The 49,288-nt window shown below is 66.9% G+C and carries 41 protein-coding genes and 4 tRNA genes; 24 read left to right on the top strand and 21 right to left on the bottom strand.

Translation table 11 applies throughout. From position 1 onward, the window contains the following. Nucleotides 1-110: 110 nt before the first annotated feature. From AB4Y98_RS17540 to AB4Y98_RS17525, 4 genes are read right to left on the bottom strand one after another with little or no spacing between them, the layout of a single operon-like run. Complete coding sequence (locus AB4Y98_RS17540) at nt 111-908, bottom strand: N-formylglutamate amidohydrolase (RefSeq protein WP_312786934.1); 798 nt, start codon at nt 906-908, stop codon at nt 111-113. Then, complete coding sequence (locus AB4Y98_RS17535; protein WP_223494284.1) at nt 901-1,455, bottom strand: NUDIX hydrolase; 555 nt, start codon at nt 1,453-1,455, stop codon at nt 901-903. The genes AB4Y98_RS17540 and AB4Y98_RS17535 overlap by 8 nt, the downstream gene beginning before the upstream one ends. Further along, nucleotides 1,452-2,396 (bottom strand): 5'-3' exonuclease, encoded by a 945-nt coding sequence (locus AB4Y98_RS17530; RefSeq protein ID WP_336024903.1) that lies wholly within the window; start codon nt 2,394-2,396, stop codon nt 1,452-1,454. The genes AB4Y98_RS17535 and AB4Y98_RS17530 overlap by 4 nt, the downstream gene beginning before the upstream one ends. After that, nucleotides 2,393-2,971 carry a nitroreductase family protein gene (locus tag AB4Y98_RS17525; protein ID WP_223494286.1) on the bottom strand — a complete coding sequence of 193 codons (579 nt, stop codon included), beginning with the start codon at nt 2,969-2,971 and terminating at the stop codon, nt 2,393-2,395. The genes AB4Y98_RS17530 and AB4Y98_RS17525 overlap by 4 nt, the downstream gene beginning before the upstream one ends. Nucleotides 2,972-3,303: 332 nt before the next feature. On the opposite strand from AB4Y98_RS17525, the gene AB4Y98_RS17520 reads away from it, so the two are divergent. Next, nucleotides 3,304-5,625, top strand: a complete 2,322-nt coding sequence (locus AB4Y98_RS17520) for a DUF1631 domain-containing protein (RefSeq protein WP_312111737.1) — start codon at nt 3,304-3,306, stop codon at nt 5,623-5,625. A gap of 52 nt (nt 5,626-5,677) precedes the next feature. After that, complete coding sequence (locus AB4Y98_RS17515; RefSeq protein ID WP_312786938.1) at nt 5,678-6,757, top strand: NAD(P) transhydrogenase subunit alpha; 1,080 nt, start codon at nt 5,678-5,680, stop codon at nt 6,755-6,757. Nucleotides 6,758-6,828: 71 nt separating this feature from the next. On the opposite strand, the gene AB4Y98_RS17510 is transcribed toward AB4Y98_RS17515, so the two are convergent. From AB4Y98_RS17510 to AB4Y98_RS17500, 3 genes are read right to left on the bottom strand one after another with little or no spacing between them, the layout of a single operon-like run. Beyond that, nucleotides 6,829-7,293, bottom strand: coding sequence for a DUF3106 domain-containing protein (locus tag AB4Y98_RS17510; RefSeq protein WP_363729957.1), 465 nt, complete (start codon nt 7,291-7,293; stop codon nt 6,829-6,831). 3 nt (nt 7,294-7,296) lie between these two features. Continuing rightward, the gene (locus tag AB4Y98_RS17505) at nt 7,297-7,623 is read right to left on the bottom strand and encodes a hypothetical protein (RefSeq protein WP_059066081.1); all 327 of its coding nucleotides are present in this window, start codon (nt 7,621-7,623) and stop codon (nt 7,297-7,299) included. Next, nucleotides 7,620-8,204 carry an RNA polymerase sigma factor gene (locus tag AB4Y98_RS17500; RefSeq protein WP_313251978.1) on the bottom strand — a complete coding sequence of 195 codons (585 nt, stop codon included), beginning with the start codon at nt 8,202-8,204 and terminating at the stop codon, nt 7,620-7,622. The genes AB4Y98_RS17505 and AB4Y98_RS17500 overlap by 4 nt, the downstream gene beginning before the upstream one ends. A 97-nt stretch (nt 8,205-8,301) precedes the next feature. Here AB4Y98_RS17500 and AB4Y98_RS17495 point away from each other — a divergent pair, with 97 nt between their 5' ends. Both AB4Y98_RS17495 and AB4Y98_RS17490 read left to right on the top strand, forming a co-directional pair. Beyond that, nucleotides 8,302-8,622 (top strand): NAD(P) transhydrogenase subunit alpha, encoded by a 321-nt coding sequence (locus tag AB4Y98_RS17495; RefSeq protein ID WP_223494292.1) that lies wholly within the window; start codon nt 8,302-8,304, stop codon nt 8,620-8,622. Further along, on the top strand, nt 8,619-10,079 hold the full coding sequence (locus tag AB4Y98_RS17490; protein WP_025877971.1) for an NAD(P)(+) transhydrogenase (Re/Si-specific) subunit beta: 1,461 nt from the start codon (nt 8,619-8,621) through the stop codon (nt 10,077-10,079). The genes AB4Y98_RS17495 and AB4Y98_RS17490 overlap by 4 nt, the downstream gene beginning before the upstream one ends. Nucleotides 10,080-10,180: 101 nt before the next feature. Here AB4Y98_RS17490 and AB4Y98_RS17485 read toward each other — a convergent pair whose 3' ends face one another. Continuing rightward, a complete protein-coding gene (locus tag AB4Y98_RS17485) occupies nt 10,181-10,600 on the bottom strand; it encodes a hypothetical protein (RefSeq protein WP_025877973.1) in 420 nt (139 codons plus the stop codon). Nucleotides 10,601-10,721: 121 nt separating this feature from the next. Between AB4Y98_RS17485 and sufT the strand changes: the two genes are divergently transcribed. The 3 genes from sufT to AB4Y98_RS17470 all read left to right on the top strand — a co-directional run bounded on the left by sufT (nt 10,722) and on the right by AB4Y98_RS17470 (nt 14,590). After that, nucleotides 10,722-11,273, top strand: coding sequence for a putative Fe-S cluster assembly protein SufT (gene sufT / locus AB4Y98_RS17480; RefSeq protein ID WP_025877975.1), 552 nt, complete (start codon nt 10,722-10,724; stop codon nt 11,271-11,273). A gap of 59 nt (nt 11,274-11,332) precedes the next feature. Then, on the top strand, nt 11,333-12,427 hold the full coding sequence (locus AB4Y98_RS17475) for a branched-chain amino acid aminotransferase (RefSeq protein ID WP_117309605.1): 1,095 nt from the start codon (nt 11,333-11,335) through the stop codon (nt 12,425-12,427). 423 nt (nt 12,428-12,850) lie between these two features. Next, nucleotides 12,851-14,590: a S8 family peptidase gene (locus tag AB4Y98_RS17470; protein WP_223494294.1), complete on the top strand. Its 1,740-nt coding sequence runs from the start codon at nt 12,851-12,853 to the stop codon at nt 14,588-14,590. Nucleotides 14,591-14,741: 151 nt separating this feature from the next. On the opposite strand, the gene AB4Y98_RS17465 is transcribed toward AB4Y98_RS17470, so the two are convergent. The 3 genes from AB4Y98_RS17465 to wrbA all read right to left on the bottom strand — a co-directional run bounded on the left by AB4Y98_RS17465 (nt 14,742) and on the right by wrbA (nt 16,232). Continuing rightward, complete coding sequence (locus AB4Y98_RS17465; RefSeq protein WP_033830416.1) at nt 14,742-15,227, bottom strand: asparaginase domain-containing protein; 486 nt, start codon at nt 15,225-15,227, stop codon at nt 14,742-14,744. Nucleotides 15,228-15,306: 79 nt separating this feature from the next. Beyond that, a complete protein-coding gene (locus AB4Y98_RS17460) occupies nt 15,307-15,642 on the bottom strand; it encodes a DUF2069 domain-containing protein (protein ID WP_099782928.1) in 336 nt (111 codons plus the stop codon). After that, entirely contained in the window at nt 15,639-16,232 is a 594-nt protein-coding gene (wrbA, locus tag AB4Y98_RS17455; RefSeq protein ID WP_025879137.1) for an NAD(P)H:quinone oxidoreductase, read from the bottom strand. Before wrbA ends, AB4Y98_RS17460 begins: the two co-directional genes overlap by 4 nt. 77 nt (nt 16,233-16,309) lie before the next feature. Here wrbA and AB4Y98_RS17450 point away from each other — a divergent pair, with 77 nt between their 5' ends. Both AB4Y98_RS17450 and AB4Y98_RS17445 read left to right on the top strand, forming a co-directional pair. Next, the gene (locus tag AB4Y98_RS17450; RefSeq protein ID WP_032977469.1) at nt 16,310-17,584 is read left to right on the top strand and encodes a YihY family inner membrane protein; all 1,275 of its coding nucleotides are present in this window, start codon (nt 16,310-16,312) and stop codon (nt 17,582-17,584) included. Further along, a complete protein-coding gene (locus tag AB4Y98_RS17445) occupies nt 17,581-18,144 on the top strand; it encodes a TlpA family protein disulfide reductase (RefSeq protein ID WP_312112855.1) in 564 nt (187 codons plus the stop codon). The genes AB4Y98_RS17450 and AB4Y98_RS17445 overlap by 4 nt, the downstream gene beginning before the upstream one ends. Nucleotides 18,145-18,811: 667 nt before the next feature. Here AB4Y98_RS17445 and ppk2 read toward each other — a convergent pair. Genes ppk2 through hemA form a run of 4 tightly spaced genes read right to left on the bottom strand, consistent with a single transcriptional unit; the run spans nt 18,812 to nt 23,696 of the window. Beyond that, complete coding sequence (ppk2, locus tag AB4Y98_RS17440; RefSeq protein ID WP_442244799.1) at nt 18,812-19,594, bottom strand: polyphosphate kinase 2; 783 nt, start codon at nt 19,592-19,594, stop codon at nt 18,812-18,814. 46 nt (nt 19,595-19,640) lie between these two features. Then, nucleotides 19,641-21,347 carry an O-linked N-acetylglucosamine transferase, SPINDLY family protein gene (locus AB4Y98_RS17435; RefSeq protein ID WP_442244798.1) on the bottom strand — a complete coding sequence of 569 codons (1,707 nt, stop codon included), beginning with the start codon at nt 21,345-21,347 and terminating at the stop codon, nt 19,641-19,643. Nucleotides 21,348-21,352: 5 nt separating this feature from the next. Beyond that, nucleotides 21,353-22,435, bottom strand: coding sequence for a peptide chain release factor 1 (gene prfA, locus AB4Y98_RS17430; protein WP_223494298.1), 1,083 nt, complete (start codon nt 22,433-22,435; stop codon nt 21,353-21,355). Then, a complete protein-coding gene (gene hemA, locus AB4Y98_RS17425) occupies nt 22,413-23,696 on the bottom strand; it encodes a glutamyl-tRNA reductase (RefSeq protein WP_442244797.1) in 1,284 nt (427 codons plus the stop codon). Before hemA ends, prfA begins: the two co-directional genes overlap by 23 nt. A gap of 63 nt (nt 23,697-23,759) precedes the next feature. On the opposite strand from hemA, the gene AB4Y98_RS17420 reads away from it, so the two are divergent. From AB4Y98_RS17420 to ychF, 9 genes are all read left to right on the top strand, one after another. Continuing rightward, a complete protein-coding gene (locus AB4Y98_RS17420; RefSeq protein WP_313249284.1) occupies nt 23,760-25,445 on the top strand; it encodes a tetratricopeptide repeat protein in 1,686 nt (561 codons plus the stop codon). Continuing rightward, nucleotides 25,442-26,101: a lipoprotein insertase outer membrane protein LolB gene (gene lolB, locus AB4Y98_RS17415; RefSeq protein ID WP_312111817.1), complete on the top strand. Its 660-nt coding sequence runs from the start codon at nt 25,442-25,444 to the stop codon at nt 26,099-26,101. Before AB4Y98_RS17420 ends, lolB begins: the two co-directional genes overlap by 4 nt. Next, complete coding sequence (gene ispE, locus AB4Y98_RS17410) at nt 26,098-26,967, top strand: 4-(cytidine 5'-diphospho)-2-C-methyl-D-erythritol kinase (protein WP_312111814.1); 870 nt, start codon at nt 26,098-26,100, stop codon at nt 26,965-26,967. The genes lolB and ispE overlap by 4 nt, the downstream gene beginning before the upstream one ends. Nucleotides 26,968-26,978: 11 nt before the next feature. After that, nucleotides 26,979-27,055, top strand: a tRNA-Gln gene (locus tag AB4Y98_RS17405). 138 nt (nt 27,056-27,193) lie between these two features. Then, nucleotides 27,194-28,153, top strand: a complete 960-nt coding sequence (locus AB4Y98_RS17400; RefSeq protein WP_025879147.1) for a ribose-phosphate diphosphokinase — start codon at nt 27,194-27,196, stop codon at nt 28,151-28,153. 107 nt (nt 28,154-28,260) lie between these two features. Beyond that, nucleotides 28,261-28,878 carry a 50S ribosomal protein L25/general stress protein Ctc gene (locus AB4Y98_RS17395; RefSeq protein WP_100463166.1) on the top strand — a complete coding sequence of 206 codons (618 nt, stop codon included), beginning with the start codon at nt 28,261-28,263 and terminating at the stop codon, nt 28,876-28,878. A gap of 50 nt (nt 28,879-28,928) precedes the next feature. Continuing rightward, on the top strand, nt 28,929-29,507 hold the full coding sequence (gene pth, locus AB4Y98_RS17390; RefSeq protein ID WP_176021684.1) for an aminoacyl-tRNA hydrolase: 579 nt from the start codon (nt 28,929-28,931) through the stop codon (nt 29,505-29,507). A 41-nt stretch (nt 29,508-29,548) separates the two neighbouring features. Further along, complete coding sequence (locus AB4Y98_RS17385) at nt 29,549-30,130, top strand: DMP19 family protein (RefSeq protein WP_442244796.1); 582 nt, start codon at nt 29,549-29,551, stop codon at nt 30,128-30,130. Nucleotides 30,131-30,228: 98 nt separating this feature from the next. Further along, nucleotides 30,229-31,320, top strand: coding sequence for a redox-regulated ATPase YchF (gene ychF, locus AB4Y98_RS17380; RefSeq protein WP_089238969.1), 1,092 nt, complete (start codon nt 30,229-30,231; stop codon nt 31,318-31,320). A gap of 540 nt (nt 31,321-31,860) precedes the next feature. Here ychF and AB4Y98_RS17375 read toward each other — a convergent pair. The 6 genes from AB4Y98_RS17375 to AB4Y98_RS17350 all read right to left on the bottom strand — a co-directional run bounded on the left by AB4Y98_RS17375 (nt 31,861) and on the right by AB4Y98_RS17350 (nt 46,271). Then, entirely contained in the window at nt 31,861-35,145 is a 3,285-nt protein-coding gene (locus AB4Y98_RS17375) for an autotransporter outer membrane beta-barrel domain-containing protein (RefSeq protein WP_442244795.1), read from the bottom strand. A 262-nt stretch (nt 35,146-35,407) separates the two neighbouring features. Beyond that, nucleotides 35,408-36,049 (bottom strand): response regulator transcription factor, encoded by a 642-nt coding sequence (locus AB4Y98_RS17370; protein WP_336024943.1) that lies wholly within the window; start codon nt 36,047-36,049, stop codon nt 35,408-35,410. Continuing rightward, nucleotides 36,046-39,249 carry an ATP-binding protein gene (locus AB4Y98_RS17365; RefSeq protein ID WP_442244794.1) on the bottom strand — a complete coding sequence of 1,068 codons (3,204 nt, stop codon included), beginning with the start codon at nt 39,247-39,249 and terminating at the stop codon, nt 36,046-36,048. Before AB4Y98_RS17365 ends, AB4Y98_RS17370 begins: the two co-directional genes overlap by 4 nt. Before the next feature lie 126 nt (nt 39,250-39,375). After that, complete coding sequence (locus AB4Y98_RS17360; protein ID WP_394195893.1) at nt 39,376-40,593, bottom strand: EAL domain-containing response regulator; 1,218 nt, start codon at nt 40,591-40,593, stop codon at nt 39,376-39,378. Then, nucleotides 40,590-43,355: a response regulator gene (locus tag AB4Y98_RS17355; RefSeq protein WP_279208910.1), complete on the bottom strand. Its 2,766-nt coding sequence runs from the start codon at nt 43,353-43,355 to the stop codon at nt 40,590-40,592. The genes AB4Y98_RS17360 and AB4Y98_RS17355 overlap by 4 nt, the downstream gene beginning before the upstream one ends. Nucleotides 43,356-43,532: 177 nt before the next feature. Beyond that, nucleotides 43,533-46,271, bottom strand: coding sequence for a TonB-dependent receptor plug domain-containing protein (locus tag AB4Y98_RS17350; protein ID WP_442244793.1), 2,739 nt, complete (start codon nt 46,269-46,271; stop codon nt 43,533-43,535). 170 nt (nt 46,272-46,441) lie between these two features. Between AB4Y98_RS17350 and AB4Y98_RS17345 the strand changes: the two genes are divergently transcribed. The 6 genes from AB4Y98_RS17345 to AB4Y98_RS17320 all read left to right on the top strand — a co-directional run. Further along, the gene (locus AB4Y98_RS17345) at nt 46,442-47,461 is read left to right on the top strand and encodes a cyanophycinase (protein WP_442244792.1); all 1,020 of its coding nucleotides are present in this window, start codon (nt 46,442-46,444) and stop codon (nt 47,459-47,461) included. Between the two features lie 110 nt (nt 47,462-47,571). Further along, nucleotides 47,572-48,582: an isoaspartyl peptidase/L-asparaginase family protein gene (locus AB4Y98_RS17340; protein WP_312106324.1), complete on the top strand. Its 1,011-nt coding sequence runs from the start codon at nt 47,572-47,574 to the stop codon at nt 48,580-48,582. A 142-nt stretch (nt 48,583-48,724) separates the two neighbouring features. Continuing rightward, a tRNA-Tyr gene (locus AB4Y98_RS17335) sits at nt 48,725-48,810 on the top strand. A gap of 26 nt (nt 48,811-48,836) precedes the next feature. Then, a tRNA-Gly gene (locus AB4Y98_RS17330) sits at nt 48,837-48,910 on the top strand. A gap of 48 nt (nt 48,911-48,958) precedes the next feature. After that, nucleotides 48,959-49,034: transfer RNA gene (locus tag AB4Y98_RS17325), tRNA-Thr, on the top strand. Nucleotides 49,035-49,073: 39 nt separating this feature from the next. Continuing rightward, nucleotides 49,074-49,288 (top strand): GTP-binding protein (locus AB4Y98_RS17320; RefSeq protein ID WP_253247733.1); only part of this gene is annotated, 215 nt, incomplete at its 3' end.

The following is a 49,288-nucleotide window of genomic DNA, read 5'->3' as shown; positions in this document are numbered from 1 at the left end:
CAGCTACCCTGAGGTTGCCGGCCAGCGGCCGGCACTACCGATCCGGGGCAGATTTACGCCATGCGTGGATGTACCGATCCCGGGCAGATCCACGCCATGCGTGGATGCGGTCATCCGAACGCCAACAACTGCGGCTGCAACGCGCTGAAAATACGCGCCAGCCGCTCCGCCCACGCCTGTTGCCCGGCGGCATCGGCGATCAGGTCCTGGCGGATCTCCAGTTCCACATGCACCAGGCCGCGACCTTCGCCATGCACCGGCACCGCGTAGTCGCTGCTGCTGTTGACCGAATACGGTTCGTTGTCGCCCACCACCAGGTCGCCTTCATCGCGCAGCGCCTGCAGAAAGGCGTGGGCAAAGCGGGTGTCCTGGTGGTACAGCACGCCGGCATGCCACGGACGCTGCATGCCGTTCATCACCGGGGTGAAGCTGTGCATCATCACCAGCACTGTTGGCCGTGCCGCATCGCGGCGTGCATCCAGTTCGGCATCGATGCGTGCATGGTAGGGCGCGTGGATCGCATCGATGCGCTGCTGCCGCTGCGCGGGCGACAGTCCGGCGTTGCCCGGCACTACGGTGTGGTCGCTGACCTCGGGGATCAGCGTCGGCGAAACCAGCGGGCGGTTGCAGTCGATCAGCAGCCGCGAATAGGTCTGCTCGATCGCCCACGCATCCAGCCGCTCGGCCAATGCACGGGTGGTGCCGCCGATGCCGATGTCCCAGCCGATATGCCGGTCCAGTTCGGCCTGCGGCAATCCAAGATCGGCCAGTGCACGCGGTACCTGTTGGCCGGCATGATCAGCCAGCAGCAGGAACGGCGAGGCGCCCTGCGCACGGTGCACACTGAAGATCGCCGGATCGTCGGCGCCCAGCAGTGCCGGCAGCGCGTGCAGGCCGGCGTCAGCCACGGGGCCGTCCGTCCAGGTGGTGCTCGATCATCCACAGGCCGGCCCACAGCTTGGCATCGGCTTCATAGCCTTCGGCCATTTTCTGCACCAGCCAGGCGGCCGCCTGCGTGCGCGGCACTTCATGCACGGTGATGTCCTCGCTCTCGTCGCCGCCGCCTTCGCCGATGCGACGCAGGCCGGTGGCACGCACGAAGGCGATCTTCTCGCTGCTGGCACCGGAGGAGGTGGGGCCGATCATCAGCACTTCGGCGTGCTCGGCGGTCCAGCCGGTTTCCTCTTCCAGCTCGCGTACAGCGGAAACTTCGATGGACTCGCCCGCATCGATGTCGCCGACCAGCCCGGCCGGCATCTCGATGGTCGACGCCTGCAGTGGTACGCGGAACTGTTCGACGAACAGCACGTTGTCCTCGGGGGTGACGGCAATGATGATCGCGGCCAGGCCGCCGGCGTGGGTGCGTTCGCTGTATTCCCAGCTGCCGCGCACGACCATGCGCTGGTACTTGCCTTCGTAGACGACACGCGGTGCTTCGGTGTTGCGCTGGCTCATGCGGGCTCGCTGGAAGTAGGGACGGGGTCGGAAATGCCGGCGGCACTGAACAGCCGGCGGCGGGTCATGGGGCCGAAGCGCAGGGTCTGGCACAGGCCGCCGAGCAGCTCTGGATCGGCCGCCTGGCGCGGCATGCCGGGCTGGCAACCTTCCAAGGGTGCGTCCAGGGCGATGGTGGTCAGCTGGCGCCAGAGCTGGGCGTGCTCGCGCTGCTCGCGCAGGCGCACGGCCATCTGGGCCGCGCCGCGCAGGCGCAGGAACGGCACTTCGTCCAGGCGTTCGTACAGCACGTCCATGCTGCCGAAATGGGCCAGCAGCACGGCCGCCGACTTGGCGCCGACACCGCTGATGCCCGGAATGTTGTCGACCGCATCGCCGCACAGCGCCAGGTAATCGGCAATCTGGTGTGCGTGCACGCCGTGCCGGGCCTTGACGCCGGCCACGTCCCAGCGCTGGTTGCGTGCGTAATCCCATTGCTCGTCATGTTCGAGCAGCAGCTGCGACAGGTCCTTGTCGGCGGAAATGATCACGCCGCGATGGCTGCTGCGGTGGCCATGCAGGGCGCTGCCGATCAGGTCGTCGGCTTCGTAATCATGATGCGCCAGTACCACCAGGCCGAGCGCTGCGCACAGCGCCTTGCAGTGCACGAACTGGCGCTTGAGCGCTTCCGGCGCCGGGTCCCGGTTGGCCTTGTAGGCCGGGTACAGGCGGTGACGGAAGCCACTGTCCAATGCCTCGTCGAAGGCGATGGCGATGTGCCGGGGGCGTTCGCGCTCCAGCAGGTCCAGCAGGAAACGGGCGAATCCATGCACGGCGTTGGTCGGCCAGCCCTGGCTGTCCTGGAATTCGTCCGGCAGCGAATGCCAGGCGCGGAACACGTAGATGCTGGCGTCGACCAGGTACAGCGGCGGCGGTATCGCCACGGGAATCACGGCGCTCACTGGCCGGTCCAGTCCTGCAGCAGGGCCGCGGCATCGGGGCGCTCGCGTTCGGGCACTTCGGCCTTGGGCGTGCCGATGTGGATGAAACCGGCAATGCCTTCGCCCTCGGCCAGCCCCAGATGGGCGTGCACGGCGGGATCGAAGGCCATCCATGCGGTCAGCCACTGCGCGCCGAAGCCCAGCGCCTGGGCGGCCTGCAACAGGGCAAAGCACACGCAGCCGGCGGTCATCAGCTGTTCCTGTGCGGGAACTTTCGGGTCCGGCCGGGGGCTGGCCACCACCACGATCACCAGCGGTGCATGGCTGAAGCGCTGGCGGTCCTTCTCGAACACGGCGTCGCCGGCATGCGGATCGCGCTCACGGCTGCGCGCGGCCAGGAAGTCGCCCAGAGTGTGACGCGCATCGCCGGCGATCTTCAGGAAGCGGAACGGTACGCGCTTGCCGTGGTCGGGCACGCGGACCGCCGAGGTCAGCATCCGCTGCAGGGTGGCCGGATCCGGTCCGGGCTCGCCCAGTTGCCGCGAGGGCACCGAGCGGCGGGCATCCAGGGCAATCAGGGCAGCAGGGTCGGGCATGGAGTCTGAACCGGTCATCACGGGTCGCTGATTATAGTCGGGGAGGTAGATGACGCCGTTTGTGTCGCGTCAGACCCCTGAATAGCAAACTGTGATGAACATCATGCCACTGGCGGATCACGGAGCCCCGCTTCCCCTCGCCTCGCAGGCCCTGCACGGCTTACGATACGTAATATTGCCGGGCCGCCGTTCATGAGGTTTGAAGTGAGGACTGTTTCACTGTCCGCGATGGGCTGGGCGGCCTACCATCGAGGGACCGGTGCATGGGGTGTACCGGCCGTCGCGATGTCCATGATGTCTGTCGCACCAGAGAAGGTGGGGAGCCTTCCCGAATGATGAGCGCGCCCACTCCGATGGGATCGCCGGGCCGTGACCCGGCCCAGCTCCAGCTTGCCCGGGACATCGTCCTGCCGGCGTTGTGCCAGGCCTTTGGCGCGGCACTGGCCCGCTTCGATGATGCCCTGTTCGACCGTGCCGGCAATGCCGGCTCGTCGCAGTTGCTGTTCCTGGACGCGATGCGCGAGCTGCGCCGCCGCCGTGAGGAGATTGCCGGTGCTTTTGCCGCCCATCTTGGCCATGCCTGGGCCGGTCTGGCTGCGGGCGAGCCCGTCTCCGCCGAGCTGACCCTGTCCGGGCAGGCCCAGGACGGCCTCAGCCTGGTGCCGGAACATGTACTGGAATCGCGGTTGGCGGTGCGCAACTTCGCCACCGTGCTGCTGCGCGACTTCAAGCCGGTGCTGGCGCGGCTCGACCGCCGCCTGGGCTGGCTGGGCGGCGGTATCGAACTGGATGCCGACCGCAACCCGATCAGCCCCGAACACCTGGGCGTGGCCATCCACGAAGCCTTTGCCGGCTGCGAGCTGGCACCGGAAGTCCACCTGGTGCTGATCAAGCTGTGCGAGCGCGATATGCGCGCGCCGGTGGGCCGCATCTACGAGAAGCTGGACGAGCACCTGGCCGCAGCCGGGGTGATGTCGCAGATGGGTGCCCCGCGCCGACCACTGGCGTCGGCCCCGGCGCAGCACGTTCCGCATGGCCTGGATGATCTGGTCGAGCAGCGCGCGGCACCGGGCGTTGACAGCGAATTCAAGGACGACGAACAGGCCGCCCCGGCTTGGGCACAGCGTTTCGCCGCGCGCTGGTCCGAGCGTCGTGGCCATATGCAGCAGCATGCGGGTGGTGAAGAGAGCCCTTCCGGTGAAGCCTATTCCGGCCAGCAGGGCATGTTGCTGGAAGCCCTGCACGAACTGCTGCAGCAGACCCGCCACGTGCGCGAGGACGCAACCTCTGCGGCTCAGGTCGCGGTCGGCCAGCATCGTCCGTTGAGCCAGCGCGAAATGATGTCGGTGCTGTCGCTGCTGCAGGCCACGCCCAGCGCAACCCTGCGTGCGGCGATCGGCGAGGACGGCGAATCATTGGCGCAGCGGCTGAAGAGCGAAGTGTTGTCCAGCGCCACGCGGCTGGGTGTCGATCCGGGCCAGACCCGGCTGGACGCGCAGGACGAGGATGCCATCGACCTGGTCGGCATGCTGTTCGACGTGATGCTCGATGAGCGTGAACTGGAAGGCCGCTCGCGTGAGCTCATTGGCCGCCTGGTGGTTCCGTTCGTGAAGGTGGCGATGCTGGACCGCCGCATGTTCGTGCAGAAGACCCATCCGGCGCGCAAGCTGCTCAACTCGCTGGCCGAAGCTTGCGAGGGCAACACCGGGGAAAGCCAGGCCGAGCGCATGCTGATGGCCAAGGTGGAAGAGATCGTCGAGCGGTTGGTGGCCGAGTTCAACGAAAACCTGGCGATCTTCCTGACCCTGGAAGAAGAATTCCGCGATTTCCTGGTGCAGCACCGCCGTCGCGTGGAAATCGCCGAGCGCCGGGCCGCCGAGACCCAGCGCGGCCAGGAAAAGCTGGAGATGGCCCGTACCCGTGCCGGTGCCGAACTGGATCGCCGCATCGGCGATGCCACCCTGCCGTCGGCGATCGCCGAATTCCTGCGCCAGCCTTGGCAGCACCATCTGACCCTGGCGCTGCTGCGCGAGGGCGAGGAGGGGGCCTCGGTGGCCGAGGCGCTGACCCTGGCTGATGGCCTGCTTGAGGAAGTGGCCGAGGCCCGCCGGCAGATCGTCGGCAAGCCGTGGCTGCAGGCCTGGCAGCCGATGCTGGCCAAGGTGTTTGCCAGCGTCGGCGTGCATGGCGACGCAGCCACCGCAGCCATCGATGCGCTGCACGACACATTGCAGGGCATCGCCGAATCGCGACCGGAGCTGCAGCGCGCGTTGCCGGAGCTGCCGCAGGTGGTGCTGCCCGCGCCGCCGGCACCGGAAACGCCGGCAGTGGAACTGGGCGGTACCTTCAATACCGACGATTTCGACAACGCCGATGCCGATCGCTTCCGGCGGATGGAGATCGGCAACTGGCTGGACTTCGTCGACAAGGACGGCAAGGTGCAGGCGGGCAAGTTGTCCTGGATCAGCCCTATTTCCGCGCGCCTGCTGTTCGTCAACCGTCGTGGCGTGCGCTTCTGCGTGGCCTCGCCCGAGGAGCTGGCGGTGATGGTGCGGTTGGGTCGCTTGCGTCCCCACATCGACGATGGCGCCTTCGACAGCGCCATGCAGGGCGTGCTCGACCGCCTCGACCCGGGTGGTGCGACGCTGCACTGAGCCGCGTACGCCTGCTAGGATCGGACCCACTCACCGATCATCGGAATTCTGCATGGCCGTGGCGTTGCTGGGGATCAAGGAGACCGCGCCGGGCGAACGGCGCGTTGCGCTCACACCGGAGACGGCGCGCAAGCTCGCTGCGCTGGGCATCACTGTGTGGTACCAGCCCGGCGCGGGCCAGGCCGCTGGCTTCACCGATGCCGCTTACGACGACGCAGGTGCCCGCGCCTTCGACGCCGCCCGTTGGGCCGAGATCGACATCCTGCTGTGCGTGCAGGCGCCACCGGCCGAGGTGCTGGCCCAGCTCAAGCCGGGCGCCAGTGTGGTCGGCCTGCTGACCCCCGCGGCCGACCCGGCGTTGGCCGCATTGGCTTCGGATGACCGCCTGCACCTGTTCCCGCTGCAGCAGTTGCCGCGCACCACGCGCGCGCAGGCGATGGACGTACTCAGTTCGCAGGCCGGCATGGCCGGCTACAAGGCGGCATTGATCGCTGCCGAACGTGCGCCGCGCTTCTTCCCGATGCTGACCACTGCGGCCGGTACCGTGCGTCCAGCCAAGGTGCTGGTGATCGGCGCCGGTGTCGCCGGCCTGCAGGCCATTGCCACCTCGCGCCGCCTGGGTGCGCAGGTGGAGGGCTTTGACGTGCGCCCGGAAACCCGCGAACAGATCCAGTCGCTCGGTGCACGCTTCCTCGACCTGGGGGTGAGCGCGGCCGGCGAGGGCGGTTATGCGCGGGCGCTGACCGATGAGGAGCGTGCCGAACAGCAGCGCCGTCTTGGCGACCATCTGCGCAGCGTGGACGTGGTGATCTGCACTGCCGCGGTGCCGGGACGTCAGGCGCCGACGATCGTCACCGCCGCGATGGTCGAAGGCATGGCCGCCGGCAGCGTGATCGTCGATCTGGCCGCCGAGAGCGGTGGCAACTGCGCGCTGACCGAACCCGGCCAATGCATCGAGCACCAGGGCGTGACCATCGATGGCCCGCTGGGTCTGGCCAGCCGAGGTGCAACCCAGGCCAGCGAGATGTATGCGCGCAACCTGATGAACTTCGTCGCTCTGTTCGTACGTGATGGCCAGCTGGGCTTCGACTGGGAAGACGAGCTGCTGGCGAAAACGCGCTGGCAGGCGTGATCGGCATGGGGTCAGATCCCTTTGCCGCAGGCAAAGGGATCTGACCCCATGTCTTGCCTTCGGATGGCGGGTTACCGCGGCTTGGCCGGCGGCGGGTTGTCCCGCACCCATTCCCTGCGTTCGTCTGAGGTCATCTGCGACCAGCGCTCGCGCATGGCATCGCGCTGGGCCGGACTGAGGTCACGCATCTGGCCGAACAACGCCCTGGCCTGCTCGCGCTGCTCCGGGCTCATGTGTTCGAAGCGGCGCAGGCCGCGGCGGGCCTTGTCGCGCTCTTCCGGGCTCATCGACTGCCAGCGCTGGCCGTGCGACAGCATGCGCTGGCGCTGCGCGGGATCGGCGCCGTTCCAGCGGTCACGCAGCGGGGCCAACAGCGCTTCGCGTTGGGCCGTGCTCAGCTGTTCCCAGTTCGGCAGCGGCGCGGCAGCAGGTGCCGGCCGCGCGGCAGGCGCCGGCGCGGTGGCCTGCGCCAGTGCCGATGCAGCGGGCAGCAGGGTCAGGGCGATCAGCAGGGGCAGGGAGGGGTATCGCAGCATGGTTCACTCCATCGCCAGGTCGTTGTCGCCCAGCCACAGGTACAGATCGGGATTCTCGTCGTACAGCACGCCATTGTCTTCTTCCGCAGCGACGATCGGCGTGCTGATCGGGCCCTGATGATCGCCCGGACCGACGAACTGGACGCCGATGCCCAGCGCGATCACCAGCGAACAGGCGCTGGCCAGCCACCAGCGCCAGCGACCGGCGTGCGCCGCACCGGCGTTGTGACGGGCACTGCGCAGGCGTGCCAGGGTGGCCGGCGACAGCGCCTGCAGCGACTGCGCGTGCAGGCTGCGCAGGGCGTCATCGGAAGGCAGGGGGCGGTTCACGGGTGCATCTCCAGTTGATTCTGCAGCGCCTGTCGGGCGCGCGCCAGATGGGTCTTTACCGCGCCTTCGCTGCAGCCCATGGCGCGGGCGGTGGTGGCCCCGTCCAGGTCCTGCAGCACGCGTAGGGTGAATGCCTCGCGCTGGCGGGCGGGCAGGTCGCGCAGTGCCTGCACCAGTTGCTGGTACTGCTGGCGCTGCTCGTGCGCCTGCGAGGGGTCCGGGCCGGGGTCGGCCCAGTCGATCTCGCCACCGTCGGCGTCCTGGTTGTCGCGCCAGAACGGCAGGCGGAAGCGGCGGCGGCGCTGCACGTCGATCACCCGCCGGCGCAGGATGCTCCAGAACAACGGCGCCCACTCGGCGGCCGGCTTGTCGGCGTAGTCCAGCATGCGCAGCAGCGCGTCCTGCACCGCATCCAGCGCGTCATCACGCTGGCGCAGGCCGGCCTCGGCGAAGCGGAAGGCGCGCGGCCCGACGCTGGCCAGGAACGCTTCCAGCGAGGCCGGAACGGTGTCGGCATCGGTGGTTGAGGGGACAGGGCTGCTCACCAGCACAGGGTACGGTTCCTCGGCAGGGGTCACCATCGACAACGCGTGAGCGCGGCCGTGGTTGACCGGAACGCGCGCAGGGTTCAGCCCGTGGTTATGATGGGGCGACGAAGACAGAGCAGGAGCGTTGCCGGTGAGTGACGGGTTCGTGGCGCTGTACATCTTCATGCTGGCCGCCATTGCCGGCCACGTGATCATTTCCCGGGTCCCGGTGATCCTGCATACCCCGCTGATGTCGGGCTCCAACTTCATCCATGGCATCGTGCTGATCGGCGCGATGGTGGTGCTGGGGCACGCGCAGACGCCGTTGGAGAAGGTGCTGGGGTTCATTGCCGTGGTGCTCGGCGCCGGCAACGCAGCCGGTGGCTATGTGGTCACCGCGCGCATGCTGGAAATGTTCAAGCCGAGCGTGCGCAAGGCCGGCAACGATGAACCGAAGGAGCCGCAGGCTTGAACATCAGCACCGTCGAACTGCTCGATTGGCTGGTCAAGGCCAGCTACCTGGTCGCCGCCACCCTGTTCCTGCTCGGCCTGCAGCGCATGGCCTCGCCGATGACCGCGAGCAGCGGTATCCGCTGGGCGGGGCTGGGCATGCTGCTCGCCACGGTGGCGACCTTCTTCCTGCCCGAACTGCACAACGTGCCGCTGATCCTGGTGGCACTGCTGCTGGGTGCCGGCCTGGCCTGGTGGTCGGCGGGCAAGGTCGCCGTCACCGACATGCCGCAGATGGTCGCGCTGTACAACGGCATGGGCGGCGGCTCGGCGGCCGCCATCGGTGCGGTGGAACTGCTGCGTTATGCGTTCCTGGCCAACCGCGATACCACCCACTGGAGTGCGCAGGCGCTGGCCGATCTGGCCGCGCGGCAGCCGTCCGGCACGGTGCTGGTGCTGGCGGTGGTGGGCGCGGCGATCGGTGCGGTGTCGCTGTCCGGCTCGGTGATCGCCTGGGCCAAACTCGATGGCCGCCTCGACAAGCGCGTGACCTGGCCGGGCCAGCAGGTGATGAACCTGCTGGTGGCGCTGGCCGTAGTGGTGCTGGGCATCATCGCCGCCAGCACGCTCAGCACCTGGGCCATCGTTGCCTTCTTCGTGCTGGCGCTGGCGCTGGGCGTGTTGATGACGTTGCCGATCGGTGGCGCCGACATGCCGGTGGTGATCTCGCTGTACAACGCGTTCACCGGCCTGGCGGTGTCGTTCGAAGGCTACGTGCTGGGCAACGAGGCGTTGATCATTGCCGGCATGATGGTCGGCGCAGCGGGCATCCTGCTGACCCGGTTGATGGCCAAGGCCATGAACCGGCCGATCCGCAACGTGCTGTTCTCCAACTTCGGTGGTGGCGCCGGGGGTGAAGCACAGGCGATTTCCGGCTCGCAGAAGCCCATCGAAGCGGCCGACGTGGCGGCGATGATGGGCTTTGCCGAACGCGTGGTGATCGTGCCCGGTTATGGCATGGCCGTGGCCCAGGCCCAGCACAAGATCTGGGAGCTGGCGCAGCGGCTGATCACGCGCGGGGTGAAGGTCAAGTTCGCCATCCACCCGGTGGCCGGGCGCATGCCCGGGCACATGAACGTGCTGCTGGCCGAAGCAGGGGTGCCGTATGACCTGATCGCGGACATGGATGACATCAATCCCGAGTTCGCCACTACCGACGTGGTGCTGGTGATCGGTGCCAACGACGTGGTCAATCCGGTGGCGCGCACCGATCCGGCCAGTCCGATCTACGGCATGCCGGTGCTGGACGTGGTCAACGCGCGCAACGTGGTGGTGATCAAGCGCGGCAAGGGCACCGGCTTTGCGGGTATCGAGAATGCGCTGTTCTACGCCGACAACACCCGCATGCTGTACGGCGATGGTGCAGAGGCGGCGGCGTCGCTGGTCAGCGAACTGAAGGCGCTTGACGGCGGGCATTGAGGGTTGGGGTTGGATCCCTTTCCGCAGGAAAGGGCTCTGACCCCGGATCCAACCACCCCATCCACGCATGGCGTGGATCTACCAGGGCATCACCGGCGCGATCAACGCGCCAGCCAGGCGCCTACGGCGACGCCCACCGCCAGCCACAGCCACTCGACCACGCCATTGGCCAGGGTGATCAGCGTCCAGGCCAGGTGCGGGCCCATCCGCAGCGAGGCGTCCCAGGGGTTCAGGCCCATCGATCCGCCCATCCAGGCACTGGCGATGGCCCAGTTCGAGATCGCGGCCACCAGCAGCGTACCCAGCACGACCAGGGCGATACGCAGCTTGCCGGGACCGAGCGTGCCCAGGCGCAGCATGAACACCAGTTCCAGGGCGGTCAGTACCGCCATCCAGCCGACGGGACGGCCGGTGAACAGGGCGATCAGCATCCAGGCGAGGGGGGCGGTGGCCAGCGCCAGCAACAACATGAAGGGCCAGAGCCAGGTAACGGTCCTGGCGCGTGCGGCATTGGAGGACATCGAAGCTCCTGAAGGTCGCCCACAGGATACTGTGGTTTGCCGCAGTGCACCGGCGAGGGCGGGGCGCCTACGCTAGAATGGCCGCTTGCGTGGCTTATGCCGCAGCCCCATATCGGTCCCCATGTATTCCCGTAGCAGCGAACCTGTCCACTTCGAACGCGATTGCGAGGCCGTGATGGTCCCGCAGGGCGACACTGTGACCCTGCCCGCCGGCAGCTATGGGTACATCACCCAGGCGCTGGGTGGCAGTTATTCGGTGTTCGTCGAGGGCAATCTGTTCCGCATCGCCGGCAAGGATGGCGATGCCATCGGCAAGGAAGCGCCGGCACCGCTGGAACTGCCCGACGATGCCAGCGACGAGCAGGTCGAACAACTGGTCTGGCAGCAGCTCCGCACCTGTTTCGACCCGGAAATTCCGGTGAACATCGTCGAACTGGGCCTGGTCTACGAGGTGGAGATCAAGCACTTGGACGAAGGACAGCGCGAGATCGACGTGAAGATGACCCTGACCGCGCCTGCGTGCGGCATGGGCGACATCCTGGTCGACGACGTGCGCAGCAAGCTTGAAATGATCCCGACGGTGGCCGAGGCCGACGTCGAGCTGGTCTTCGATCCGCCGTGGAACCAGCACATGATGTCCGAGGCCGCGCGCCTCGAAACCGGCATGCTTTGACCCACGGCCCGCAGTGACGCGGGCCCGGCATTACCCGCAACCAGAACAGGAAATCTCCGGTGTCCCAGTCCATTCCCAGCTTCGCCGTCACCCGTTCGGACCACCCGCGCAGCGCTGAAGAGCGCGCCCAGATCCTGGAGAAGCCGGGCTTCGGCCTGCACTTCACCGACCACATGGTGGAAGTGCGCTGGGACAAGGATGCCGGCTGGCACAACGCCAGCGTGCGCGCCTATGGTCCGCTGCAGCTGGACCCGGCCGCGGCCGTGCTGCACTACGGCCAGGAGATCTTCGAGGGCATCAAGGCCTACCGCCATGCCGATGGTTCGATCTGGACCTTCCGCCCCGATGCCAACGGCCGTCGCCTGCAGCGTTCGGCGCAGCGCCTGGCGTTGCCGGAACTGCCGGTGGAGATCTTCGTCGAATCGCTGAAGCAGATGATCGCCGTCGACAGCGCCTGGGTGCCGTCGGCCGATGAGTCGAGCCTGTACTTCCGTCCGTTCATGATCGGCGACGAAGCCTTCCTCGGCGTGCGCGGCGCGCACAAGGCCGGTTACTACGTGATCGCCAGCCCGGCCGGCCCGTACTTCGCCAAGGGCGTCGCCCCGGTGTCGATCTGGCTGTCCACCGAGTACGCGCGTGCGGCCAAGGGCGGCACCGGTGCGGCCAAGTGCGGTGGCAACTACGCCGCGTCGCTGCTGCCGCAGCAGAAGGCGCAGGCACAGGGCTGCTCGCAGGTGCTGTTCCTGGACCCGGTCGAAGGCAAGTATCTGGAAGAACTGGGCGGCATGAACGTGTTCCTGGTCTACAAGGACGGCACCCTGGTCACGCCGGAACTGTCCGGCAGCATCCTCGAGGGCATCACCCGCGAGAGCATCCTGCAGCTGGCCCGCGACCGCGGCATGAAGGTCGAAGAGCGCAAGGTCACCATCGATGAGTGGAAGCAGGGCGTGACCTCCGGCGAGATCGCCGAAGTGTTCGCCTGTGGTACCGCTGCGGTGGTCACCCCGATCGGCCAGCTCAAGGGCGAGGGCTTCTCGGTGGGCGACATCAACGCGCCGGCCGGTGAAGTGACCATGTCGCTGCGCAAGGAGCTGACCGACATCCAGTACGGTCGCCTGCCGGACCGCCACGGCTGGCTGGTCAAGCTGGGCTGATCGCCTGCGCTGAATATCGGAGCCGGGCCATGCCCGGCTGCCTTCCTGGAAAGCCCGTCCTCGTGACGGGCTTTCTGCGTTTGGGGAGGCGCGCGCCATGCCTTGCAAATCACACCCGCCGATGTCGGCAAAGACATGGTGAGACAGGACATTCCGCAGTCAGGTACGTGCAGCTGACGCGAAAGTTCCTTCACCTTCACAAACCCTCGACCCGGAAAGTCTCAGATCCAACATTTCATCTTGCTGAAAAGACGCTGAAAATCTTGTGGTGTCCGGCTTGAGCCACTAGCGTCATCAACACAGCGGATGGGCAGGGGAATCCGCTGGCTCGCCGGACCCGAACCTCGCCATCGCAAGCCAGCCCACGGTTCAGGCCGGTGCTTCTGCCGATTCCGGCATTCCTACCATTAGAAGGGAAATCCGATGTCCCAGGTAACGCAACCGCGTGTGCGTCGTGTGTGGGTGGTCCTTGGTGCGTCCGTCCTGTCATCGCTGCTGCTGGCCACGCCTGCGCTGGCCGGTGATGTCCAGCTCAGCGGCCTGCAGTCCGCGCAGACCCACCAGCGCTTCATCGTCAAGTTCCGCGACGGCAGTGCGCCGGTGGCCAACACCACCGCGCTGGCCTCTTCGCTGAAGACGGCCGCTGCCGGCATCGCCAGCAGCCAGGGCCGCGCGCTGGGCCTGCAGCAGGTCCGCAGGCTTGCGGTCGGCTCCACCGTGGTCAGGACCGACCGTGCGCTGGACCAGGCCGAATCCGAGCTGCTGATGCGCAAGCTGGCCGCCGACCCGAACGTCGAATACGTCGAAGTCGACCAGATCATGCGCGCGACGCTGACCCCCAACGACACCCGTTTCAGCGAGCAATGGGGCTTCGGTACGTCCAACGCCTCGATCAACGTGCGTCCGGCCTGGGACAAGGCCACCGGCACCGGCGTGGTCGTGGCCGTGATCGATACCGGCATCACCAACCATGCCGACCTCAACGCCAACATCCTGCCCGGCTATGACTTCATCAGCGACGCGGCGATGGCGCGCGATGGTGGTGGCCGTGACAGCAATCCCAACGACGAGGGTGACTGGTACGGCGACAACGAGTGCCAGGCCGGTTATCCGGGCTCGAACTCCAGCTGGCATGGCACCCACGTGGCCGGCACGGTCGCTGCTGTGACCAACAACAGCACCGGCGTGGCCGGTACCGCCTTCAACGCCAAGGTCGTGCCGGTGCGCGTGCTCGGCAAGTGCGGCGGCTACACCTCCGACATCGCCGACGCGATCGTCTGGGCCTCCGGTGGCACGGTCAGCGGTGTGCCGGCCAACGCCAATCCGGCCGAGGTCATCAACCTCTCGCTCGGTGGCGGCGGCAGCTGCTCGACCACCTACCAGAACGCCATCAACGGCGCGGTCGGCCGTGGCACCACCGTGGTGGTCGCTGCCGGCAACAGCAACACCAACGTATCCTCGTCGGTACCGGCGAACTGCCCGAACGTGATCGCGGTGGCGGCGACCACCTCGGCAGGCGCACGTGCCAGCTTCTCCAACTACGGCACCGGCATCGATATCTCCGCACCGGGCCAGAGCATCCTGTCCACCCTCAACAGCGGCACCACCACCCCGGGCAGCGCCAGTTACGCGTCCTACAACGGCACCTCGATGGCGGCGCCGCACGTGGCGGGCGTGGTTGCACTGATGCAGTCGGTGGCACCGAGCCCGCTCAGCCCGGCGCAGGTGGAAAGCATCATCAAGAGCACCGCGCGTCCGCTGCCGGGTGCGTGCTCGGGTGGTTGCGGCGCCGGCATCATCGACGCCGATGCCGCGGTGACTGCCGCGATCAACGGCACCACGCCCAACCCGGGTGGCACCGTGCTGCAGAACAACGTGCCGGTTACCGGCCTCGGCGCAGCCAGCGGCGCATCGCTCAGCTATACCGTCAACGTCCCGGCTGGCAGCACGCAGCTGCGCGTGGCGATCAGCGGCGGCAGCGGTGATGCCGACCTGTACCTGCGCCAGGGCAGTGCCCCGACCGACACCGTCTACACCTGCCGCCCGTACCTGAGCGGCAACAACGAGACCTGCACCGTCAACAGCCCCACCGCCGGTACCTGGTACGTGCGGGTGAAGGCGTACAGCACCTTCTCGGGCGTGACCGTCAACGCCCAGTACTGAGCCCAAGCCCCTCTCCATGGGCACGCCCCGGCTTCGGCCGGGGTGTTTTTTTGACCTTGCTGGCCGCGCACCGGCATCTGTCTGGAGAGCCTGAGCCTCTCACGACTACAGCAACCGAAACGCCGACGCGCGACAGCGCGCCTTCAATCCCTCAAACCGACTCGAACCGGTTCGCCGCCACGTTCTTGCGCACATGCTGCGGGTCGAAGATCCGGCCGTTCATCGCGATGAACACTCCCGCCGGCAGCGACTGCACCGCACCGATCGCACAGCCGATGTTGAACTCCGCATCCGAACCACGGAAACGCGCCGGGCTCAGCGCACCGGTCATCACGATGGTCTTGTCCGGGATCGTCGCCAGCACCTTGCCGGTCTGCACCATCGAATCGGTGCCGTGGGTCACCAGCACGTGGCGGGTGGGCTGCGCGGCGATCGTCGCGCGGATCAGCTCACGATCGTCGTCGTTGATGTGCAGCGAATCCTTGCGCAGGATCGGAATCACGTTGAAACGGAACGTAACCCCCAGTTCGCGCAGGATCATGCCGATCTGCGGGTCGCCGATCTGGTAGTCCGACTTGTCGTCGAAATAGATCTTGTCGATCGTGCCACCGGTGGTGACGACCAGGAGCTCTTCCATCATGTGCATGCGCGAAACCAAGGCAGGTACAGCGGCGCGGGGCCGGGAACGCAGATGATACGGCCCACCGGGCGCAGCGTCAGCGCCGCCGCCCGAAACGGGCGCGCAGGCCGGGCAGGCTGGCCGAAAAGATCACCAGCAGCGCCAGCACGATTTCGATCAGTGCCAGCCAGCGGGTCTCGGGATGGCTCCAGGCGCTCATCACGCCGTGGCTGAACCAGCCCAGGGCCAGCACCGCCGCCCAGAACCCGGCCTTGCGCCAGCCCAGCCGCAGGGCGATGGCCAGCGCCATCGGCGGCGCAGTGAACACCAGCTGGGTGGCCAGCCAGTGCCTGTCGTTGATGAACCAGCCGGCAAACAGCGCCGCCAGCCCCATCAGGGCCAGCAGCAGCACGGTGCGCGGCGCGGTGCTCATCGCGCCAGCCGCTGCGCGATGTCGGCCACGCGCCGGCCCAGCGCCCGCGCCAGTACCGCCTCATCGTCGGTGGGTTGCGGGTCGTCGGCGGCACCGGCCACGTGGCTGGCGCCATACGGCGTGCCGCCACTGGTGGTGTGGCTCAGCGCCGGCTCGGTGAACGGAATGCCGACGATCAGGCAGCCGTGGTGCAGCAGCGGTACCTGCATCGACAGCAGGGTCGACTCCTGGCCGCCATGCATCGACGCAGTGGACGTGAACACCCCGGCCGGCTTGCCTGCCAGCGTGCCGTTCACCCATTCGGCGCCGAGGCCGTCAAGGAAATGCTTGACCGGCGCGGCCATGTTGCCGAAACGGGTAGGGCTGCCCAGCAGCAGTCCCTGGCACTCCGCCAGGTCCTGCACGCTTACATAGGGCGCGCCATCGTCGGGTACCGGCGGCTGCGCGGTCTGGGTGACGGCGGCTACCGGCGGCACCGTGCGCAGCCGCGCTGCCATGCCCGGCACCTCGCCGATGCCCCGCGCGATCTGGCGCGCCAGCCGTGCCACCGAACCGCCGCGGCTGTAGTAAAGCACCAGGATTTCGCCCATCGCGCCCAGCTCTCCTCATCGTGTGGACGCCAGTATGGCTATCCTGCATCGATTCCGCATCGGGTACCCTTGCGCCGATGGAACCTTTGGATACGCTCAATTTGTGGATGGAGCGCGCGCGGGATCGCGCACGCGCCGCCAGCTTCGGCCGCTTCCTGTGGCGCCGCTTCCTCGATGACCGCCTGTTCCAGGCTGCCGCCGCGCTGGCCTACACCACGGTGTTCGCGCTGGTGCCGCTGGCGATCGTGGTATTCGGCGTGCTCTCGGCCTTCCCGGTGTTCGATCGCTGGAGCGACCAGCTCAGTGACTACGTCTTCTCCAACTTCGTGCCCAATGCCGCGCGCGCCGCCGAAGGCTACCTGCGGCAGTTCTCGGCCAGCGCGGGCCAGCTCACTGCCGCTGGCTTCATCGCCCTGGTCATCTCGCTGCTGATCACCCTCAACAGTGTTGAAGAGACCTTCAACCAGATCTGGCGCGTCGGCAGCAGTCGGCCGCGGCTGACCCGCTTCCTGGTCTACTGGACGGTGCTGACCTTGGGCGCGATGCTCGCCGCTGCATCGCTGGCGGTGTCGGCGCGGGTGTTCGCGATGCCGCTGTTCGGCACGCAGGAGGGGCGCTGGCTGGCCGATCTCGCCTTGCGGCTGGCGCCGATCCTGATCGAATTCGTCTGCATCACCCTGATGTTCCGGGTGGTGCCACACCACACCGTGAAGTGGCGCCATGCGGTTCCGGGCGCGATTCTCGCCGCAGTGATCCTGGAGCTGGTGAAGTGGGGCATCGGCGCCTACCTGGGCAGCTTCCAGTCCTACCAGAAGCTGTATGGCACGGTGGCCTTCGTGCCGATCCTGCTGCTGTGGATCTACCTCTGCTGGGTGGCCGTGCTGCTGGGCGCGTCGCTGGCGTCGTCAATGGCGGCTTTCCGCTACCAGCCGGTGGAGCTGCGCCTGCCGCAGGGCTACGAGTTCTATGGCCTGCTGCGCCTGCTCGGGCGCTTCCAGCATGCACGTGCCAAGGGCAGGGGCCTGGCCGACGACGAGATCCTGCGGCTGGAACCGATGCTGACCGACTCGCTGCTGCAGGACTTGGCCTGCCACCTGGAGGGCATCGGTCTGCTGCGCCGCGATGAGCGCGGCGAGTGGCTGCTGGCCCGCGACCTGGACCAGGTCAGCCTGGGCGATCTGTACGAATGCACGCAGCTGCGCATTCCGGTGGCCGAACAACACCTGCCTTACCGCGATGACAGCCTCGGCCGGGCCGCCTTGGCCGCACTGGATGAACTGCGCCTGCCGCTGCGTGAACGCCTCAAGCGTCGCGTCAGCGACATCTACCCTGATTCTGGAGACGCCCCATGACCTGCAAGACCCCGTTGCTGCTGGCTGCGCTGCTGGCCCTGGCCGCCTGCAAACCCGCACAGGAGCCGACCCCGGCCAGCAGCCAGCCGCCGGCACAGGCACCGACTCCGGCCGCGCCGGCGCCGGTGGAGGATACGCCCGCCGAGCGCGTTACTGCCGAGTTCCCGACGTTGAAGATGAAGGCGGTCGATGGCAGCGATTACGACCTGGCCGCGCATCGTGGCAAGTGGGTGGTGGTGAATTTCTGGGCGACCTGGTGCGCGCCCTGCCGCAAGGAAATGCCCGAGCTGTCGGCGTTGCATGCCATGCGCAGCAACATCGAAGTGGTTGGCCTGGCCTACGAGGACATCGAGGTGCCGGAAATGCAGTCGTTCCTGACCAAGCATCCGGTGACCTACCCGATCGTGGTCGTCGATCCGTTCGACCCGCCGGCCGACTTCGCCACCCCGCGTGGCCTGCCGCTGACCCATCTGATCGACCCGCAGGGCAAGCTGGCCCACAGCTTCCTGGGCCCGGTCACTGCGGCGGACATCGAAAAGCAGATTGCTGCTGCCAAATAAGGGGAGGGGCAGGGCTGCGCCCTGCACCCACCGAAGCGGTAGTGCCGGCCGCTGGCCGGCAACCTCGACAGCAACAGCCAAAGCCGAAGCCAAAGCGGGTTTCCTGAGGGATGGCGGGGTGGGTCCGGTTGCGGGGGACGCCGTAAATACGTCCCTGTAGGCTCGGTCGCGCCTTGCTCGTGTGCGCTGTCCTGCGCACACGGCAAGACCGGGGTTGGGCGTCCTGCCCAACCCGCCCGAGGCATGCCTCGGGCCCATGGCGCTCACGCCCCCGCAACCGGACCCACCCCGCCTTCGACAGTTTCTGGCGACCTGCCGGAATGACATGGCCTGCTCTTGGTGGGTGTCGACCTTGGTCGACACGTAGATCCACGCCATGCGTGGATGCTCTTCGTTCAATTGTCGAAATATTTGATTTCGATGGACTTACATCCACGCATGGTGTGAATCCATCAGCCACCGGAAATCTGTCGAAGGTGGGGCGGTGTCGGAGTGCGGGGTGTCCGCGGCATGGATGCCGCGGCCAAGCCCCCATGGACGGGTTCACGGCGTCCCCGCACTCCGACACCGCCCCGCCATCCCACGCAATGCCGCTTTTGCTGTTGCTTCGGCTGTTGCTGTTGCCTGAAAGCAGCAGGTGCAGGGCCGCAAGCCCTGCCGACCCACCCTATTCTTCGACCGGAAAATCCTCGATCGGCTTCAGCACGTCGTAGTGCTCGCGATGCAGCTTGCCCTTCAGCTTCGGCAGCTCGGGCAGCGGCGCATCCACCCGTGTGTCCGGCAGCCGGTCCAGCAGATTGCGGACCAGAGTCAGGCGACCCAGCCGCTGGTCGTTGAAATCCACCAGCGTCCACGGCGCACCGTCGCGATGGGTCGCGCGCAGCATCGCTTCGCGCGCCTCGGTGTACGCGCTGTACTTGCTGCGTGACTTCAGATCCACCGGTGACAGCTTCCAGCCTTTCAGTGGATCGACATGGCGCTCGGCAAAGCGCTTTTCCTGCTGCTCCTGGTCCACACACAACCAGTACTTGAACAGCAGGATGCCGTCATCCACCAGCAGTTGTTCGAACACCGGTGCCTGATGCAGGAACTGCTGGTACTCGGTCTCGCTGCAGTAGCCCATCACCCGTTCCACGCCCGCGCGGTTGTACCAGCTGCGGTCCATCAGCACGATCTCGCCGGCGGCCGGCAGATGCGTGGCGTAGCGCTGGAAATACCATTGCGTGGCTTCGCGGTCGGTGGGTTTGGGCAGCGCCACCACCCTGCATTGGCGTGGGTTGAGGTGCTCGCTGATGGTCTGGATCGCGCCACCCTTGCCGGCGGTATCGCGTCCTTCGAACAGCACCAGCAGGCGTTGCCCGCTGTGCTGCACCCAGCGCGCCATCGCAGCTAGTTCCAGCTGCAGCGGCTGCAGCAGTTCGTCATATTCCTTGCGCTTGAGCTTGGCCATCGTCATACCACGCGGGAAGGAGGCCCGAGCGTAGCCTAGGGCGATGTCAGGGCGTGTCGAGGCCCTGCCAGCCCTGCTCGCGGGCCAGCTGCTGCAGCAGTGCGGACAGATCGCGCGCGAAAGCCGCCATGTCGAACAGGCCGCTGCGTTCGCGTGCCTGCGCCAGTTCGGCGCGCACTGCGGCCAAGGCGGCCGGGTCGTTGCCGAGTGCGCTGGCGGTGGCGACGAACGACGCGTCGTCGGCGACGTTCATGTGCTCCAGGCCCAGCTGATGGTTGAGGCTGCCGGCCACGCGCGCGGCGAAGGTGGCGCCGGGGCAGGTCAGCACCGGACAGCCGGCCCACAGGGAATCCGACGCAGTAGTGTGCGCGTTGTACGGGTTCGTATCCAGGAACAGGTCGGCCAGCTGATAGCGGGCCAGATACTGCGGATGCGGCAGCTTGGCCATGAACACCAGGCGCGCCGGATCCAGTCCTGCAGCCTGGGCGGCGGAACGCAGCCGTGCATCGGCCTGGCCGGGGCCGGACAGCAGCCACAGCACGCTGCCAGGTACTGCCTGCAGCACCGCGAACGCGCGGCCCATGCTGCGCGGGTTGAGTTTGTAACTGTTGTTGAAGCAGCAGAACACCGTGCCCTGCGCGGGCAGCCCACACGCCGCACGGTCCGGCGCCGGTTCCAGCACGCGGGTGTTGTCGGAGGGCTGGAACGCGCGCGGCAGGCGCAGCACGCGTTCGCTGTAGTGCGGTTCCAGCGAGGACGGCAGCGTGAAGTCGTCAGCGATCACTGCATCCAGCCACGATGCACCGGAGGTGCCGGGGTAGGCCAGCCAGTTGAGCTGCAGCGGGGCAGGGCGCATCGCCAGTACTTCCGGCGTGCCACCACCACCCCAGCCGCGCAGATCGAACAGCAGGTCGATGCCCTGTGCACGGATGCGCGCGGCCGTATCGGCATGGCGCAATCCGGCCATGTCATGCAACCGGGTGGCGGCCTGCAGGCGTTGGCGGATGCGGCTGCCATCGTCCGCGTTGAGTGCGAACAGATGCAGTTGCAGGGCMGGGTCGCGGCTCATCTGCTCCAGCAGCGCCACCGTCAGCAATCCGGTGGGATGAGCGCCGAAACCGTTGGACAGGAAGCCCACGCGAAGTGGGCCTCGTTCGCGCAGCTTCGCCGGCGGCAGTGGCCGCACCGATGCTGCCACCGCGGCGGCACGTGCACGTGCGCAGGCCAGCTGTTCGGCTGCGCTGGCGTCTTCGCTGAGAAACGCGAAGGGTTCCACCACGCCCTGGCCGGACACCAGTGCACCGCGCACCTGATCGGCCAGCGCATCCACGTCCTGCCAATCGCACAGGCGACGCTGCCAGGCGAGGCGCTGCGCGGCGATATACGGCTCATCGGGCATCAGTGCATGTGCGCGGCGATAGGCCGCTGATGCGCCTTCTGCATCGTTGGCATCTTCCAGCGCGTGCCCCAGCCACAACGCGATGCCCGGGTGCTCCGGTGCCAGCGCCGAGGCCTGGCCCAACAGCTTGGCGGCGTCGGCATGCGCTCCTGCCATCCACGCTACCCGGCCCAGCCGGGCAAGTGCTTCAGGATGATTGGGCCGCAGCTGCAGCGCGCGTCGCGCGGCCTGCTCGCCGGCCGCAATGTCGCCGGCTTCCAGTTCCAGGTCGGCCAGCATCACCCAGGCGACAAAGTCGCCGGGCTGGCGCGTGATCGCCTGCTGCAGTTGCTGCCGCTGCTGCCAGGCCGACATGCTGGTCAACCCGCCGAAAGCTGGGCCAGGGCGTCGACCTGGTGCTCGTGGCTCAGTCGCTGCAGCAGCGGATCCAGGTCGCCGGCCAGTACGTTGGGCAGGTCGTACAGGGTCAGCCCTTCCACGCGGTGGTCGGTGATCCGGCCCTGCGGAAAGTTGTAGGTGCGGATGCGCTGGCTGCGGTCGCCGCTGCCGACCTGCAGGCGCCGTGATTCCGCCTGCGCCGCGTCGTGGCGCTGGCGTTCGGCATCGAGCAGCTGCGCCTTCAGGCGTTTCATCGCCTTGTCGCGGTTGGCGTGCTGGCTGCGCTCGGTCTGGCATTCCACCACCACGCCGCTGGGCACGTGGGTGATGCGGATCGCCGATTCGGTCTTGTTGACGTGCTGGCCACCGGCGCCGGAGGAGCGGTAGGTATCAACCCTCAGGTCAGCCGGGTTGATGACGATTTCATCGACTTCGTCGGCTTCCGGGATGATCGCCACGGTGGCCGCCGAGGTGTGGATGCGGCCCTGCGATTCGGTGGCCGGCACGCGCTGCACGCGGTGCGTGCCCGATTCGAATTTCAGGCGCGAGAACGCGCCACGGCCGACCACGCGTGCCACCACTTCCTTGTAGCCGCCATGTTCGCCGGGGTTGTCCGATTCGATCTCGACCTTCCAGCCCTGTCGCTCGGCGTAACGGGCGTACATGCGGAACAGGTCGCCAGCGAAGATTGCCGCCTCGTCGCCACCGGTGCCAGCGCGTACTTCCAGGAACAGGTTGCCTTCATCGCGCGGGTCGCGCGGCACCAGCAGCAGTGCCAGCTCCTGCTCCAGTTCCTGCAGGCGGGCCTGTGCGGCAGCGATTTCCTCGTCGGCCAGTTCGCGCAGGTCCGGGTCCGCACGCATGCTCTCGGCCGCGGTCAGGTCGGCCTTGGCGCGTGCTTCATCGGCCAGCGCGGTGGCGATCGGTTCGAGCTGGGAAAACTCGCGCGAAAGATCGCGGAAGCGCGCGTTGTTGGCGACCACCTCCGGTTCGGCGAGCAGACGTTCCAGTTCTTCGCGGCGCTCGGCCAGCGCTTCCAACTTACGGCGCAGGGTCGGCGTCATCGGTTCTCACAGGTGGGTGGCGGTAACCCGGCGTCGCCGGGAACAGGCGCTCGGCGGCGCGGGTCAGGTCGGCATCGCCGCTGAGCGCGGCCGCACGCAGGGCGGCGGTCGGCGGGTGCAGCAGGCGGTTGGTCAATCCGTGGGCAAGCAGTTCCAGCACTTCGTCGGCCGGCTTGCCGTTGGCCAGTTGCTGGCGCGCGCGTTCCAGCAGTTCGGCACGGGTGGCCTCGCCGAAGGCGCGCAGCTGCCGCAGCGGTGCCTGGTGGGCGCTGGCCTGCAGGGTTTCGACGAAGCGCGAAACCTGCAGGTCGATGATCGTTTCCGCTTCGGCGGCCGCCTCGCGGCGGCTGCGGCGGTTGTCTTCCACCGCACGCTCGAGATCGTCCACCGTGTACAGGAACGCATCGTTGAGACTGGCAACGTCGGCTTCGATGTCGCGCGGCACGGCCAGGTCGAACAGCAGCATCGGTTTGTGCCGGCGTGCGCGCAGGGCATTGGCCACCGCGGCACGGTGGATCACCGGTTCACGTGCAGCGGTGGCCGAGAACACCACATCGGCCTCGGCCAGGTGGCGCTCCAGTTCGGTCAGCGGCAGCGCCACACCGCCGTGCCGGCTGGCCAGTTCCTGCGCATGGGCGAGGGTGCGGTTGGCGATCAGCAGCCGCCGCACCTTGCCTTCGCTGAGGTGGCGTGCTGCCAGTTCGATGGTCTCGCCGGCGCCGACCAGCAGCACGGTGGAATCGTCCAGGCGGGCAAATGCGTTCTGTGCCAGGCGTACCGCTGCCGAGGCCACCGATACAGGGTTGGCGCCGACCTGGGTATCGGTACGCGCGCGCTTGGCCACCGAGAACGTCTGCTGGAACAGCCGGTCCAGGCGCTGGCCGAGCAGGCCGTGGTCGCGCGCAGTCGACCAGGCATCCTTCACCTGGCCCAGGATCTGCGGCTCACCGAGCACCATCGAATCCAGCCCCGTCGCCACCCGGAACAGGTGGCGTACGGCATCGGCATCGGCGTGCTGGTACAGATAGCCGTGCAGGTCGCCAGCCTGGGCGCGCAGCCACTGGTCCAGTGCCTGCGCGGACTCGGCCACGGCATACAGCTCGGTGCGGTTGCAGGTGGACAGCAGTACCGCCTCGGCGATCTGCGGGGTATCGCGCAGCGAACCGAGCGCGCGCGGCAACGCGTCACCGGCGAAGGCTGCGCGTTCGCGCAGTTCCACCGGTGCGGTCTGGTGATTCAGTCCGAGCACCCACAGGGTCATTGTTCAGTTGCTTGCGATAAGCTGCTGGCCATTGGACGACATTTTAAGGCCCCGATGCCGACGATGCCCGCATTGATTCGCATCCCCAGTGTTCTGCTGCTGTCTCTGGCCTGTGCCCAGGCCCTGGCGGCGGTGCCCGCCAAGGCGCCTGCACGGCCTGCGGTGACTGAGGAACTGGCGCTGGAACCGGTCCTGGCTGGCGAGTTCGCCCTGCAGGCGGGCAAGCTGGCCGAGGCCGCGCGCTGGTACCTGCAGGCCGCCCAGCAGACCGACGGCGATGCCGGCCTGGCCGAGCGGGCGACCCGCATCGCCATGCTGGCCAACGAGGATGATGCTGCGGCCAAGGGCCTGGCCCTGTGGCAGCAACGTGCGCCGCGCTCATTGGCGATGCGCAGCGCCGCCGGTGCGCTGGCGATGCGCCAGGGCGATGTGAAGGCCGCGCGCAGCGAGCTTCAGGCCTTGTTGCAGGACCCGGGGGATGAGGGCTGGAAGTTCGCCCTGGGCGCCTTGATCGGCGGTGGCCGCGATCCGGCCGTGCCGGCCCAGGTACTGGGCGACCTGGTCGATGCCAACGCCATTCCCCAGAAGATCGAGGCCTGGCAGGAGTTTGGACGCCTGGCGTTGCGCATGGAAAAGCCCGAGCTGGCGCGGCGCATGATCGATGAGGTGGTCAAGCGCTTCCCCGAGGAGCCGCGCGTCGCCTTGCTGCGCGCCAGCCAGCTGCAGCAGGCCGGGCAGACCGACCAGGCACTGTCGCTGCTGCGTGGGGTGGAACCGAAGACCCGTCAGGATCCGGAACTGCGCAATGCGGTGGCCATCGCCTATGACAGCCTTGGCCAGCCGGCAGCGGCCGAGCGCGTGCTGGCGGTCGGTCCGCAGAATGTGCAGACGTGGGGTATGCGCGCGTCGCTGCTGGCCAAGCAGGGCGACAAGGCCGCGCTGTCCAATCTGTACAACGAACTGTCGCGGCAGGCGGCCAAGCCGGACCCGGCGCAGCGCCTGTTGCTGGGCAAGATCGCCGAGTACCTCAAGCGCTACCCGGAGGCGGTCAACTGGTATCACAGCGTGCCCGGCGGCGATGAACTGAATGAAGCGCGCCTGCGCGCGGCCAATGCACAGGGGCTGGCCGGCCGGCAGTCGCTGGCGCTGGATGAAGTGCATGCGATCCAGTCCGATGCCGGGGTGGATGACGATGTGCGGCGCGATGCGTATCTGCTGGAAGCCGAGCTGCGCCAGCGCGCTGACGACCTTCCCGGCGAGATCGATGCACTGGCCCGTGGCCTGGCTGCGTATCCGGACGAGAACGGTCTGTTGTATGCCCGTGCGCTGGCCTGGGAGCGCCGCGATGACATCGCCCGTGCCGAGGCCGACCTGCGCAAGATCCTGGTGACCGAGCCGGAGAACGTGCCGGCACTGAACGCACTGGGCTACACCTTGGCCGACCGGACCGGTCGCTACCAGGAAGCGCTCGAACTGATCGACCGCGCGCGCGTGGCCGAGCCGGACAACGCCGCCATCGTCGACAGCTATGGCTGGGTGCTGTATCGGCTGGGGCGCAACGCCGACGCGCTGGTGCAGCTGCGCCGCGCCTGGACGCTGGCCAAGGACCCGGAAATCGCCGCCCACGTGGGCGAGGTGCTGTGGGTGCTGGGCAAGCACGATGAAGCCCGTCACTTCTTCGAGGAAGCGGCCAGGCTCGACCCTGAAAACCGCGCGCTGCTGCGCGCCCGCGAGAAATTCAATCCATGAGTGTTTCCACGATCCGGCCACTCCTGCTGGTGGCCGTGACCCTGGCCCTGAGTGCCTGTACCACCGTTGGCCGGCAGAAAACACCGGCGCCGGCCGTTGTCACCACCGTTTCCGCCGAAGCGACCGCCGCCGAGGCCGCGCGCGTGGACGCGCTGCGATCGGCGTCGGAGTGGAATTTCCAGGGCCGGGTGGCGGTCAGCAAGGGCAAGGATGGTGGCAGCGGCCGCATCGACTGGAAACAGGAAGGCCAACGCTATGTCGTCGAACTGAGCGCGCCGGTGACCCGCCAGAGCTGGAAGTTGAGCGGTGATAGCCATCATGAAGCCGGCCGTCTGGAAGGACTGGCCGGTGGTCCGCGAGACGGTGAAGACGCGCAGGCCCTGTTGCTGGAAGCCACCGGCTGGGACATCCCGGTCAACCAGCTGCCGGACTGGGTACGCGGCCTGGTCGCCGGCGACAGCGCTGGGCCGGGAAAGATCGAGCGTGATGCTGATGGTCGTCCGCGGCGCATGCAGCAGATGGGGTGGGTGATCCAGTATCTGGACTGGTACCCGGCCGAAGCCGGGCGGCCGGCCCTGCCGCGCAGGGTCGAGGCGGTCAATGGCGACGCCAAGGTGCGCCTGCTGGTCGACCAGTGGGGCCAGGGCGCGCCATGAACGCGCGGGTGGATGACGCGGGCTGGTCCTGGTGGCCGGCCCCGGCCAAGCTGAACCTGTTCCTGCACATCACCGGCCGCCGTGCCGACGGCTACCACGAGCTGCAGACCGTGTTCCGCCTGCTCGACTGGGGCGACCGGATCGGCCTGCGCCTGCGTGAAGACGGCCAGGTGCGGCGGCAGGGCGATGGCCTGGCCGGTGTCGCGGAGGCGGATGATCTGGCGGTTCGCGCAGCGCGGCTGCTCAAAGAGGTGACGAATGTCGAGAAAGGTGTCGACATCATCGTCGAAAAGCACGTTCCGGCGGGCGGCGGTTTCGGCGGCGGTTCGTCCGATGCGGCCACCGTGCTGGTGGTGTTGAACCGCCTCTGGGATGCCGGCCTGGACGAAAATGCGCTGGCGGCGCTGGGGTTGCGCCTCGGCGCCGATGTTCCTGTGTTCGTGCGTGGCCACAACGCCTGGGCAGAAGGGGTGGGTGAGCGGCTACGGCCGATCACCCTGCCGCAGGCCTGGTATGTGGTGGTCGAACCGGGCGTTCATGTGCCCACGCCCCTCCTGTTCGCTGATCCGGATTTGACGCGCGACAGTCCACAGGCGAAAATAGAGGACTTCGCTTCCGGCACGCTGGTCGGGAACGTGTTCGAACCGGTGCTGCGCCGCCGTGAGCCTGCCGTCGAGGCGGTGCTTGCTGCGTTGAGCGACATCGGCACGGCACGACTGACCGGTTCGGGAAGTGGTTGTTTCGTCGAGTTCGATTCGCAGGCTGCCGCCGAGCAGGGACGAGCGAAGTTGTCGAAGGAGTTGCGGGCAAGGGTGGCTGCGGGCGTTGCACGTTCGCCACTGCTGGATGCACTCGAGCAACACTGATTCATCAATGCAGGGGCGTCGCCAAGAGGCCCAAGGCACCAGGTTTTGATCCTGGCATTCGGAGGTTCGAATCCTCCCGCCCCTGCCAATGCGGCTGCGTCCGCGCCTTCCAGCGCATCACCTGCGCGGGACGTGGGAACAGTCGCGGTGTTGTCAGCAGCAGGGGCCGAAGTGGTCCTTGCCGCTACCGGATCCCCGCCACTCGTCCCCGCCCGAGACAATCATGATGCAAGAGTCCCCGAACCTGCTGGTCTTTTCCGGCAACGCCAACAAACGTCTGGCGCAGAACATCTGCAAGGAACTGGGAGTGCGCCCGGGCAAGGCGCTGGTCTCGCACTTCTCCGATGGCGAAGTGCAGGTGGAAATCGAAGAGAACGTCCGCAAGCAGGACGTGTTCGTGATCCAGCCGACCTCGGCGCCGAGCGCCGAAAACCTGATGGAACTGCTGGTGCTGATCGACGCGCTCAAGCGCGCATCGGTGGCCAGCGTGACCGCCGTGGTGCCGTACTTCGGCTACTCGCGCCAGGATCGCCGCATGCGTTCCTCGCGCGTGCCGATCACCGCCAAGCTGGCGGCGAAGATGTTCAGCACCGCCGGCGCTGATCGCGTGCTGACCGTCGACCTGCACGCCGACCAGATCCAGGGCTTCTTCGATATTCCGGTCGACAACGTGTATGCCTCTCCGCTGCTGCTGGCCGACATCTGGCGCGCCTACGGCACCGAGAACCTGATCGTCGTGTCGCCGGACGTGGGCGGCGTGGTCCGCGCCCGTGCGGTGGCCAAGCGCCTGGACGACGCCGACCTGGCGATCATCGACAAGCGCCGTCCGCGCGCCAACGTCTCCACCGTGATGAACATCATCGGTGACGTCGAAGGCAAGACCTGCGTGATGGTCGATGACATCGTCGATACCGCCGGCACCCTGTGCGCCGCTGCCGCTGCCCTGAAGGCGCGCGGTGCGCTCAAGGTCGCCGCCTACTGCACCCACGCGGTGCTGTCGGGCCCGGCGGTGGACAACATCACCAATTCCCAGCTCGATGAGYTGGTGGTGACCGACACCATCCCGCTGAAGGACGCCGCGCGGGTGTGCAGCAAGATCCGCCAGCTGAGCGTGGCGGAAATGCTGGCCGAAACGATGCGCCGCATCGCCTTCGGCGAGTCGGTCAGCTCGCTGTACGTCGATTGATTTTTTCGTCCCAGCCGGCAACGGCAGGGACACACTGGGCACTTCTGGTCGCGGAAGTGCCTTCAACCGCCAAGCCGCAAGGCAAGGCAACAACCGAGTAGTCGAAAATGTCGAAGACCCATGAAATCAAGGTCACCAAGCGTGAACTGCAGCGTAAGGGTGCGAGCCGCCGCCTGCGTACCGCTGGTGTGATCCCGGCAATCGTGTACGGCGGCAACGCCGAACCGGTCGCCATCAGCCTGGACCACAACGAAATCTGGCTGGCCCAGCAGAACGAGTGGTTCTATGCCTCGATCCTGGACCTGAACCTGGACGGCCAGGTGCAGAAGGTGCTGCTGCGTGACATGCAGCGCCATCCGTTCAAGCAGCTGATCATGCACCTGGACTTCCTGCGCGTGAACGAGAACGAGAAGCTGACCGCTTCGGTTCCGCTGCACTTCATCAACGAAGACACCTCGCCGGCTGGCAAGGCTGCCGACGTCGTGGTCACCCACGAACTGAAGGAAGTGGCCATCAGCTGCCTGCCGAAGGACCTGCCGGAGTCGATCGAAGTCGACCTGGGCGAGCTGAAGGCTGGCGACGTGGTGTACCTGTCGGACATCAAGCTGCCGAAGGGCGTGGAAATCCCGGCGTTGGCGCTGGGCAAGGACCACGACGACGCCATCGTCACTGCCAAGCACGGCAAGCAGGACGCTGCCGACGCTGAAGAAGCAGCGGCCGAGTAATACCCCGCGGCGCCTGTCCTTCGGGGCAGGCGCCGTATCTGGATGGAACGATGGCAGGATTGCGACTGATCGTCGGTCTGGGCAACCCCGGATCGGAGCACGCCCGGACCCGGCACAATGCCGGGTTTCATTTCGTTGAGGCCCTGGCTGAAAAGGCCGGTGCGCGATGGAACGTGGACAGCAAGTTGTTTGGCGAGACCGCCAAGGTCGACATTGCCGGACAGACCGTGTGGCTGCTCAAGCCGGCCACCTTCATGAACCTCAGCGGCAAGTCGGTCACCGCCGCGCAGCGGTTCTGGAAGATCGAGCCGGAGGAAACCCTGCTGGCCCACGACGAACTGGATCTGGCGCCCGGCGTGGCGCGCTTGAAGTTTGACGGTGGACACGGTGGCCAGAACGGCCTGCGTGACACCATCCGGTTGCTCGGCCACGGCAAGTTCCATCGCCTGCGCGTGGGCATCGGCCATCCCGGCCACAAGGATCGCGTGGTGGGTTGGGTGCTGGGACGTCCCTCCAAGGACGATGAAGTACTGATCTCGCGCGCCATCGACGATGCGATCGACGTGCTGCCGTTGGCGGTGCAGGGCGATTTCAGCGAAGCGATGAAGCGGCTGCACACCCCGCGCTGATCATGACCGACCCGCGTACTCCCTGCACCGTGTGTGGCGCCATGATCCTGCTGGCGACGGCGGCCCGGAACGATGGGCTCTGCATGCCGTGCGGGAATGGCACGAGGCAAAGCATGGAAATGGCGCGGGAACGAGATCGGGAAATTCGTGAAGAGCGCAAGCGCTTCGAGGAGTCTGCAGAGGGGCGGTATTGGCATTGGTTGATCGAGCAGGTCCACGGTGGCGGGTGTGGATTTGCGGGATTGTCGGTGCACGATCAACGTTACTTTGCGATCAACGCGCTCATCAGTGATGTCTATCGGGGAGGGCTTGACGCCTATTTCCACAATTCTGCTGGCGGCTACATCGCTGAAGCCCTTGCAGGGCTTGAGGAGATAGAGCAGCTTGACGTGCGCGACATCGTGCTGGCGGCCCAGAGGCTGCTGTTTAGCAATGAGGCCATGGAAGATCATCATGCGCAGAGACGCCTGCAGATCTATCGTGCTGACGGATGTCTCGGCGATGAAGTCGAAACAGCACTTGATGCGCTGGATGGGCGATTCTATGCACTAGTTGATGACGGCCAGCTTGAAGAACTGCTGAAAGCGTACGCAGAACGTCACAGGTTGTACGCCGCGTTCTAACGCGGGCCACTGGAAGGACGATTGGGGATTGAGGGCATGCCCACAGGCGAGCCTTGAATCCCGAATCATCCACTTACACTCAAACCCGGATTCAACACATGGGTATCAAATGCGGCATCGTCGGCCTGCCCAACGTCGGCAAGTCGACCCTGTTCAACGCGCTGACCAAGGCGGGCATCGCCGCGGCGAACTTCCCGTTCTGCACCATCGAGCCCAACGTCGGCATCGTGCCGGTGCCGGATCCGCGCCTGAACGAGCTGGCGGCGATCATCAACCCGCAGAAGGTCATCCCGACCGCGGTGGAGTTCGTCGACATCGCCGGCCTGGTGGCCGGTGCGGCCAGTGGCGAAGGCCTGGGCAACAAGTTCCTGGCCCACATCCGCGAAGTGGATGCGATCACCCATGTGGTGCGCTGCTTCGAGAACGCTGACGTCATCCACGTCAACAACAAGGTCGACCCGATCTCGGACATCGACACCATCGATACCGAGCTGGCCCTGGCCGACCTGGACAGCGTCGAGAAGGCACTGAACCGCGCCGAGCGTGCGGCCAAGGGCGGCGACAAGGACGCAGCGGCACGCAAGCCGGTGCTGGCCAAGCTGCAGGCCGCGCTGGCTGACGGCAAGGCCGGCCGTTCGGCGGGCCTGGACGAGGAAGAGAAGGCGCTGGTGCGCGATCTGTTCCTGCTGACCCTGAAGCCGGTGATGTACATCGCCAACGTGCTGGAAGACGGTTTCGAGAACAATCCGCACCTGGACGCCGTGCGAGCCCGTGCCGCCGAAGAAGGCGCGCAGGTGGTGCCGGTGTCGGCGGCGATCGAAGAAGAGCTGTCGCAGCTGGACGACGAAGACCGCGATACCTTCCTGGCCGACCTCGGCCTGAGCGAGCCGGGCCTGAACCGCGTGATCAACGCGGCTTACAGCCTGCTCGGCCTGCAGACCTACTTCACCGCTGGCGTGAAGGAAGTCCGCGCGTGGACGGTGCGCAAGGGCGCCACTGCGCCGCAGGCTGCTGCGGTCATCCACACCGACTTCGAGAAGGGCTTCATCCGCGCCGAAACCATCGCGTATGACGACTTCATCAAGTACAAGGGCGAAGCCGGTGCGAAGGAAGCCGGTCGCCTGCGCCTGGAGGGCAAGGAATACCGCGTGCAGGAAGGTGACATCCTGCATTTCCGCTTCAACGTCTGATCGACGACGCAGCGCAGTGATTGTCCACAGGACCCCGCAATGCGGGGTCTTGTTGTATCGGACGCCTGCCAGAACGGGCACACGACGTGGCATTGCACGTTTCCGCTGCGGAAGCGCCAGCCCACTGCTGCGGGTGGCAGTGGACAGAAATTCACCACGCGTTGAAACGCTTGGCCTGCATGGCTCGCGGCTACTTGTCCACATCAAACCCCCACGGCTTTCCACGTGGCGTGTGGAAAACCGATGAGGCCGCTGGACAAAAAACAGCCACGCCTTGAAACGCTTGCGGCGTAATGCTCAAGGCGGGTTGTCCACATCAAGTTCGCATCGCTTTCCACCTGTCGTGTGGAAAACACACACCTGCCTGCATTCTGGGTAGGCTGGACAAAAAATGACCAGGGCTGAAAACGCTTGTCGTGCGTGGCTCATGGCCACTTGTCCACATCCAACCCCCATCGATTTCCACGCGTGGTGTGGAAAACAACAAGGGGCCCGACGACGCATCGCCGGACCCCTCGCTGGGATCACCCGTCGCAGCGCTTACCAGCGGTAAGAGACGCCCAGCTGGCCGCTGGTATCGCGGAAGCCCATGCCACCGGTCTGGTGGCTGATCTCACCCCAGCCGCGCCAGCCGCCCGACAGATTCACCTGCACGCCGGCCTTGGCTTCGTAGATGTCACGCGGCAACTGCCGGCGCAGGCGTTCTCCGTCCACGGCGATGGTCGCGTCGTTGCCACCGGACCACCAGTTCACCGCGACGAACGGCTGTACCTGCCCCTGGCGCTGCGTCAGCGAGCGCGTGTACAGGCGCAGTCCCACACGCGTGGTGGTGCTGTCCTTGTCGCGTCCTTCAACCACCGTGCCGTTGGCCTCGACCACGCGGTCGGCGTCGTAGCGGCTGTGGATCACCTGCAGCTGTGGCTCCAGGTAGACACCGCGCTGGGCCGTGCGCTGCACGGGCAGCACATAGCCTGCCTCGGCCGAACCGGTCCAGCTGTGCGAACGATAGTGCTCCTTCTGCAGCCCTTCGCCCTGCACGCTGTTGCGGAAACGCCCGTACTGCAGCCAGCCGTCCACATACGCACCGTGCTCCATCCGCGCGTCCTGCAACCAGGTCGTATACAGGCCCAGGCTGGTGCCGTTGACCACACCGTGCGCGGTGTAACCGGTCACCTGCGAGCGACTGTCATTGCGTGCCCGGCCCTGGCCAGCCATCACACCTGCCTGCAGCTGGCCGCCGGCATTGGCTTCGAAGCGACGACCGACGCCCAGCAGTACGCTGTTGAGTTCGCTGTCCACATCCACCTGGTGGCCGCGGCTGCCGGGCGCGCTGCCGCGCACCTGTGCCCATGCAATGGCGTCGCTGCCACCGTCGGTCGCACCGGCAGGATCACCGCTGCGGTCGTACAGGCTGTGCCGGAACATGCCCAGCGCACTGCTCTGGTTGGCCATGTACACCGCCGGCTCCGGTCGCTCCACGCGCGGCGGGGTCGGCGGAAGCGGCGGATCGACCGGCGGGACCACCGGCGGATCGACCGGCGGGACCACTGGCGGATCGATCGGCGGATCGATCGGCGGAGTCGGCGGATCAATCGGCGGATCAATCGGTGGCTCCGGCGGGTCGGGTGGTTCCGGCGGATCGACCGGCGGTACGTATTCCGAGCGCAGGTACCAGTTGCCGTCGTTCGGCGTGGAGACGCCACCCTTGTACAGGAAGTAGTCGTAAGCGCCGGCCACCGCGCGTCCCTGCAGCGAGAACTGCGCATCGGACTGGCCGCCCACGCTGATCAGGCGGATGCCTTCGCTGGTCAGGGCGCCTGCGCCCCCTGCGTTGCGCACGCTGACGGAGGCGGTGCCACTGCTGTTGCCCTGGATCACCAACTGGTCACCCAGCGAGGCATCGTCGCCCAGCGCGCGGTTGAACAGCCAGTGGCCATCGTTGCCGACATAGTCCCCGGTGACGGTCAGGGTCTTGAAGTCGTCGGTGGCGGGGGCGACGAAGGCGATGGTGCCGGCATGGTCCAGCGAGCCGACGCTGGAACTGGAACGCACGTTCCATTGGCTGCTGCCGTCCATCGCCAGCTGCGCGACCTGGTAGCCCGAATCGTTGCGCAGCGCGCCGTTGAACACGGTGCCGTTGCGCAGCGTCATCTGCACGTTGGCGGTGGCGCTGTCGACCACGACATCGCCGGTCAGGCGGCTGTTGTCGGCAGTGAACAGAATGTCTGCGGTGGCGACCGAGCTTCCGTCGGTGAACACCGTGTCGCTCACCCGCAGCAGGCGGCCACCGTCGAGGTTGCCCTGCTGGCGCGCGATGACATCGGTGTTGTTGAGCGTCAGCTCGTGGTTGCTGCCCTGCAGCCACAGCGCGGGGCCGTCCTGGGTCTGCAGGGAGCTGTTGTTGAACACCAGACGGTCCCAGTACGGCCCGAACACGGTGATGTAGGAGCGATAGGCACCCGAATTCGTGCCCTGCGCATGGATGCTCAAGTTGTCGGCGGTGAGCTTGGCCGTGTTCATCTGCACGATGCCGAACGAGGATGCACCCAGTGTGGTTATCGAGCCTCCGTCCAGCTGCGCATCGGCCGTGCTGCCGCCAAGGAAGACGCCGCCACCGCCGGTGCCATGGGTGGTGATGTCCAGGTTCTTGGCGCGGATGCGCGAGTAGGGCGTCGGCGGATTGCTGCCCGAGGCACGCAGGCCGTAGACACCATCGCCGTGGGTATCGATGCTGCCGCCGGTGATCGTGGCAGTACCACCCCAGACGTCCACGCCATGGCCGTAGCCGTTGTCGCCATAGGTGCTGAGCGTGGTATCGGTGAGGTCGGCCAGCGAGTCCGCGCCGGACAACCAGATGCCGGAATAGCCGTCGCGCACGGTGAAGTGGGCACCGTTGGTGGTCAGCTTGGCCCAGCTGTTGACGTTGACGCCGTAGCCGCCGACGGTCTCGAAACGGCCGCCGGTGATATCGGCGGTGGAGTACACGCGGTTGCCCCTGTTGCCGAGCAGGCGGATGCTGCTGCCGCTGCTGCTGGCACTGCCGCCCACGATCTGCAGCGTGCCACCGTTGTCGATGTCGAAGTAGCCGTTGACCACGTCCACGTCGCGCAGCGACAGCACGCTGCCGCTGCCGCCGGAGGACAGACGGCCGCTGTAGCCGCTGCTGGCTTCGTCGAAGGTCATCTTCAGCGATTCCAGCGACAGCAGCGCGCCACCCTCGGCGTACACTGCGCTGTTGGCACCGTTGTTGATCTCCGTACCGGTCACGTGCAGTTCGCTGCCACGCCCAGTGGAGTACAGAGCGTGCCCGCCGCTGCTGACACGGCCACCGTTCAACCACACCTTGCCGCCACCGGTGGCATTGACCGTCCCGTAGCCGGAGCCATTGCGGAAGGCATTGATGACCAGGTTGTTGGCGCGGATCACGCTGCCCGCACCGCTGGCGTTCAGCGCATAGCCGACGGTGGTGCTGCCGCTGCCGCTGCCGACCTGCAGGATGCCGCCCTCGAGCAGGACGCTGCCACCGGCGCTGGCAAGGATGCCGCTGCCTCCTCCGGTGCTCGAGATCCAGCTGCCGTTGACCGTAATGCTGCTGCCGACACCATTGGCCTCCAGCGCGTAGCCGCCTGCACTGTGCTGCAGGGTGTCGTCGGCCCCCAGCTGCAGGCTGCCACCATCGGTAACCTTCAACGGCCCCTGCAGTTCGGCCGCATGCACGGGCAGGGCGGCCCACAAGGCGCTGGCCAGCAGGCTGGGAATCAGGGGAAGGCGCGCCACGCGCGCGCAGGCGGGCGCACGGCGGCGCCGTGGGGGAGAGGCGTTCATGCTGTTGGATTCCTGTGGCAGGGCGCAGCGCGGCTGCGCGATCTGACGCGGCAGGGCCGCGTCGCTGTGGAAACCGCGTGCGATGGCCGCTGCAGGCGCCATCCGGTTTCCCTCCCGCCGGTAACGCGATGACGATGGGACGTCGTCACCGTGGCGGGATGCATCCAGACTAGAAATCAGCCCTGTCCTATGGAATCAGGCGTTTCCTAAAGCACTTCGTGCCCGGCGCATGGGCCGGGCACGGTTCAGCGTTGTGGACGCCTCAGGCGAACAACGAGGCCTGCAGGCAGTACTCGATCAGCGCTTGGTCGCTGTCCACGCCCAGTTTGCGCATCGCGCTGATCTTCTGGGTACTGACCGTCTTCGCGCTGCGCTGCAGTTGGCGGGCGATGTCGCCCACGCTCATGCCGCCGGTGAACAGGCGGATCACTTCCAGTTCCCGTGGGGAAAGGCGCGCCAGCACCACCGCGGCATCGGCCGGTTCCGCCGCGGCAACCGGCATCAGTCCGGGCGGGCGATAGATGCGGTCGGCCAGCACCGTGCGCAGCGCCTGCACCAGGCTGCCCAGGCCGTGGCTCTTGAGCACCACGCCGCCCGCGCCAGCGGCATACATGGCTGCCACCAGCGAAGGGTTGGAGACCATCGTCAATACCAGTACATGCGTGTCCGGGAAGCTGCGGCGCAGGAATGAGATCAGCTTGATGCCATCGCCGAAGCTGTCACCACCGGGCATGCTGTAATCGGTGATCACCGCGTGGGGCCGGGTGCTCGTCATCAGCTCGATCAGGGTCGCCGGATCGGCGGCCTCGCCGACCACGTCCAGGTCCAGTTCGCCGGCCAGGACATCGCGGATGCCGGCAAGCACGATCGGGTGGTCGTCAGCGATGAGGATGCGGGTGGTCATGGCAGTGTCGGGTTGCGGGAAGGTGAGGGGGCGGCGATGTGCGTCAATGGTTCCAGCAGCCGCTGCAGGCGCCGTTGGAAGTGGTCGAGCGCCCCGGCCAGTGCAGGCAGCGTGTCGCCGTCACCGATCTGTTGTTCGATCTTCTGGCCGTGTGCCACCAGTGCCGGTGCGCCGACGATCACCAGTGCGCCGCGGATGCGGTGCAGCACCTGTGCCACGCGTTCGGGCGAGGCATCGCCGATCGCCCGCTGCAGGCTGTCCAGGTCGGCCTGCATGGTCTGCACGAACAACGCCTGCATCTTTTCCGGAACCTGCAGCGGAGCATCGGCATCGTCGTCGCTGGGTTCGCTGTGCGGCCCGGCTGCAACCTGGGTCAGCAGGCGCTGCAGTGCTGCCAGGGTGATCGGCTTGACCAGCACCCCCTGCATCCCTGCCTCGTGGCAGCGTTGCCGTTCGGCCGGGTCGGCGTTGGCGGTTGCGCCATGGATCGGTACGCCAACTCCACGCGCGCGCAATGCACGGGCCAGACCGTAACCGTCCAGTCCCGGCATGTTGAGGTCGGTCAACACCAAGGCAAAAGGACGCTGCGGCCAATAGCGCAGGGCCTCATTGCCGTCGCTGGCGACCACAGCGTGGCAGCCGAGCTGCTCCAGCTGGTCACGCAGGATCGCCTGGTTGATCGGGTTGTCTTCGGCGACCAGTACCTGCAGCCCACCGAACCTGCGTGTCGCGGGCAGACGCCCGTTGACCTCGGCGGGCAGTGCCCGCCCTGCCGCAGCCGCCAGCGCCATCACGATCGCATCCAGGCGATGCACGCCGACCTGCCAATGTCCCTGCACCTGTTGCGGCTGCATTCCGCCTTCGCGGCAGGCCACCACCTGCGGTCCACTCCACGCAGGCACACCCTCGTCCAGCACAAGGTCGAGCATCACCGTGCCAGGGTCGGCAAGCGCCGGCGCATCGTCGCGGTGCACGCTGGCCTGTGCGCCACGCTGCTGCAGCCGATCGCATATCGATTGTGCAAGCTCGCGAACGCTGCCGCGAACCTGCACCGGTAGCCCTGCCGGCAACTGCGGTGAGGCCGCCTGCAGCGGATCGGGTACTGCCTCAGGCAGCGGCAGTTCGACCGAGAAACTGCTGCCCAGGCCGCTTTCGCTGACCACCCGCAGGTGGCCGTCCATCATCGCGGTCAGGTGCGCACAGATCGCCAGGCCCAGTCCGGTGCCACGCATGGCATCGGTGCCCGGGTTGGCCTGGAAGAACGGTTCGAACAGATGTGCCTGGTGCTCGCTGGCGATGCCGATGCCGGTATCGGCCACCTGCCAGCGCAGCCAGCAGCGATCATCGACGTGCTGTGCACCCAGGCGTACCACGACCCGACCGCTGTCGGTGAACTTCAGCGCATTGCTGATCAGGTTGTTGAGGATCTGGCGGATGCGCGCGGCATCACCGTTGACCGCAGCCGGCACGTCCGGGTCGATGCAGGCGTAGAACTGAAGGCCCTTGTGTGCGGCGGCAGCGGCGTAGGAGTCCAGTGCGTCTTCGGTCAACCGCACCGGATCGAACGCGCCGGGTTCCAGGCTCAGCTGGTCGGCCTCGGCCTTGCTGACATCCAGAATGTCGCTGATCAGCTGCATCAATGTCGATGACGAGCGCTGGATCGTGTCCAGGTAGTCCTGCTGGCGCGCATCCAGCGGGGTCAGGCCAAGCAGTTCCAGCGTGCCGAGCACACCGTACAGCGGGGTGCGTATCTCATGGCTCATGGTGGCCAGGAACTGGCTCTTGGCGCGGTTGGCCTGGTCGGCCGCACGCCGTGCCTGCTGCTGCACCTGCTCGGCCTCGTGCTGGCTGCTGAGGTCGATGAACAGGCACAGCACAGCGGGTTCGCCGCGATAGCGCGCGGGCGTGGCGGTGATCAGCAGGTGGCGGTTGTCCGGCGTGGTGTAGGCCAGGCCGTCGCCCGTGGCGGTGCCGCCGGCGGCGAGCACGCTGCGTCGCCAGGGCCCGTGCCAGCCACCCTCGTCGTGGTCTTCCCCCAACCACTGACGCGCCAGCGCGTTGTCCAGCAGCACGCGGCCATCGGTGCGACGCAGCAGGCACAATCCGATCGGTGCGTTGTCGAGGATGGTACGGCTGAAGGCTTCGCTTTCCAGCAACCGCGCATGGTTGCGGCGCAGTGGTTCGATCACCGAACGCCGGTAGGCACGCAGGATCAGCACGCCACCGGTGGCCAGCAGCAGTGCCACCACCATGCTGCCCAGCAGGGGCCCGCGCGGGTGCTGGAACACCTGTTGCCAGCCCACGTGATACACCGCCAGCCAGCCGTGTTCGCTGCGCATGCGGAACAGCAGGCCGTCCAGTCCCGCGCGCCAGGACGTAGCGGCGCGGCTGGCATCGCTGGCATCACCGAGCAGCAGGCGGCCGTTGCCATCGAACAGTGACATCCGTTCGAACACCGGCGTACCCATCACCTGGCGGTAGTCATCGACGCGGCCGGGATCCAGCAGGCAGGCCACGGCGGCCAGTGACTCGTCCTCGTTCTCGCCCCACAGGCGGGCATCCTGCGGTGCGTGCGCGATGGCAAGCAGCCGGGTCTGGCCTTCGCGCCAGGCCACCGGTGTCCAGACCACGCTGCCGCGGCGCAGCGCTGGACGTTCGCGCAGGACCTGGTGGATGGCGGCCAGTGCCGGATGCAGGTGATGCGGGCTGCTTTGGCCCGGATCACCACGCGTTGTCTGGATCGGCGCAAGCAGGCCACGGCGGCCCTGGCCATCGACCAGCAGGCATTGCGGAGGCGGAAACCGGGAGGCCGACCAGAAGGCGCCATAGAAACGCAGGAAGCGGTCGCCCAGTTCGTCCGCTGCCTGTGCCGAAGCGCCGCTGTCGGCACCGATCCGGGCGAAACTGGCGAACAAGGGGCTGGGCGGCGCACGCGAGGCAGATTCGTCCACTGGCTGCCCGCGACTGCCCACGTCATGCAGGCGCCATTGCCGCAGGAAGCGGTCCTGTTCCTGCAGCGTTCCGTCCAGGCGACGGAAGTGATAGCGGATCTTGCTCTGTTCTTCGTTGAACAGCTGGCTGCCGGTGGACAGCAGCAGGCCGGCCTGCAGGGTTGCCAGCACCACCACGCCAATCAGCAGGGCATGTACGCGCAGGGAGCGGCGGGCGAGTCGGCGTACGGGAGCGGCCTCGGCCGGCATGGGCAGGTCTCGGAGCAGTAGGCGGTCGATGGCGGCCCGAAGGGCCCGGGGCACGGCCGGTACCGCCGCGCAGAGAGGATCGTCAATGACTCTTGATGGGATTGTGAAGCCTTTCAGCCTCGCCTGTCAGCGCGATGTTGCCCGGTTGCTGCCGGTGGCGGCATAGGGAACATCTTCATCCAGCAGACGAGTGAAGTCGTCCGAGGGCAGCGCCTGCGAAATAAGGAAGCCTTGTACCTGGCTGCAGCCGAGCTGGCGCAGCGCGGCCAGATCGGCATCGCTCTCCACGCCTTCGGCAACGATGGTCAGGCCGAGCTGGTTGGCCAGCGCGATCACGGTGGTCAAGGTCAGGTGCAGGGCGGGATCACGCGCGCAGCCGCTGACCAGCGCACGATCGATCTTGACCTCGGTGAAGGGGGTGTTGACCAGATTGTGCACCGAGCTCAGGCCTTGGCCAAAGTCGTCCTGGGCCAGGCCGAACCCCTTCATCCGCAACCGGCAGGCGCCTGCATAGAAGTCGCTGACGTGGCGGGTGGTGCTGTTCTCCATCAGCTCGAAGCACAGATCAGCCGGATTGCCACCCGCGGCCAGGGTCAGTGCCAGCAGTTCATCCGGAAGATCGGACTGCTCCAGCAGGTGCGGCGGCAGGTTGATCGATACCGGTACGCGGAATCCCTGGGAGCGCCAGCGCGCCTGCGCCTGGATGCTGGCCGCGAGCATCACGCGCAGCAGTTCGCCCTCAAGCCCATGACGGCACAGCGCCGGCAGGAAGCTTCCAGGCGCCAGTGTTCCGAGCTGCGGATGGCGCCAGCGCACCAGTGCTTCGGCGGCAACCACGCGCCCGGACTGCAACGACTTCTTCGGCTGGAACCAGGCGGTCAGGCTGCCGTCGGCAAGTGCCTGCCGCAGCTGCACCGCGTCCGGCTCGGGAGTCAGTGCAGCCGGGCTGGTGCGCACGGCTGGCCGGGTCTGCGCCAGTGCATCGAGCAGCGCATCCACATCGCTGGCGGCGACCGGCTTGGCCAACAGCCCGACCACGTCCAGGCCCAGTGATTCAGCCATCAACCGTGCCGAACTCATCATCCGCCGCGAGGCTGCGCTGACCACGGCAAGCCGCGGCGGACGCGGCTGCGCGGCCAGTGCCTGGATGAACTGGATGCCATCCTGGCCGGGCATCAACAGATCGCTCACCACCAGGTCATAGGCCTGGCAGGCACACAGGGCGATAGCCGCATCGACGTCTTCGCAGGCGTCGACCTGCACGCCGGCGCGCGCGCTGAACAGATTGACGAGATAGCCGCGTTGGAACGGCTGGTCTTCCAGGATCAGGACACGGCGGGTCATGCAGGATCTCCTTGGCGAACGGCGGAAAGCGCCTGACGCAGGCGTGCGATGTCGATGGGTTTGCTCAGATAGCCCTGCATGCCACTGGCCAGGCAGCGCTCGCGCTCCTCGGCGGTAGCGTTGGCGGTGGCGCCGATCACCGGCAGCAGAACGCCTTCCGCCCGCAGCCGGCGCGCCAGGGTGTGGCCGTCCATGCGCGGCATGTTGATGTCGGTGACCACCAGGTCGAAGTCATGGGCCTGGCACAGCTGCAACGCCTCGACACCATCCTGCGCAAGCTCCACCTCGCAGCCCAGGGCCTGCAGCTGTTCGGCCAGGATCACCCGGTTGATGGGATTGTCTTCCACGGCCAGCACCCGCAGTCCCAGCGGGCCTGGCTGCACATCGCGCGCTGCGGTCGGCAGCGTTGCGCATTGGCGCTGCTGGCGTGCCACCGCCAAGGCGATCGAGGACATGCCATGCAGGGTGACCAGCAGCGCGCCATCGGCGGCAGGTGCCGGTTGGTCGCCACCATCGATCGAGGCCAACACCCGCGGTCCCTGCCAGGCCAACGGCTGTTCTGCCTCGCCATCCATCAGGATCGCGCCGGCGTGGTCGAGCAGGGCAGGATCGCCCTGCAGCGGCTGCGCATTGGCACCCCAGCGGCGCAGCCAGCCACAGGCACTGTCGACCAGCTCGCGATCGCGGCCGCGCACGTACACCGGCGGTTCGGCCAGCAACGCGGGGCCATCCTCGGTCGCGGCCAGCACCGGCAAGGGCAGGCGCACGGTGAAACTGCTGCCCAGTCCCGGCTCGCTGACCACGCGCAGTTCGCCACTCATCAAGCGCACCAGGCGGTCGCTGATCGACAGGCCCAGCCCGGTGCCCTGCGCACTGGCAGCGCCACGGACCTGACGGAAGGGCTCGAACAGGCGTGCCTGTTCCTCGGTGGCAATGCCCACGCCGGTATCGGTGACCTGCCAGGCCAGCACGCTCGACTCGCCTTCGCGCTGCACCAGTCGTACGCGCAGCACCACCCGGCCATGCTCGGTGAACTTGATGGCATTGCTGAGCAGGTTGCCGAGCACCTGGCGGATCCGGTCGGCATCACCGAGCACCCGTGTCGGCAACCGGGGATCGGTGCAGACCAGTACCTGCAGGCCCTTGCGCGTCGCCGCAGCGGCGAAGCTTCGCAGCACGCTCTCGGTCAGCTCGCGCGGCGAGAACGATGCCGGCTCCAGGCTCAGCTGGCCCGATTCGATCTTGGACACGTCCAGCACGTCGCTGATCAGTTGCAACAGCACCGACGAGGAACTCTCGATGGTGCGCAGGTACTGCGACTGGCGCGCATCCAAGGGCGTGCGCCCGAGCAGCTCCAGCGTGCCAAGCACCCCGTACAGCGGCGTGCGGATCTCATGGCTCATGGTCGCCAGGAACGCGCTCTTGGCCTGGTTGGCGGCGTCGGCCGCCTGCCGCGCCGAGGACAGCGCCGCCTGCGCCTGGCGATGGCGTGAGATGTCATGGAACACGCACAGCAGCACGTCGTCATCCTGGTAACGGCAGGCCGCATGCAGTACCTGCAGCTGGCGACCGTCGCGTGCGGTGAACTCCAGCCCGCGACCGCGTTCGCCGGCGTGCCCGCGCCACGGTGCCTGCCAATCGCTGTCCGTCCCTTCCTCGCCCAGCCAGTCGCGCAGCAGCTGGTTGGACAGCAGCAGCTGGCGGTCGCTGCGGCGCAGGACACAGATGCCGACCGGCGCCAGGTCGATCACCGTGGAACTGAAATCCAGGCTTTCCAGCAGGCGCCGGTGCTGCAGCAGGGCCGGCTGGATCAACTGGCGGTCGACGCGATGCCGCAGCAGGCGCAGCGCGATGCCCGCCAGCAGCAGCAACGCACTGCTGATCAGCAGCGAGGTCGCCATGTCGCCGAGCAGCAGGCGTGGAGGCAGGTGATAGACCAGCCGCCAGCCGTCATTGCCTACCCCCTTCACCAAGGCCACGCCGCGTGGCAGGCCTGTGCTCCAGAGCACGCCGAAACTGTCGTCCTGGCGCTGCTGCAGTGCTTTCCAGCCTGCGCTGTCCAGGCGCGGAGCCAGGCTCGATAGGGCGGGCTGCCCGTCGCGGTCCAGCAGGGCGTAGCCGCCGATGCCTTGGCCATCGATCATGTCCGAGGCGGCCGCACTGTCCAGCAGCAGCATCAACCACTGGCCCGGCTGCGGTCCGGCCTGTACCGGTTGTGCCAAGGCGACCCCGGCGTCGCCCGCGCGCAGCCAGTACACCGGATCGGTACCGGCAGGCGTGCCGCTGCGCTGCTGCAGTACGTGCAGCGTGGGCAGGCCGGCGATGTCCACGTCGGCCTGGCCGCCGGCCAGCCAATGCGTTCCCTGCGCGTCGACCAGCAGCAGATGGGTCTGCAGGGTCTGCAGCGTGTGTTCTGCGCGCGGCGACAGCAGCAGGCGCTGGCCCGGCTTTCCGCCCGGCCCGTCCAACGGCAGCTGGCGTACGCCCTCGCTGGACGGCGCCGACGGATCACCCACCACCACCGAATCGCCCAGATAGCGCAGCAGGGCCTCACGCTGGTCGAAGTAGATCTGCGCCCTGTACGCGGCGGCATTCATGTCGCGGCGGTGGCTGGAGATATCTTCGGTCAACGCGGTCAGCAGGTAGAAGCCGGTGGCGGCAGCCAGGCACAGGAACACGCACACCGTCAGCCAGCGCAGCAGCACCGAGGCGGTGGTCGGCGGTGCGACCAGGGGCAGGGAAGGGCGAGGGAATCGGAACATGCACCGATCCTAGGGAGGACGGTCACCCGCCCGGAATCAGCCATGTCCTAAAAAGCGGCGCGCCCGCCGTGGAGGCCGCCGCCGGCGGGGAACCGTTCAGGCTGGGGCAGCGGCAGGCGGTCAAAAAAAGACCCCCGCCGAAGCGGGGGTCTGTGGCGAGCCACCAGCAGGGCGTCCTTACAGCGCGCTGCCGCCGAACTTGTGGGTGTACTGCAGGTTGATGGTACGGCCGACGCTGTCGAACCAGGACACGTCGTAGTACGGGTACGCCGTATAGGTCTTGTCCTTCGGCGGCATCTTGTTGAACACATTGACCACCGACAGCGACAACCGCGAGTGATCGTCGAAGCGGTACTGCAGCGAAGCGTTGTAGCGGTAGGTCGCCTTGATCCACGGGCTGTCGCCGCTTTCCTCGTCGAACACCTGGTCGTAGCTGTCCGAGGTCGGCAGCTTGCCCAGGCGCGAGCCGTACACGGTGGCCGACCAGGCGTCCTTTTCCCAGGTCACGCTGACGCTGGTCTTGGTGCGGGGAATATCGAAGCCGCTGTTGATCGCGAACTGGTCTTCGGTCACATCGCCGGCATAGCGCTGGAAGTCATGCTTCTTCACCCAGGTGTGGGTGCCATTGAAGATGAAGTCGCCGATGCCGGTCTGCAGGCGGTAGCGCAGGCCGACGTCGATGCCAGAGGTGGACTCGCGCGCCACGTTGATCGGATTGACGTGCACACCGTACAGACGGCCGTCGGCGGTGCGGGTGATGCGGGCCAGGGCATCCACGCAGGTCGGCGAGCCGATGTCGGCTCTGCCCAGCCGGCAGTTCGCTTCGTTGGCCAGGATCGTACGCACGTCCATGTCCTGCACCTGGTCGCGCATGTCGATGTTGAACCAGTCGGCCGACAGATCCAGGCCGGTGGCCGGCGACCACACGAAGCCCGCGCTCCAGGAGGTGCTGGTTTCCGGTTCCAGCTCGCGGTTGCCACTGCGGCTGCGGATCACGTTGCGCTCGTAATCGGCGCAATCATCGGCGGCGTCGGCGCGGCAGTTGTACAGATCTTCCGCGCTGGTCTCGTCGTTGCCCGGGCCGGCGAACACATAGTGCAGATCCGGCGCACGGAACGCGGTGCCGTACGAGCCGCGCACCAGCAGCGTGTCGATCGGGCGCCATTCCAGGCCGCCGCTCCAGGTCGCCTTGCCGATGGTGTGGCCCGAATAGCGATACTGGTCGTAACGGCCGGCCACGCTCAGGTTGACCGTCTCATGCAGCGGCATGCGCAGCTCGGCGGCAGTCGCCCAGCGGTTGCGCGAGCCCTTGCCGTCCGAATCCTTCCAGCTGTAGTAGTAATAGCCGGTCGCCAGCGGGTCCGGGTTGAGCGCGTAGGCCTGCTGGCCCACTTCCACCGTCGCGGCAAAGCCGGCATCGCCACCGGGCAGGGTGAACAGCGACCCATTGGTCAAGGTCAACGCAGCCGTCTCGGTGCGCGACTTCGGCGTATAGGTGGTGCGTGCGGCGATCGAATCGTACTCGGCACGGGTCAGCGGCCGGTACAGGCGCGACGGATCTGCGTTGTAGATCGGGAAGCCGTCCTCGTCCTCGCCCAGCTGCGGGCCCAGGAACAGGTCGTTGGCCTTGGATGCGATGATCTGCGCCCAGCTGATCCGCGACTGGTACTGCGAATGGCTCAGTGCTGCTTCGTAGTCCCAGTTGCCGGTCAGGTTGCCCTTGAAGCCGGTGGTCACGCTGAAGGTCTTCTGCGTGCTGCGCACCATCGCATTGTCCAGCCCGCCCATTTCCTCGGGCGAGAACTGGCGCTGCCAGAACTCGATCTCGCCGGTGGCTTCATTTTTGAAGTAACCCGACTCATCGCCGTCGGCGGCCATGCGGCCCCACTTGGTGACATCGCGCATCAGCGACATCGTGTGGTAGCCCAGCTGCACGTCGGCGAACCACTGCTGGCCGTTGTCGAAGTCGTAGCTGAGCGAGGCATAGCCGTTGGCGCCGCGGCGCTTGCTGAGGATGGTGCCGTAGGCGATCGAGCTGTCGCTGCCGCAGTAGTAGCCGTAGCGCGGACGGAACGCGCGGTAGGTGCTGCCCTGGTTCTGCCCGGTCAACGCCTCGCAGGTCGCCGCGCCCGGGTCCAGGTAGTCATCGTTGTAGTCGGTGCGCAGGTAGGAACGACGGGCGATGCGCGCGCCTTCGGTCGGGCCGTCCTGCGTCGAGTCCTGGATGTCGCGGTCGTAGGCCCACAGCGGCGTCTGCGACTGCAGTTCGACGCTGTACACCGCGTTGAAGTTGCCGCTGCTGAAGCCGCTGGCCAGGCTCATGTCGAACGATTCACCACCGCCTTCGGTGGTGGTGCCCATGCGCATGTCGATGGTGGTGCCATCGGCCTTCTTCTTCAGGATGAAATTGACCACGCCGGCAATCGCATCCGAGCCGTAGATGGCCGACGCACTGCCGGTCAGCACTTCAATGCGGTCGATCATGCCCAGCGGAATGTTGGACACATCGGTGAAGTTGCTGCGGCCCTTGAACGGCATCGGGAAGTCGGCGATGCGGCGGCCGTTGACCAGCACCAGCGTGTGGTTCGGGCCCAGCCCACGCAGGTCGACCTGCTGCGCGCCCGGCGAGAAGTCGGCACCCCCCGAGGACTGCTGGCTCTGCGTCTCACCGCCGTTCTGGGTCATCGCGCGCAGCACGTCCGGCACAGTGGTGAAGCCGCTGGAGCGGATCTGCTCTGCGTTGATGACGGTGATCGGCGCCGGTCCTTCCACCTGGGCGCGCGGGATGCGCGAGCCGGTCACCTGCACCGCATCCAGCTGTTGTACCGAAGAGGAAGCGGGAGTCTGTGCCGCCGCCGAAGCAGCAACGCCCATCAACGCCAGCTGGATCGACCACGCCATCGCCTGTCTACGCATGAGAAATTCTCGGAAGTAATGCCGGCCCACAGAGGAGGGGCCCTGTCCCCCATTCACATTTCAGCAATGGGCGCGCGCATTTAACGCCTTTTTTATGTCCTTGACTACTGGGGATATGTCTGGCAAAGAGTGAAAACGGTTGCAGGTCGTTTTTGTTCAGGGAGATCAAGATGCGACGCCTTCGCTACGGGCTGCGTGCCCCGCTCATCGCCCTGCTGCTGTCGGCGTTCTGCTGGTCATCGCCGGCGGCGGCACAGGAACTGATGGACCCGGGCTTCGCCTACTACGAAGTGGGCGATCTGGATGCGCCGCGGCCCGGGCCGCGAGCCCCCGCGATGATGCTGATGGGTGGCGGCGAATGGGTGCCGGAAGCCTTCCAGTGGTGGCTGCGCCAGGCCGGCAATGGCCGTGTGCTGATCCTGCGCGCCTCCGGCACGGATGAGTTGCAGGACCGTCTGTACCGGGAGATTGGTGGCGCCACCGCCGTGCAGACCCTGGTGTTCGACAACCGCCGCGGCGCCGATGACCCGGCCGTACTGCGGGTCGTGGCTGCGGCCGATGCGATCTTCATCGCCGGCGGCGATCAGTCCCGCTACATCAGCTTCTGGAAGGGCACCGCACTCAATCGCGCACTGAATGCGCACGTGCGCGCCGGCAAGCCGATTGCCGGCACCAGCGCCGGGCTGGCCATCCTCGGCGGCTACGCCTATGGCGCGCTGGACGGCGGCAGCATCGATTCGGCCAGCGCCATGGCCGATCCGATGGGCGAGGCCGTCACCCTGGATCGCGGCTTCCTGCAGTTGCCCTATCTGCAGCGGGTGGTCACCGACACCCACTTCGACAAGCGCGACCGTCTCGGTCGCCTGATCGTGTTCGTGGCCCGCGCGGCGCATGACAGTGGTGACCCGGACATGGTCGGTATCGGCGTCGACGAAGACACGGCCCTGTGCGTGGAGCCTGATGGCCAGGCCCAGGTCTACAGTGCCGACGGCGAAGGCAAGGTCTGGGTGGTCAGCCCCGGACGCGATGCCGATCGGTTGGTGGAAGGTGAACCCCTGCGCTTCCATGCAGTGCCGGTGACTGTGGTTGCCAGCGGTAGTCGCATGCGCCTGGATGACCTGCAGGCCGACGCGGCCTACGAGGCCTTGGCTGACATCAACGACGGCGAGATTGAGGTCGTCCGCCGGTAGTGCCGGCCGCTGGCCGGCCCCCCTGGATGCATCATTGGCAAGGCGTTGCCGGCCAGCGGCCGGCACTACCAGCACAGCCCATTCCCTGAACTACCCTGGAGACGTACCCGATGAAACTGCGCCTGGCGTTGTCCGCGCTGTTGTCCCTGCCACTGCTGGCCCAGGCCGCACCCGCTGCATCACCGCTGCTGGTCATCCACGGCGGTGCCGGCGTGGAGCGCAAGGATCTCTCTCCGGCGGAAGAGCAGGCCGCGCGCGCTGCGCTGAAGGCGGCATTGCTGAAGGGCCATGCCGAACTTGCAGCCGGGCGTCCGGCATTGGCGGCGGTCACCGCGGCCATCACCGTGCTCGAGGACGATCCGACCTTCAACGCGGGCAAGGGCGCGGTGTTCACCCACGAAGGCCGCAATGAACTGGACGCCGCGGTGATGGACGGTGCCACCCAGGCAGCCGGCGCAGTGGCCGGCGTGCAGCGCGTGCGCAACCCGATCCTCCTCGCGCAGACGGTGATGCAGAAGTCCAGGCACGTGATGATGGTGGGGCAGGGCGCCGAAGCTTTCGCCAACGAACAGGGCGTGACCCTGGTCGACCCCTCCTACTTCCGCACCGACAAGCGTTGGCAGCAGCTGCAGCGTGCATTGAAGGAAGAAGCGAGTGGGCAGGCGCATGCCGACCTGGAAACCGCCAAGCACTTCGGCACGGTCGGTGCGGTGGCCCTGGATGCGCAGGGGCATCTTGCTGCGGGCACTTCCACCGGCGGCATGACCAACAAGCGCTATGGACGTGTCGGCGATTCGCCGATCATCGGTGCCGGCACCTGGGCCGATGCGCGTTGTGCGGTATCGGGTACCGGTTGGGGCGAGTACTACATCCGTACCGCGGCAGCCCATGAGATCTGCGCGCGCATGCGCTACCTCGGTCAGTCGCCGGAACAGGCGGGCAAGGGCGTGATCAACGACGCGATTCCGCAGATGGGCGGCGACGGCGGGGCGATCGTGCTCTCTGCAGATGGAAAAGCGGCAGCGCCGTTCAACACCCAGGGCATGTATCGAGGCTGGATCGGGGCCGATGGCGTCGCCCATGTGGCCATCTTTGCCGACGAGCCAATCGCGCTGCCTTGAGCAGACCCTTGCGTATCAAGGGGTTTGCGACGCGCGTGAAAAAAAGTGAAAAAAAGCGTTGACAGACCCCCGCTTCATCTCCAGAATTGCGGGCTCACCACCACACACCGCAACGCTTCGGCGGCACGGAATGGGGTGGTAAGGAGGGATACCCAAGCGGCCAACGGGGGCAGACTGTAAATCTGCTGGCTTACGCCTTCGGTGGTTCGAATCCACCTCCCTCCACCAGCTTCATGTTGTGGCACATTCCCGGTGCGGGAGTAGTTCAATGGTAGAACCTCAGCCTTCCAAGCTGATGGTGCGGGTTCGATTCCCGTCTCCCGCTCCATTGAATGAACTTTGAATATTATCGAGTTCATGCCATAATGCAAAACTCGCTCACATAGCTCAGTCGGTAGAGCACTTCCTTGGTAAGGAAGAGGTCGAAGGTTCGATTCCTTTTGTGAGCACCATCTTCAGCACCACACCAGACGAATTCGAGATAAGCAGCCATGGCCAAGGGTAAGTTCGAGCGCACCAAGCCGCACGTCAACGTCGGCACCATCGGTCACGTCGACCACGGCAAGACCACGCTGACCGCCGCACTGACCAAGATCGGTGCCGAGCGCTTCGGTGGCGAGTTCAAGGATTACTCCGCGATCGACGCCGCGCCGGAAGAAAAGGCACGTGGCATCACGATCTCGACCGCGCACGTCGAATACGAATC

It is taken from the genome of Stenotrophomonas sp. 2YAF26 (genome assembly GCF_052114625.1).
In the GTDB taxonomy this organism is placed as follows: Bacteria; Pseudomonadota; Gammaproteobacteria; order Xanthomonadales; family Xanthomonadaceae; genus Stenotrophomonas; species Stenotrophomonas indicatrix.
Note: the sequence above shows the minus strand (reverse complement) of the source record. Positions and strands in the feature narration are given on the sequence as shown.

Bases quoted from the DNA above. Each gene is read 5' to 3' on its own strand.
- AB4Y98_RS17525 (WP_223494286.1), bottom strand. From the start codon at position 2,971: ATGCCCGACCCTGCTGCCCTGATTGCCCTGGATGCCCGCCGCTCGGTG.
- AB4Y98_RS17395 (WP_100463166.1), top strand. From the start codon at position 28,261: ATGTCGAAGACCCATGAAATCAAGGTCACCAAGCGTGAACTGCAGCGT.
- AB4Y98_RS17450 (WP_032977469.1), top strand. From the start codon at position 16,310: ATGGAACCTTTGGATACGCTCAATTTGTGGATGGAGCGCGCGCGGGAT.
- AB4Y98_RS17420 (WP_313249284.1), top strand. From the start codon at position 23,760: ATGCCCGCATTGATTCGCATCCCCAGTGTTCTGCTGCTGTCTCTGGCC.
- AB4Y98_RS17370 (WP_336024943.1), bottom strand. From the start codon at position 36,049: ATGACCACCCGCATCCTCATCGCTGACGACCACCCGATCGTGCTTGCC.
- AB4Y98_RS17470 (WP_223494294.1), top strand. From the start codon at position 12,851: ATGTCCCAGGTAACGCAACCGCGTGTGCGTCGTGTGTGGGTGGTCCTT.
- AB4Y98_RS17520 (WP_312111737.1), top strand. From the start codon at position 3,304: ATGATGAGCGCGCCCACTCCGATGGGATCGCCGGGCCGTGACCCGGCC.
- AB4Y98_RS17465 (WP_033830416.1), bottom strand. From the start codon at position 15,227: ATGGAAGAGCTCCTGGTCGTCACCACCGGTGGCACGATCGACAAGATC.
- AB4Y98_RS17360 (WP_394195893.1), bottom strand. From the start codon at position 40,593: ATGACCCGCCGTGTCCTGATCCTGGAAGACCAGCCGTTCCAACGCGGC.
- pth (WP_176021684.1), top strand. From the start codon at position 28,929: ATGGCAGGATTGCGACTGATCGTCGGTCTGGGCAACCCCGGATCGGAG.
- sufT (WP_025877975.1), top strand. From the start codon at position 10,722: ATGTATTCCCGTAGCAGCGAACCTGTCCACTTCGAACGCGATTGCGAG.
- AB4Y98_RS17460 (WP_099782928.1), bottom strand. From the start codon at position 15,642: ATGAGCACCGCGCCGCGCACCGTGCTGCTGCTGGCCCTGATGGGGCTG.
- ispE (WP_312111814.1), top strand. From the start codon at position 26,098: ATGAACGCGCGGGTGGATGACGCGGGCTGGTCCTGGTGGCCGGCCCCG.
- hemA (WP_442244797.1), bottom strand. From the start codon at position 23,696: ATGACCCTGTGGGTGCTCGGACTGAATCACCAGACCGCACCGGTGGAA.
- prfA (WP_223494298.1), bottom strand. From the start codon at position 22,435: ATGACGCCGACCCTGCGCCGTAAGTTGGAAGCGCTGGCCGAGCGCCGC.
- ychF (WP_089238969.1), top strand. From the start codon at position 30,229: ATGGGTATCAAATGCGGCATCGTCGGCCTGCCCAACGTCGGCAAGTCG.
- AB4Y98_RS17500 (WP_313251978.1), bottom strand. From the start codon at position 8,204: ATGGTGACCCCTGCCGAGGAACCGTACCCTGTGCTGGTGAGCAGCCCT.
- AB4Y98_RS17515 (WP_312786938.1), top strand. From the start codon at position 5,678: ATGGCCGTGGCGTTGCTGGGGATCAAGGAGACCGCGCCGGGCGAACGG.
- AB4Y98_RS17350 (WP_442244793.1), bottom strand. From the start codon at position 46,271: ATGCGTAGACAGGCGATGGCGTGGTCGATCCAGCTGGCGTTGATGGGC.
- AB4Y98_RS17365 (WP_442244794.1), bottom strand. From the start codon at position 39,249: ATGCCGGCCGAGGCCGCTCCCGTACGCCGACTCGCCCGCCGCTCCCTG.
- AB4Y98_RS17385 (WP_442244796.1), top strand. From the start codon at position 29,549: ATGATCCTGCTGGCGACGGCGGCCCGGAACGATGGGCTCTGCATGCCG.
- AB4Y98_RS17345 (WP_442244792.1), top strand. From the start codon at position 46,442: ATGCGACGCCTTCGCTACGGGCTGCGTGCCCCGCTCATCGCCCTGCTG.
- AB4Y98_RS17485 (WP_025877973.1), bottom strand. From the start codon at position 10,600: ATGTCCTCCAATGCCGCACGCGCCAGGACCGTTACCTGGCTCTGGCCC.
- lolB (WP_312111817.1), top strand. From the start codon at position 25,442: ATGAGTGTTTCCACGATCCGGCCACTCCTGCTGGTGGCCGTGACCCTG.
- AB4Y98_RS17445 (WP_312112855.1), top strand. From the start codon at position 17,581: ATGACCTGCAAGACCCCGTTGCTGCTGGCTGCGCTGCTGGCCCTGGCC.
- AB4Y98_RS17355 (WP_279208910.1), bottom strand. From the start codon at position 43,355: ATGTTCCGATTCCCTCGCCCTTCCCTGCCCCTGGTCGCACCGCCGACC.
- AB4Y98_RS17340 (WP_312106324.1), top strand. From the start codon at position 47,572: ATGAAACTGCGCCTGGCGTTGTCCGCGCTGTTGTCCCTGCCACTGCTG.
- AB4Y98_RS17375 (WP_442244795.1), bottom strand. From the start codon at position 35,145: ATGAACGCCTCTCCCCCACGGCGCCGCCGTGCGCCCGCCTGCGCGCGC.
- wrbA (WP_025879137.1), bottom strand. From the start codon at position 16,232: ATGGGCGAAATCCTGGTGCTTTACTACAGCCGCGGCGGTTCGGTGGCA.
- AB4Y98_RS17510 (WP_363729957.1), bottom strand. From the start codon at position 7,293: ATGCTGCGATACCCCTCCCTGCCCCTGCTGATCGCCCTGACCCTGCTG.
- AB4Y98_RS17535 (WP_223494284.1), bottom strand. From the start codon at position 1,455: ATGAGCCAGCGCAACACCGAAGCACCGCGTGTCGTCTACGAAGGCAAG.
- ppk2 (WP_442244799.1), bottom strand. From the start codon at position 19,594: ATGGCCAAGCTCAAGCGCAAGGAATATGACGAACTGCTGCAGCCGCTG.